At 70.4% G+C, this 57,671-nt stretch carries 40 protein-coding genes and 2 pseudogenes (2 of these 42 cut by a window edge); 9 read left to right on the top strand and 33 right to left on the bottom strand.

Going from position 1 to position 57,671, the window contains the following annotated elements:
- The 3 genes from ABZT74_RS22540 to ABZT74_RS22530 all read right to left on the bottom strand — a co-directional run.
- Positions 1–950, bottom strand: the 5' portion of a protein-coding gene (locus tag ABZT74_RS22540) for an ABC transporter substrate-binding protein (RefSeq protein ID WP_356437513.1). It extends 112 nt beyond the left edge of the window; the window shows 950 of its 1,062 coding nt (coding positions 1–950); the start codon lies at positions 948–950; its stop codon lies off the left edge, out of view.
- Between the two features lie 73 nt (positions 951–1,023).
- Positions 1,024–1,887: an ABC transporter permease gene (locus ABZT74_RS22535; protein WP_355871370.1), complete on the bottom strand. Its 864-nt coding sequence runs from the start codon at positions 1,885–1,887 to the stop codon at positions 1,024–1,026.
- On the bottom strand, positions 1,877–2,692 hold the full coding sequence (locus ABZT74_RS22530; protein ID WP_355871373.1) for an ABC transporter ATP-binding protein: 816 nt from the start codon (positions 2,690–2,692) through the stop codon (positions 1,877–1,879). The genes ABZT74_RS22535 and ABZT74_RS22530 overlap by 11 nt, the downstream gene beginning before the upstream one ends.
- A gap of 161 nt (positions 2,693–2,853) precedes the next feature.
- On the opposite strand from ABZT74_RS22530, the gene ABZT74_RS22525 reads away from it, so the two are divergent.
- Complete coding sequence (locus ABZT74_RS22525; protein WP_355871376.1) at positions 2,854–3,546, top strand: response regulator; 693 nt, start codon at positions 2,854–2,856, stop codon at positions 3,544–3,546.
- A 120-nt stretch (positions 3,547–3,666) separates the two neighbouring features.
- On the opposite strand, the gene ABZT74_RS22520 is transcribed toward ABZT74_RS22525, so the two are convergent.
- The 6 genes from ABZT74_RS22520 to ABZT74_RS22495 form a co-directional block, all read right to left on the bottom strand.
- Complete coding sequence (locus tag ABZT74_RS22520; RefSeq protein ID WP_355871379.1) at positions 3,667–5,259, bottom strand: cation acetate symporter; 1,593 nt, start codon at positions 5,257–5,259, stop codon at positions 3,667–3,669.
- Positions 5,256–5,744 carry a DUF485 domain-containing protein gene (locus tag ABZT74_RS22515; protein WP_355871382.1) on the bottom strand — a complete coding sequence of 163 codons (489 nt, stop codon included), beginning with the start codon at positions 5,742–5,744 and terminating at the stop codon, positions 5,256–5,258. The genes ABZT74_RS22520 and ABZT74_RS22515 overlap by 4 nt, the downstream gene beginning before the upstream one ends.
- 104 nt (positions 5,745–5,848) lie before the next feature.
- Positions 5,849–6,535 carry a response regulator transcription factor gene (locus ABZT74_RS22510; RefSeq protein ID WP_355871385.1) on the bottom strand — a complete coding sequence of 229 codons (687 nt, stop codon included), beginning with the start codon at positions 6,533–6,535 and terminating at the stop codon, positions 5,849–5,851.
- Positions 6,532–7,683 (bottom strand): histidine kinase, encoded by a 1,152-nt coding sequence (locus ABZT74_RS22505; protein WP_356437510.1) that lies wholly within the window; start codon positions 7,681–7,683, stop codon positions 6,532–6,534. Before ABZT74_RS22505 ends, ABZT74_RS22510 begins: the two co-directional genes overlap by 4 nt.
- Positions 7,680–8,225, bottom strand: a complete 546-nt coding sequence (locus ABZT74_RS22500; RefSeq protein WP_356437508.1) for a DUF1453 domain-containing protein — start codon at positions 8,223–8,225, stop codon at positions 7,680–7,682. The genes ABZT74_RS22505 and ABZT74_RS22500 overlap by 4 nt, the downstream gene beginning before the upstream one ends.
- A 472-nt stretch (positions 8,226–8,697) precedes the next feature.
- The gene (locus ABZT74_RS22495; RefSeq protein ID WP_355871394.1) at positions 8,698–10,821 is read right to left on the bottom strand and encodes a DNA topoisomerase IV subunit B; all 2,124 of its coding nucleotides are present in this window, start codon (positions 10,819–10,821) and stop codon (positions 8,698–8,700) included.
- A 443-nt stretch (positions 10,822–11,264) separates the two neighbouring features.
- Between ABZT74_RS22495 and ABZT74_RS22490 the strand changes: the two genes are divergently transcribed.
- Positions 11,265–11,495, top strand: a complete 231-nt coding sequence (locus ABZT74_RS22490) for a hypothetical protein (protein WP_081219811.1) — start codon at positions 11,265–11,267, stop codon at positions 11,493–11,495.
- 109 nt (positions 11,496–11,604) lie between these two features.
- Here the strand turns inward: ABZT74_RS22490 and ABZT74_RS22485 are convergent, their stop codons facing one another.
- The 7 genes and pseudogenes from ABZT74_RS22485 to ABZT74_RS22455 all read right to left on the bottom strand — a co-directional run.
- Positions 11,605–12,423 carry a serine protease gene (locus ABZT74_RS22485; RefSeq protein WP_356437505.1) on the bottom strand — a complete coding sequence of 273 codons (819 nt, stop codon included), beginning with the start codon at positions 12,421–12,423 and terminating at the stop codon, positions 11,605–11,607.
- A 133-nt stretch (positions 12,424–12,556) separates the two neighbouring features.
- Positions 12,557–14,092, bottom strand: coding sequence for an RNA polymerase sigma factor (locus ABZT74_RS22480; protein ID WP_356164736.1), 1,536 nt, complete (start codon positions 14,090–14,092; stop codon positions 12,557–12,559).
- Positions 14,093–14,508: 416 nt separating this feature from the next.
- Positions 14,509–15,396: an FCD domain-containing protein gene (locus ABZT74_RS22475; protein WP_355871402.1), complete on the bottom strand. Its 888-nt coding sequence runs from the start codon at positions 15,394–15,396 to the stop codon at positions 14,509–14,511.
- Between the two features lie 163 nt (positions 15,397–15,559).
- Positions 15,560–17,404: an ABC transporter ATP-binding protein gene (locus tag ABZT74_RS22470; protein WP_356437502.1), complete on the bottom strand. Its 1,845-nt coding sequence runs from the start codon at positions 17,402–17,404 to the stop codon at positions 15,560–15,562.
- A gap of 124 nt (positions 17,405–17,528) precedes the next feature.
- Positions 17,529–18,287, bottom strand: a complete 759-nt coding sequence (locus ABZT74_RS22465) for an NUDIX hydrolase (RefSeq protein ID WP_355871406.1) — start codon at positions 18,285–18,287, stop codon at positions 17,529–17,531.
- Positions 18,288–18,416: 129 nt separating this feature from the next.
- Complete coding sequence (locus ABZT74_RS22460; RefSeq protein ID WP_356437626.1) at positions 18,417–20,333, bottom strand: glycogen debranching N-terminal domain-containing protein; 1,917 nt, start codon at positions 20,331–20,333, stop codon at positions 18,417–18,419.
- A 594-nt stretch (positions 20,334–20,927) separates the two neighbouring features.
- Positions 20,928–22,334: pseudogene (locus tag ABZT74_RS22455) on the bottom strand (DUF4192 domain-containing protein); the annotation flags it as partial.
- A gap of 579 nt (positions 22,335–22,913) precedes the next feature.
- On the opposite strand from ABZT74_RS22455, the gene ABZT74_RS22450 reads away from it, so the two are divergent.
- Together ABZT74_RS22450 and ABZT74_RS22445 are read left to right on the top strand one after the other, a co-directional pair.
- Entirely contained in the window at positions 22,914–25,118 is a 2,205-nt protein-coding gene (locus ABZT74_RS22450; protein WP_356437499.1) for a RecQ family ATP-dependent DNA helicase, read from the top strand.
- A 224-nt stretch (positions 25,119–25,342) separates the two neighbouring features.
- On the top strand, positions 25,343–25,975 hold the full coding sequence (locus ABZT74_RS22445) for a hypothetical protein (RefSeq protein ID WP_356437496.1): 633 nt from the start codon (positions 25,343–25,345) through the stop codon (positions 25,973–25,975).
- A gap of 456 nt (positions 25,976–26,431) precedes the next feature.
- Here ABZT74_RS22445 and ABZT74_RS22440 read toward each other — a convergent pair whose 3' ends face one another.
- The 3 genes from ABZT74_RS22440 to ABZT74_RS22430 all read right to left on the bottom strand — a co-directional run bounded on the left by ABZT74_RS22440 (position 26,432) and on the right by ABZT74_RS22430 (position 28,547).
- On the bottom strand, positions 26,432–27,058 hold the full coding sequence (locus tag ABZT74_RS22440; RefSeq protein ID WP_356164728.1) for a hypothetical protein: 627 nt from the start codon (positions 27,056–27,058) through the stop codon (positions 26,432–26,434).
- Positions 27,059–27,126: 68 nt separating this feature from the next.
- Positions 27,127–27,828, bottom strand: a complete 702-nt coding sequence (locus ABZT74_RS22435) for a ribonuclease HII (protein ID WP_356164725.1) — start codon at positions 27,826–27,828, stop codon at positions 27,127–27,129.
- A gap of 95 nt (positions 27,829–27,923) precedes the next feature.
- Positions 27,924–28,547 carry a TetR/AcrR family transcriptional regulator gene (locus tag ABZT74_RS22430; protein WP_356164722.1) on the bottom strand — a complete coding sequence of 208 codons (624 nt, stop codon included), beginning with the start codon at positions 28,545–28,547 and terminating at the stop codon, positions 27,924–27,926.
- Between the two features lie 266 nt (positions 28,548–28,813).
- Between ABZT74_RS22430 and ABZT74_RS22425 the strand changes: the two are divergent.
- Positions 28,814–30,361 (top strand): annotated as a pseudogene (locus tag ABZT74_RS22425) (MFS transporter).
- A gap of 94 nt (positions 30,362–30,455) precedes the next feature.
- Here ABZT74_RS22425 and ABZT74_RS22420 read toward each other — a convergent pair.
- The 4 genes from ABZT74_RS22420 to ABZT74_RS22405 form a co-directional block, all read right to left on the bottom strand.
- Complete coding sequence (locus ABZT74_RS22420) at positions 30,456–31,928, bottom strand: DUF4173 domain-containing protein (protein WP_356165348.1); 1,473 nt, start codon at positions 31,926–31,928, stop codon at positions 30,456–30,458.
- 970 nt (positions 31,929–32,898) lie between these two features.
- Positions 32,899–33,798 (bottom strand): ADP-ribosylglycohydrolase family protein, encoded by a 900-nt coding sequence (locus tag ABZT74_RS22415; protein WP_356437493.1) that lies wholly within the window; start codon positions 33,796–33,798, stop codon positions 32,899–32,901.
- Positions 33,799–33,810: 12 nt separating this feature from the next.
- A complete protein-coding gene (locus ABZT74_RS22410; RefSeq protein ID WP_355871425.1) occupies positions 33,811–34,470 on the bottom strand; it encodes a histidine phosphatase family protein in 660 nt (219 codons plus the stop codon).
- A gap of 106 nt (positions 34,471–34,576) precedes the next feature.
- A complete protein-coding gene (locus ABZT74_RS22405) occupies positions 34,577–35,182 on the bottom strand; it encodes a YdbC family protein (protein ID WP_355871427.1) in 606 nt (201 codons plus the stop codon).
- Between the two features lie 155 nt (positions 35,183–35,337).
- Here ABZT74_RS22405 and ABZT74_RS22400 point away from each other — a divergent pair, with 155 nt between their 5' ends.
- Positions 35,338–35,871 (top strand): TerD family protein, encoded by a 534-nt coding sequence (locus ABZT74_RS22400; RefSeq protein ID WP_355871429.1) that lies wholly within the window; start codon positions 35,338–35,340, stop codon positions 35,869–35,871.
- Positions 35,872–36,047: 176 nt separating this feature from the next.
- On the opposite strand, the gene ABZT74_RS22395 is transcribed toward ABZT74_RS22400, so the two are convergent.
- Both ABZT74_RS22395 and nrdR read right to left on the bottom strand, forming a co-directional pair.
- Positions 36,048–38,948: a vitamin B12-dependent ribonucleotide reductase gene (locus ABZT74_RS22395; protein WP_356437490.1), complete on the bottom strand. Its 2,901-nt coding sequence runs from the start codon at positions 38,946–38,948 to the stop codon at positions 36,048–36,050.
- 162 nt (positions 38,949–39,110) lie between these two features.
- Positions 39,111–39,662 carry a transcriptional regulator NrdR gene (gene nrdR / locus ABZT74_RS22390; protein ID WP_355871433.1) on the bottom strand — a complete coding sequence of 184 codons (552 nt, stop codon included), beginning with the start codon at positions 39,660–39,662 and terminating at the stop codon, positions 39,111–39,113.
- Between the two features lie 518 nt (positions 39,663–40,180).
- On the opposite strand from nrdR, the gene lexA reads away from it, so the two are divergent.
- Positions 40,181–40,957, top strand: coding sequence for a transcriptional repressor LexA (gene lexA / locus ABZT74_RS22385; protein WP_081219793.1), 777 nt, complete (start codon positions 40,181–40,183; stop codon positions 40,955–40,957).
- Positions 40,958–41,173: 216 nt separating this feature from the next.
- On the opposite strand, the gene ABZT74_RS22380 is transcribed toward lexA, so the two are convergent.
- The 4 genes from ABZT74_RS22380 to ABZT74_RS22365 all read right to left on the bottom strand — a co-directional run bounded on the left by ABZT74_RS22380 (position 41,174) and on the right by ABZT74_RS22365 (position 48,004).
- Complete coding sequence (locus tag ABZT74_RS22380) at positions 41,174–43,249, bottom strand: ATP-dependent DNA helicase (RefSeq protein WP_356164711.1); 2,076 nt, start codon at positions 43,247–43,249, stop codon at positions 41,174–41,176.
- Between the two features lie 208 nt (positions 43,250–43,457).
- Positions 43,458–44,330: a GNAT family N-acetyltransferase gene (locus tag ABZT74_RS22375; protein WP_356437486.1), complete on the bottom strand. Its 873-nt coding sequence runs from the start codon at positions 44,328–44,330 to the stop codon at positions 43,458–43,460.
- Positions 44,331–44,366: 36 nt separating this feature from the next.
- Positions 44,367–46,466, bottom strand: coding sequence for an IucA/IucC family protein (locus ABZT74_RS22370; RefSeq protein ID WP_356437483.1), 2,100 nt, complete (start codon positions 46,464–46,466; stop codon positions 44,367–44,369).
- Between the two features lie 80 nt (positions 46,467–46,546).
- Positions 46,547–48,004 carry a diaminobutyrate--2-oxoglutarate transaminase family protein gene (locus ABZT74_RS22365; protein ID WP_356437480.1) on the bottom strand — a complete coding sequence of 486 codons (1,458 nt, stop codon included), beginning with the start codon at positions 48,002–48,004 and terminating at the stop codon, positions 46,547–46,549.
- Positions 48,005–48,330: 326 nt separating this feature from the next.
- Between ABZT74_RS22365 and ABZT74_RS22360 the strand changes: the two genes are divergently transcribed.
- The gene (locus ABZT74_RS22360; RefSeq protein ID WP_356437477.1) at positions 48,331–49,560 is read left to right on the top strand and encodes a hypothetical protein; all 1,230 of its coding nucleotides are present in this window, start codon (positions 48,331–48,333) and stop codon (positions 49,558–49,560) included.
- 186 nt (positions 49,561–49,746) lie between these two features.
- Positions 49,747–50,931 carry a hypothetical protein gene (locus ABZT74_RS22355; RefSeq protein ID WP_356437474.1) on the top strand — a complete coding sequence of 395 codons (1,185 nt, stop codon included), beginning with the start codon at positions 49,747–49,749 and terminating at the stop codon, positions 50,929–50,931.
- Between the two features lie 91 nt (positions 50,932–51,022).
- Here the strand turns inward: ABZT74_RS22355 and hflX are convergent, their stop codons facing one another.
- The 4 genes from hflX to dapF all read right to left on the bottom strand — a co-directional run.
- Positions 51,023–52,519, bottom strand: coding sequence for a GTPase HflX (gene hflX, locus ABZT74_RS22350; RefSeq protein ID WP_355871447.1), 1,497 nt, complete (start codon positions 52,517–52,519; stop codon positions 51,023–51,025).
- A 353-nt stretch (positions 52,520–52,872) separates the two neighbouring features.
- A complete protein-coding gene (locus tag ABZT74_RS22345) occupies positions 52,873–54,381 on the bottom strand; it encodes a M1 family metallopeptidase (RefSeq protein ID WP_356437471.1) in 1,509 nt (502 codons plus the stop codon).
- A 126-nt stretch (positions 54,382–54,507) separates the two neighbouring features.
- Positions 54,508–56,694, bottom strand: a complete 2,187-nt coding sequence (locus ABZT74_RS22340) for an HD domain-containing protein (protein WP_356437468.1) — start codon at positions 56,692–56,694, stop codon at positions 54,508–54,510.
- Positions 56,695–56,984: 290 nt separating this feature from the next.
- Positions 56,985–57,671, bottom strand: the 3' portion of a protein-coding gene (gene dapF / locus ABZT74_RS22335) for a diaminopimelate epimerase (RefSeq protein ID WP_356437465.1). The gene runs 183 nt beyond the window's last position; the window shows 687 of its 870 coding nt (coding positions 184–870); the start codon falls outside the window, past its right edge; its stop codon occupies positions 56,985–56,987.

The following is a 57,671-nucleotide window of genomic DNA, read 5'->3' as shown; positions in this document are numbered from 1 at the left end:
CCGTTCTTGGGCATCACGCCGTCCTTGGTGAACATCGGGAGCGTGCTCTGAATGGCCTCGGCGTACAGCTTCTTGTCACCCTGGGAGTAGTCCGCGGGCATCTTGGCGGCGATGTCGGACGCGCTGTGCGTGGACATCCACTGAAGCGTCTTCACGAAGGCGTTGGCCAGCTTCTGGACCGTCTCCTTGTGACCGTTCGCCCAGTCCGTCTGCATGTAGAGGCTGGACGAGGGGTAGGGCCCGCCGAGCGCCGCCTGCGAGCCCTCGGGCGTCCGCATGTCGACGAGCACCTTGCCGAGCTTCTTCGCCATGACGGTGGCGACGGTGGGGTCGGTCGTCATACCGCCGTCGATGGCGCCCTGCTGGAGAGCCGAGACGAACGTGGGTCCGGCGCCCACGGCGACCGGCGTGAACTCGCTGACCTTCACGCCGTTCTTCACCGCGAGGTACTTCGTGAGGAAGTCGGTCGAGGACCCGAGCCCCGTCACTCCGAGCTTCGTGCCCTTGAAGTCCTTGGGCGAAGTGATGTCACCCGCACGCTTGCTGGAGACGATCTCCACCTCACCGGGTGCGTGCGAGAACTGCACGACGGACTCGACCGCCTTGCCCTTGGTCTGCAGGTCGAGCGTGTGGTCGTAGAAGCCGACGGCCGCCTGCACCTGTCCGGACACGAGGGCGGTCTCGGCCTGGACACCGGCCGGCTCACTGAGGAGCTGGACGTCGAGACCCTCGTCCTGGAAGTAGCCGAGCCGCTGCGTGAGCATCGCGGGCATGTAGATGACCTTGTCGAGGCCGCCGACCATGATCTTGACGTGCTCCCCCTTACCGCCTCCACCGTCGCCGCCGGAGTCGGCCGTCGAACTGGCCGCGTCGTTGGCGCAGGCGGTGAGCGAGGTGAGAGCGAGCAGTCCGGCGGCTGCCAACGCGGAGTACCGGGCGGTGATACGCATGCGGTTCACGTCCTTGTGAAGAGATCAGAAGCAGTACGGGTGCAGGTCACGGGCCGTGCGGGCCCGCGGCGGGTCAGCGGTCGGAATCCGACGGCTTCCAGCGGAAGATGCGGCGCTCGGCGAAGGTCAGCAGTCCCTCGGCGAGGAGGGCGACGACGGCGAGGATGACCATCGCGGCGTACACACCGGCCGCGTTGAAGGTCCCCTGCGACTGCGCGACGAGCAGGCCGATGCCCTTGGTCGCGCCGATGTACTCGCCGACGATCGCGCCGATGAGGGCGAAGCCGAAACTGACGTGGAGGCTGGTGAAGATCCACGACGTGGCGGACGGGATGACGACCTGGAGTGTCACGCGCCGGTCGCTCGCGCCGAGGATCCGGGCGTTGGCGACCAGGTTGCGGTCGACCTCACGCGCGCCCTGGAAGGCGTTGAAGAACACCGGGAAGAAGACCAGCACGACGGCCGAGGCGATCTTGGAAGCGGGCCCGAGTCCGAACCAGATGACGAAGATGGGAGCGAGGACGATCCTCGGTATGGAGTTGAGCACCTTGATGTATGGACCAAGTACGTCTGCGAGCAAGGTGATCCGCCCCAGCGCGATGCCGAACACCACACCCGCCACAACGCCGATGATCCAGCCGAGCAGCGCTTCGTAGAGCGTGTACCAGATCTGCTCGCCGAGGGAACCGAGCGCGGTCCCGTGGGTCATCCAGGTATAGGTCTGGTCCCAGATCTTCGAGGGCATCGAGAAGTTGAACGGGTCGATGACCTTGGCTCGCGAGAGCACCTCCCACAGACCGAGGACGGCGATCAGGAGCACGACGCGGGCGGCATTCACCATGATCTTGCGCTTGCGCGCGGCACGGACACGGGACTGCTCGCGGCCCGGCGCCTTCACCGTGTCGACGACCGGAGTGCTGAGAAGTTCAGGCGACATCGGCGGCACCCCTCTCGCGGGTGATGCGGACCTCTTCGCCGAGGGACTCCCAGATCTCGCGGTAGATCTCGATGAACCGTGGTTCGAGACGCACCGATTCGACCTTGCGCGGTCGCGGCAGGTCGATGTCGAAGACCTGCTTCACAGTGGCGGGCCCCGCGGTCATCACGACGACCTTGTCGGCGAGCGCGATGGACTCCTCCAGGTCGTGGGTGACGAAGACGACCGAGGCACCGGTGCCCTCCCACAGTTCGAGGAGTTCGTCGGACATCAGCGCCCGGGTCTGCACGTCGAGCGCCGAGAACGGCTCGTCCATGAGCAGGATCTCGGGGTCGTTGACGAAAGTCGCCGCGAGAGCGACGCGCTTGCGCTGACCGCCGGAGAGCTGGTGAGGGTAGCGGTCCTCGAACGCCGTCAGACCGACCCGGGAGAGCCACTCACGGGCCCGCTCCTTGGCCTCGGCCTTGGGCACGCCCCGGAATCGGGGTCCCGCCATCACATTGGACAGGACCGTGCGCCAGGGGAAGGTGGCGTCCTGCTGGAAGACGAAACCGACCTTGTTCCCGACGCCGGCGACGGGCTCCCCGGTGACCAGGACCTCGCCCTCGGTGGGCTCCTCCAGACCGCTCACCAGGGTCAGCGTGGTGGACTTTCCACAGCCGGTGGGGCCGACGACGGCGACGAACTCGCCGCGTCCGACGGTCAGGTCGAGTTCCCGCACGGCGGTGTGCAGACCCCCCGACGGGGTCTTGAAGATCTTGCTCGCGCCCCGCAGCTCGATGGCGGGGCTGGTGTCTGCGCTCATGAGCCGGGACCGTAGATGTGGCGCGGGCCACAGCATCAGTCTTCTGGGCGCAAGGGCTACTTCTGCTGGCAAGGGACTGTTGTGCTCGTTTTGCTCGCGCTACAACAGCGGAGCCGAAACACGGGCTTAACGCTCGCCAGGCCTTGAGAGAAAGAGGCCCGATGATTGACGTCCTGGTCGTCGACGACGACTTCCGCGTCGCCGAGATCAACGCGCGCTATGTGGGGAAGGTTCCCGGATTCCGGGTGACCGCCCGCGCACACAGCGCTGCCCAGGCCCTGGCCGCCATCGAGCGCGCGCCGGTCGACCTGGTGCTGCTCGACCACTACCTGCCGGACCTGACAGGCCTGGAACTCGTCCACCGGATGCGCGAACAAGGTCACGGCACCGACGTCATCATGATCACCGCGGCCAGCGACGTGACGACCGTCCGGGCCGCGATGCGTCTGGGCGCCGTCCACTACCTGGTCAAGCCGTTCACCTTCACCGCACTGCGCACCCGCCTCGACTCGTACGCCGCCCTGCGCCGCACGGTCGACCGGGTGGGTGGCCGAAGCGTGACCGGTCAGGAGCAGGTCGACCGAATGTTCGGCGCCCTGCGTGCCGCTCCCGCACCGTCCTCGCCAGGGCTGCCCAGCGGCCAATCCGAGCCGACCACGGACCTCATCTGCGGCGTACTGCACCGCGCGCACCAGCCGCTGTCGGCCCACGAGGTGGCCGCCGAGACGGGCCTCAGCCGGTCCACCGCCCAGCGCTACCTGCGCCACCTGGAACAGGCCGGCCGCCTGCGTCTCTCTCTCAAGTACGGCGACACGGGCCGCCCGGAACACCGCTACGCCTGGGTGTCTCCCTAGCCCGACGTGAGCGCAGGTCCCTCGGCCGAGCCGCGGAGACGCAGGGCCGTCCAACCTGCCCGGGATCACTCCCCGAGCAGCCCAGGCCACTGCGCGGCGACCAGATCGGATCGACCTGCCTCAGACGGCCCCGGCGCCGGTGAGCGCGCGGACCTCGATCTCGGCGTGCTTGGCCTCGTCCGGCGGTTCGTGCGAGGTGACCGTGCCGAGCCAGCCCGCGACGAAGCCGAGGGGAATCGAGACGAGCCCGGGGTTCTCCAGCGGGAAGTACTGGAAGTCCACACCGGGGAAGAGCGATCCGGGACTCCCGGACACCACCGGAGACAACAGCACGAGCAGCAGCGAGGGCACGAGTCCGCCGTATACGGCCCACACGGCCCCGCGGGTCGTGAAGTTGCGCCAGAACAGGGAGTACAGCAGCACGGGCAGGTTCGCGGACGCGGCGACCGCGAACGCGAGGCCCACCAGGAAGGCCACGTTCAGATCGCGGGCCAGAAGCCCCAGGGCGATGGCGACCACGCCGATCCCGACCGACGCCGCACGCGCCACGGCGACCTCGCTGCGCGGCTTCGCGTGCCGTCGGCGCATCGAGGCGTACAGGTCGTGTGCCACTGCCGCCGAGGACGCGAGGGTGATCCCGGCGACGACCGCGAGAATGGTGGCGAAGGCGATGGCGGCGACGACCGCGAACAGAACCGTTCCACCCGTGGAGTTGACTCCGCCGCCGAGGTCGAGGGCCAGCAGCGGAACGGCGGTGTTGCCTGCCGCGTTCGATCCGCGGACCGCCTCAGGACCGACGATCGCCGCCGCGCCGAAGCCCAGCACGATGGTCATCAGGTAGAAGCCGCCGATGAGTCCGATGGACCACACCACCGAGCGTCGGGCCGCCCGTGCCGTCGGGACGGTGTAGAAGCGCGACAGGATGTGCGGCAGTCCGGCGGTCCCGAGAACCAGCGCGAGCCCGAGACTCATGAAGTCGAAGCGCGCCGTCCAGTCCCCGCCGTACCTCAGCCCGGGTACGAGGAAGGCTTTGCCGTGCCCGCTGCGCGCCGCGGCGGACAGCAGCAGCTCGTTGAAGTCCCCGTGGAAGCGCACCAGGACGAGGACGGTGAGGGTGACGGACCCGCCCAACAGCAGAACCGCCTTGACGATCTGGATCCACGTGGTCGCCCGCATCCCTCCCATCGACACATAGATCACCATGAGCGCGCCGACCCCGATGACCGTCCAGTTCCGCGCCGCCTCGCTCGTGCCTCCGAGCAGCAGCGAGACCAGGCTGCCCGCGCCCACCATCTGCGCCACCAGATAGAGAACGGACACCGTCACGGAGGACGTTCCCGCCGCGATCCGCACCGGCCGCTCGCTCATGCGGGCCGCGACGACATCGGCGAGCGTGAACCGACCGCAGTTCCGCACCAGTTCGGCGACCAGGAACAGCACGACCAGCCAGGCCACCAGGAAGCCCACGACGTACAGCAGGCCGTCGTAGCCGTAGAGGGCGATGAGCCCGGTGACGCCGAGGAACGACGCGGCCGACATGTAGTCCCCGGAGATGGCAAAACCATTCTCCATCGGCGAGAACAACCGCCCGCCGGCGTAGAACTCCTCCGCCGAACCATGCCGGTTGCGGCTCACCCACGTCGTGATGGCCAACGTCACCGCGACGAACGCACTGAACAGCAGCAGCGCCAGGGTCTGATGGTTCCCGCTCACCGGTCTCCACCTCTGACATTGCGCGTCAGCTCCTGGGTGTCCCAGCGCAGGTCCAGCGCGGCCCGGTCCCTGCGCAACCGGGCGTGCCGTGCGTACGCCCAGGCCAGCACGAACGTCGTGAGGAACTGTCCGAGCCCCGCGACCAGCGCCACGTTCACCGCACCGGCCACCGGCCGTGCCATGAACCCGGGCGCCGTCGTCGCGGTCACCACATAGCCCACGTACCAGGGGAAGAAGACGGCGATGGCCGGGATCACGAACCTGCGGTAGCGGCTGCGCACTTCCTGGAAGGCAGCACTTCGCTGCACCTCCAGATAGACGTCGGCGGCCCCGCCCGTCCGTCCTTCCTGCTCCGAGCGGGCGGGCGGCACGGCCGGAGCGGGTGCCCCCGTGCCGTCCAACTCACCCCAACCGGAAGCCAGCGCGTCGTACCAGGGGTCGTCGAACCGGACCTCCCCGGTGTCGCCGCCGTCGTGCTTCTCCACCGAACTCTCCTTGTCCGCGACCCGTTTCGGCCGCGTACCCAAGGATGGGCAGATCGGGAAGATCCCGGACTCTTCTCCCCGCGCTCTTCACCCCATCAGGTGACTCAGCCCGCCGGTGGCCGTACGAGACCCTTCCCATAGGCGTAACGGACCGCCTGAGCACGGTCCTTGAGTCCCGTCTTGGCGAAGAGGTTGTTGATGTGGGTCTTCACCGTCGCCGTGGACACATGGAGTGCCCGGGCGATCTCCTGGTTGCTGAGCCCGTCGGCGATCAGCAGGAGCACCTCGGTCTCGCGCGACGTGAGCCCGTCCGGCGCCACCGGCGGGGGCCCCGGCTCCGGTTGCGGATCCGACAGGCGCTCCAGCAGTCTTCGCTGCACGCTCGGCGACAGGCCAGCGTCCCCGGAGAGCACGCTCTCCACGGCCCGCACGATCTCGTCTCCCCCGGCGTCCTTGGTGAGATAGCCGCGGGCTCCCGCTCTCAGCGCGGGGAACAGCGACTCGTCGTCGGCGTACGTCGTCAGGACCACCACCTGCGTTCCGGGGTACTCGGAACGGATGCGCCGGGTCGCCTCGACTCCGTCGCAGCGGGGCATCCGCAGGTCCATCAGCACGACGTCCGGAGCGAGGCCGGCCACCAGCTCCACCGCTTCGTTCCCGTCACCGGCCGCGCCGACGACCTCGATCCCGGGCAGTAGGCCGAGCAACATCACGATGCCCTCACGCACGACCGTCTGATCGTCCGCCACGACGACTCGGGCCGGCCTCCCGGCTTCCTCCCGCTCGGTCATACGGGCACCCTCAACGTCACCACGAACCCCTCCTCGCCCGGCCCGGCATCCAGCGAGCCGCCCAGCAGCTCGGCACGCTCCCGCATGCCCAGCAGACCGTACCCGGCTCCCGAACCGCTGAGCTCGCCCGGCTTTCCTCCCGAGTCCCGCACATCCAGGGTCACTTCGTGCTCTCCGTAATCAAGCCGGATGTGGACCTTGGCGCCTGGAGCATGCTTGCGTACGTTCGTCAGCGCTTCCTGAGCGACTCTGCGCACCGCCTGCGACGCCTCCGCCGGCAGCAGCTGACGTTCGCCCGTCACGGTGACGTCGGCTCGTTCATTGGTGATCACGAGTTCGCCCAGAAAGTCCTCCACCGGAGACATCTCACCCCGTAGCGCGGAGAGCGCCTGCCGGGTCTCCGCGAGCCCCTCCCGGGCCATGCCTCTGGCCGCTACCACCCGTTCGAGAACCGTCTTCTGGTCCGCGCCCCTCTCGATGAGCAGCCGCGCCGCCTCGAGGTGCACCAACTGCGCGGACAGGCTGTGGGCGAGCACGTCGTGGATCTCCCGGGCGATCCGGGCACGCTCCGCGAGCGCCGCCGACTCCGCCTCGGCCACCCGTGCCGCACGCTCCTGAGCCAGCAGCCGCTGCGCGCTCCCTCGCGCCTCGGCGTCAAGGCGGAGAACGTACCCGGCGAGGGCCAGGCCGGCCGTGGTGGCCGCAGTGGTCAGCCAGGCGTCGTTGTTGACCGCCGCGAACGCGGACAGAGCCACCGCCGTGGCGGGCAGCGCGTACGCGAGGGGCAACCGTTCGATGGCACTGATGGCACAGCCGCACAGCAGGACGAGAGACGGAACGCGGAATCCGACCCCCTGTCCCGACGTCGCGATCGTCAGCAGAGCAGCGAGCAGCCCCAGGGAGGGCAGCAGCCGGTTCTCGAGCGTGGTCTGCCAGAAGGCCCAGGCGAGGAACCCGCACGCCACGATGCCGACGGCGCCTCCGGCGAGGGCCCATCCGCTCAGCTCGGTGTTCGTGAGGGTCGTGGCGATGAGGATGCCGAGGGCGATGGAGCGCGTGACGCGGCCGAGTACGCGGCGGGCCGTGTGCACGCCCTCTCGGGAGAGCGCCTCCCGGGAGGGCCATCGTGTCCACGCGTTGTCGGTCACACGCGCTCCTTTTGCCGGGCCTGAGCCACTCCGTCACCGTACGCCGGGGCCTGTCCGTACGCCGGGGCCTGTCCGTACGCCGTCGGCTGTAGGGACTGCGCCCGCCACTTCATCACTCCGGCACGAACCAGCAGGGTGGCCGCCAGTCCGAGCATCAGGGCGGCGGAGTCCTGGTGCACGCCCAGCAGCGTGCCGAGGCCGAAGAGTCCGCCGCGCAGGCATATCCCCCCGATCCAGATGGCACCGCTCGCCTTGGTGCTCCTGCTCCACAGAGCGCCGTCCGGCTCGGTCCATATCCGGGTCGTCCACGCCCATCCCGCTCCGATCGCCAGCCCGATCACCAGCTCGGTGCCCAGCAGAACGGATGCCTCGACCTGGTGATGCGGGTCGACCAGGCTGGGTTCGCGCAGGGCAATGAAGGCGAGAACGGCGGGCACGAGCCACCAACGCCTGTCCGTGTCGATCCGGCGGGCACGGGACTGACGCGCGATCACCAGGACGGCGACGGCGCAGATCACGACTGCGTTCATGAGCCCGGACATGCGCGGCCTCCGTGCGCGAGGAGCGAATGTCGGCGGCGGGTGCTACCGACGTCCACGACGCTACGGAAATCGCCCGCTCAACAGATCGGAGCACAGGTGGATCGCGGGTGGATCCTCCACGACCTCGCATCTCCACCCACGGGTGGAGCCCCCGCCCCCGACCAGCTCACGGGCCGGTCAAGAGCGTCCTTCGCGCTTTCCGCCCCTGCCCATCCCGAACGCGGGACGCCGCCCCACACCCCGCTCCGCGAACGTTGGCGGAGCATGAATCCCAGATACATGCGACTCTCACCCGCCGCGGGAGGCGGTGGACCGTGCCGGCGCATCACATGCCCGTCACTCACGCCCGGATCGAGCAGCTCCCGTAACTCCACTCTCCACCCACGCCTGATGCCATCGGTGACTTACGGATGTAACAGGCGCGGCCCCGACCCTCACCGGACCGAGACCGCACCCTCAAGCACCCGCAGGGCTACGCGTCGATGCGTGACCGGTCCAACGTCGCAGCCGAGCTGGAGATGAACTCCTTGCGCGGAGCCACATCGTTGCCCATCAGTAGGTCGAACACCTGCTCGGAAGCGTCGAGGTCCGAGATGTTGATCCGTCGCAGCGTCCGGTAACGCGGATCCATCGTCGTCTCGGCCAGCTGATCGGCGTCCATCTCACCGAGACCCTTGTACCGCTGGATCGAGTCCTTGTAGCGCACGCCCTTGCGCTGGAACTCGAGCAGCGTCTCCCGCAGCTCACGGTCCGAGTACGTGTAGACGTACTTGTCCTGCCCCTTCTTGGGCTGACTGAGCTCGATCCGGTGCAGCGGCGGGACCGCCGCGAACACCCGCCCCGCCTCGACCATGGGCCGCATGTAGCGCTGGAAGAGGGTCAGCAGGAGGATCCGGATGTGCGCGCCGTCCACATCGGCGTCGACGAGAAGGATGATCTTCCCGTAGCGCGCCGCGTCGATGTCGAAGGTCCGACCGGACCCGGCTCCTATGACCTGGATGATCGCGCCGCACTCGGCGTTCTTCAGCATGTCCGTGACAGAGGCCTTCTGAACGTTGAGGATCTTGCCCCGGATCGGCAGCAGCGCCTGGAACTCGGAGTTCCGGGCCAGCTTCGCCGTACCGAGCGCGGAGTCGCCCTCGACGATGAACAGCTCGCTGCGCCCCACGTCGTCACTGCGGCAGTCGGCGAGCTTGGCGGGCAGCGAGGAGGACTCCAGGGCCGTCTTCCGACGCTGGGCGTCCTTGTGCTGACGGGCGGCGATCCGCGTACGGGCGGCCGAAACGGCCTTCTCCATGACGACCCGCGCCTGAGCCGCGGCATCACGCTTCGCGGTGGTCAGGAAAGCCTTGAGTTCCTTGCTCACCACGTTCGTCACGATGCGGCGGGCCGCCGAGGTCCCGAGGACCTCCTTGGTCTGCCCCTCAAACTGGGGTTCGGCGAGACGCACGGTGACGACGGCGGTGAGGCCCTCCAGGGCGTCGTCCTTGACGATGTCGTCCTCGGCGACCCGGAGCATCTTCTTGGCCCGCAGGACCTCGTTCATCGTCTTGGCCACGGCCTGCTCGAAGCCGGCGACGTGGGTGCCGCCCTTAGGGGTGGCGATGATGTTCACGAAGGACTTGAGGGTGGTGTCGTACCCGGTGCCCCAGCGCATCGCGACATCGACGCCGAGCTCGCGGGTGACCTCGGTCGGGGTCATCTGCCCGTGTTCGTCGAGGACGGGCACGGTCTCCTTGAAGCTGCCCTGCCCGGAGAAGCGGAGTACGTCGCACACCGGCTTGTCAGTGGCCAGGTACTCACAGAACTCGCTGATCCCGCCGTCGAAGCGGAACGACTCCTCACCCTTGCTGCCGCCCTCACCGAGCCCGAACTCGTCACGGACGACGATGGTGAGCCCCGGGACCAGGAAAGCGGTCTGGCGGGCCCGCTGGTGGAGGTGCTCCAGGGAGAGCTTGGCATCCTTGAGGAAGATCTGGCGGTCGGCCCAGTAGCGCACGCGCGTACCGGTGCGGTTCTTCGGGACCCGCTTGACCTTGCGCAGCCCGGACGTCGGGTCGAAGGCCGCGTCGGGCCCGTCGGCCTTGAAGGCTCCGGGGGTCCCACGCCGGAAGCTCACCGCGTGCGTGTTGCCACTGCGGTCCACCTCGACGTCCAGGCGGGCGGAGAGGGCGTTCACCACGGAAGCGCCCACGCCGTGCAGACCGCCGGAGGCCGCGTACGAGCCGCCTCCGAACTTTCCACCGGCGTGAAGCTTGGTCATGACGACCTCAACGCCGGAGAGCCCCGTCTTGGGCTCCACGTCGACGGGGATGCCACGGCCGTTGTCCTTCACCTCGACGGAGCCGTCGTCGTGCAGGATCACGTCGATGTGGTCGCAGTAGCCCCCGAGGGCCTCGTCCACGGAGTTGTCGATGATCTCCCAGAGGCAGTGCATCAGGCCACGACTGTCGGTCGAGCCGATGTACATGCCAGGGCGCTTGCGGACGGCTTCGAGCCCCTCAAGGACGAGCAGGTGCCGCGCGGTGTAGTTGGAACCGTCCCGGTCTGCTCCGGTCAGCAGCGCTGTGGACGGCACGGACGTCTCGGCGGTCACGCGGTTCGCTCCTCGCTGAATTTCAGGTGGGACCCTTTTGGGTAAGGGCCCGGCTTCGGTTGCCGCTCAGAGGGTACCGAGGCCTGGTAGAGCCGTTGTAACGCCACCCTCGCACTAAACTCACACTAGTCCAGGGTCGTATGGGTGTTCGATCCCTCGATGGAGTGAAGTACATATCACGTTCCCTTCGAGGCATGAACCATTTAGGCTCCGGGCACGTCCTCATCAACAACCGGCAACCCAGCCGGGAGGACCGACCCCCCGACAGACTGCGCGAACCCGTACAGACACGAAGACACGCAATACGGCTCATTCGCCGCCAACCGGCAGCAGACAGCCGCCTCGAAAGAAAATTTCGAGGAAAAGCCGCGAGCGGGAACGTTTTCGGCCTGGTTGGATGTTGACCCTGGTACGACAGCTCGTCGAGCTAGAGAAGAGGCGACGTGACTACTGTTCTGACCCCCGCGAGCCCGCTGACGGCCGCTGACCGCTGCGACCGTTGCGGCGCCCAGGCATATCTGCGCGTCGTCCTCCTGAGCGGCGGAGAACTGCTCTTCTGCGCCCATCACGGTCGCAAGTTCGAGCCGGAACTCAAGAAGATCGCCGCTGAGATACAGGACGAGACGGAGCGGCTCACGTCCGCTCCCGAAAGCGTCAACGACGAAGAACACTGACCTTCGCATCAACGACGAGCGGGTGCCGGCGACAGGCCGGTGAGTGGGCGGTCACTTCCTGGACTCCAGGGAGTGACCGCCCACACTCGTACCACGGCACCTGAAGGCCTCAGCGAGCGGCTCCGAGCGCTTGGGCGGCCTCCGACACCCGGGTATAGACGCCGGGGCTCCCAGGGCGCCCACAGCCGCTTCCCCAGGACACCAGGCCGATGAGGCGGCCCTGGGCGACCAGCGGGCCGCCACTGTCTCCCTGGCAGGCGTCACGGCCGCCTCCGGGTTCACCGGCGCACACCATGGACGCGGCGTCGTACGTACCGTCCGCACTCCCCGGGTACGCCCGCTTACAGGCGTCGTCGGACAGCACATGCACGTCCGCGGCCCGCAGATTGCGCGCGTAGTCGCCGCCCCCGGTCGTGTCGCCCCAGCCGTAGACCTTGGCGGCCGTCCCGGCCTCGTAGGCGGGGTCTCCGGTGGGCGCCATGCGGATCACGGAGGCGGCAGGCAGTGGCTCGGAGAGCGTCAGCACGCCGAAGTCGCCGGAGTTCGTGTAGCTGTCATAGTGCGGATTGACCCAGATGTCGCGTACCGGGATCTCCTTCCCGTCACTGGCCAGCAGGTCCCCGCGGCCGGTGATGACCCTCAGATCGCGAGCTTGCCGTGGTGGCGCGCCCAGCACGTCGCTGCCCAGACAGTGGGCGGCGGTCAGGACGGTGGTCGGGCCGATGACCACTCCTCCGCAGAACTGTCCCGCGCGCGTACCTCCGAACCGGTCACGGCTGGACAGCGCGACCGTCCACGGGCTCTCGGAGATCTGGACCGGGTAGCTGCCGACGACAACACTGTCGACCGCTGCCTGGGCGGGGGAGGTCAGCGGTATCACCGCTGCGGCGGCCGCAAGGGCCAGGACGGGGGCAAAGGGACGACGCATGCGCGCTCCTCACACTGGGATGACCATGGAACACCCACAGTGATCCAGCGGACACGGGCACGCACGCCGCGCACGCGCCGAGGGCCCGGCTCCCTTGCGGGAAACCGGGCCCTCGGTGACGTTCGGCCGAGGCCTAGTCGAGGTAGTCGCGCAGCACCTGGGAGCGCGACGGGTGACGAAGCTTCGACATGGTCTTGGACTCGATCTGGCGGATCCGCTCACGGGTCACGCCGTACACCTTGCCGATCTCGTCGAGGGTCTTCGGCTGACCGTCGGTGAGACCGAAGCGCATCGAGACGACGCCCGCCTCGCGCTCGGACAGGGTGTCGAGAACGGAGTGCAGCTGCTCCTGCAGGAGCGTGAAGCTGACCGCGTCGGCCGGGACGACAGCCTCGGAGTCCTCGATGAGGTCACCGAACTCGCTGTCACCGTCCTCGCCCAGCGGGGTGTGCAGCGAAATGGGCTCGCGGCCGTACTTCTGGACCTCGATGACCTTCTCAGGGGTCATGTCGAGTTCCTTGGCCAGCTCCTCCGGCGTGGGCTCACGGCCCAGGTCCTGGAGCATCTGACGCTGCACACGCGCGAGCTTGTTGATGACCTCGACCATGTGCACCGGGATACGGATGGTGCGGGCCTGGTCGGCCATGGCGCGGGTGATCGCCTGACGAATCCACCAGGTGGCGTACGTCGAGAACTTGTAGCCCTTGGTGTAGTCGAACTTCTCGACCGCGCGGATCAGACCGAGGTTGCCCTCCTGGATGAGGTCCAGGAAGAGCATGCCGCGGCCGGTGTAGCGCTTGGCCAGGGAGACCACCAGACGGAGGTTGGCCTCCAGGAGGTGGTTCTTGGCGCGGCGGCCGTCCTCGGCGATGATCTCCAGCTCGCGCTTGAGCTTGGGAGCGAGCTTGTCGGCATTGGCCAGCTTGTCCTCGGCGAACAGACCAGCCTCGATGCGCTTGGCGAGCTCGACCTCCTGCTCGGCGTTGAGCAGCGGGACCTTGCCGATCTGCTTGAGGTAGTCCTTGACCGGGTCGGCGGTGGCACCGGCCACGGCGACCTGCTGCGCGGGCGCGTCGTCCTCGTCGTCGTCGGAGAGGACGAAGCCCTTGTTCTCGGCTCCCTCCTCTTCCTCCTCGCCGGCCTTGCCCGGGGTCTCCTCCGCCGCCTCGTCGTCGACGAGCTCGGCGTCGTCCTTCTTGGCGGTGGTCTTCTTGGCCGCGGTCTTCTTGGCGACCGTCTTCTTGGCGACGGCCTTCTTGGCCGTCGTCTTCTTGGCGGCAGTTGCCTTACCGGCGGACTCGTCCTCGGCCGGGTCGCCCGCGAGGGCGGCCGGGGCCGCGGTGGCGGTGGCCTTCTTGGCGGTCACCGTCTTCGCCGCCACCGTCTTGGTGGCGGTGCGCTTGGCAGGACTCTTCGCTGCGACGCTCTTTCGGGTGCGCTTGGGCTCCGCGGCACTGACCATCAGCGTCACACCCTCTTCCTCGAGGATCTGGTTGAGGCTGCGCAGTACGTTCTTCCACTGAGTGGCCGGAATCTGGTCAGCTTCGAAGGCCCGACGCACGTCATCGCCGGCGATCTGCCCCTCAGCCTTTCCCCGCTCAATGAGCGCCATGACAGAGACGGACTCGGCGATCTCCGGCGGGAGCGTACGGGATGTGCTGGCCGACACGAACAACCTCTCGGAACGTTGGAAAACGGCTTCCGGCCCCGTCCGCTTTGGACAGGAACCGACGACCGCCGACTTGGGGATGGGCCGACGGCGCGGGCGGGTGCCGGGGAGAGGGACAGCGCCATGAACGGCGTCTGTATTCCCTCCTCGACTATCACCTCTTAGGTCATCGCGCTGCCCGGTTGAGCGTTACGCCCAATCTACGTGGCCCGAGTCACACCCCGTAAGTGCTCAAAAGAGGTCAGATCCGGTCGGACCAGGTCAGGCCGTGGCCCACGGCGCGGTCACACCGTCGGGACCCTGCCGGATCGGGGAAGGATCCGGCAGGGTCCCGACGGGAAATGGAGAGGGCTTCACCGGCCGATCGACGACCCGGACACGCGCACACCCCGGACCGCGTCACCCTCGGTGCGCGATCAGTGCTCGCGCGGAGCGGGCACGACGCGCTCCACCTCGGGGTGGACCGTGAGCAGCTGCCGCATCGCCGTCTCGGCAGCCGAGCCGTCGGCCGCCGCGAGGGCGTCCACGATGCGGCCGTGGTGACCCAGGGATGCCTCGGTCGGACGGTCACAGCCGGTGACCGGGGCTCCGGAGACCTGAAGAGCGGACGACACGATCCCGGAGAGGTGCTCCAGCATCCGGTTGCTGGCGAGCTGGATGAGCAGCGAGTGGAACTCGGCGTCGGCCCGCGAGAACGTGAGGGAGTCACCCTGCGCCATGGCGTGGCCCATGATCTCGACCATGTCGCCGAGCCGCTGCTGGATGTCCTCACGCCCGTGTCCGGCGGCCAGGCGCGCGGCGAGCGGCTCGATGGTCCAGCGGAGCTCGCTCAGCTCGCGACGCTGGTCGTCCCGCTGGGGGCCGAAGGCACGCCACTCGATGATGTCCGGGTCCAGAAGGTTCCAGTCGCTGACGGGACGCACGCGCGTGCCGACGTTCGGGCGGGCACTGACCAGCCCCTTGGCCTCAAGGACGCGGAGCGACTCACGGACGACGGTCCGGGAGACCTCGAACCGCTGGCCGATCTCCTCGGGCACGAGCGGACGGTCCGCGCCGAGGTCTCCGGAGACGATCATCTGACCGAGCTGCTGGACGAGCTGGCCGTGCAGCCCGCGTCCGCGGCTGCCCGCGGCGCGCCGGCCCACGCGCCCGAGCTCGGGCTCGGCGCTCTCCCACACGGGGGCGCTCACGCGGTCGACACCAGGAGCATCGGCATAGTGGTAACGGTCGAGGTCGCCCGGGCCTGCCAGGCCGGAGTCGGAGGAGCGGGCGGCGGTCATCATGGTCTGCGCAAGGGTACTCACGGGTCTTTTGTCGGCGCCCGCCCCAACTCCCTTGAGGTCTTTGGTGAAAAGCACACGAAAGGGTGATCGCTCACCCCGTCGCAATTGACGCCTTATCGGAAAGAAATGGGCGTTCTTCGGGGGAGTTGTGTACACAGCAGGAACGGAAGGGTGCGGACGGTCGTCACCGGACCCGGCTCCGCAGGGTCGTGAGCAGATATGCGCAGAGCAGAGCGGTCAACGACAACGTCAGAGCTCCGCCCACAGGTTGGACGAGCACCTCCACGGCGGCCGCCAGATACCGCCCCCCGCCGAAAGGCCACTGCACCAGAACCAGCTCCCGCAACCGCTCGGAGAACCCGGCCGCCTTCCGCACAGACGGCCCCTGCAAGACCCTTTGTACGAGTGGTACGACGGCGACGGGTACGGCGAGAACCGCGGCGAGCCCGGCGGCGGTCGAGCGGAAGATGCCGGCGGCCAGCACACCGGCCCACGCACAGCCGACCACGAGCCCGATCCAACTTGCGCCTAGGGAAAGCCAGTCGGCGGGAACGCTCGTGAGCTCCCGTCCGTAGACGAGGTAGAGCATTTCGAGGTCGCACCCGACCGCGAGGACGGCGAGGAGCAGGGCGATGGCGGAGGCGACGAGGAGTTTGGCGGTGAGCAGTCCCAGCCGGCGGGGGACGGTGCCGCGATCCGTGGCCAGGGCCGGGTGACGGAACTCCTCTCCGAACGCGAGGGCTCCCAGTAGCCCGGCGCCCAGCGCGGCGGGCGGCAGCGGGAGTTCCTGCGGCCAGGCGGCCAGCAGCCGCGCCTGGGGCGTGTGCCCGATGCGGGCGAGGAGGACGGACAGGAGGGCCGAGGTGACGAGAACGACCGCCGTCACGAGATAGCCGGTGCCGACGCCGGCGGACCGGCGCAGTTCGTAGCGCAGAGGTCGCAGCGGGCTTGGGACATGCCGTACGGCGATGGGGGGCGGGAGGGGTGAGAGGCCGTTCGCGGCCGGCATCGCGACTGGACGGCGTTCCTGGGTCCGGGACTCGTCCGCGTCCTCCAGGGTTCGGGACTCGTGCGCGTCCTCGCTCGGCCGCTCCTCCTCCGCATCTGACGCATCTGACACCTGCGCCCCCGTCTCGGAGGGGCGCACGGAAACAGGCCCCATGTCACCCACCTCGTCGGCGAGTTGGTGGACGAGGATGCCGTTCCGGAATGCGGCCTCTCCGACATCGGCACAGGTGCTGCCGTACACCGAAAGCCGGTTGCCCTCCTCACGCACCACCTCGACGGAGCGTTGCGTGGTGCGGGCCTCCTTGGCCAGGAGGGCGCCGAGCCGGGCGGCGTGCGGGCTGCGGACGACTACGCGTGGGCGCAGCCGGGTGCGGGCGAAGTCGGTGGATTCCTGGTCGGCGACGAGCCGTCCCCGCTCCAGGGTGACGACCCGGTCGGCGGTCCGGGCGGCTTCCTTGGGGTCGTCCGTGGTGAAGAGCACCGTGCCGCCCTGCGAGGCGTGGGCGCGCAGAATCCCGTACAGCCAACGGGCTTCTCGGGGGGAGAGCCCGTCCGCGGGGTTGTCGAGCATGAGGGTGTGCGGGTCGGACAGGAGCGCGGATGCCAGCCCGAGGCGGCGGTCCATACCGCGGGAGAGCGTGCCCAGCCGCTCGTCGCGGAGGCTGGCGAGCCCCACCACTTCGAGCACTTCTTCCGCTCTGCGTACGGGCACGCCGACGGCGGCGCACAGCATGCGGAGTTGGCCACGGACCGTGCGGGCCGGATGGCCGGGCACCGCACCCATGACGACGCCGACCTCGCGTGACGGATGGGCGATCCTGTGCAGCGGCCGTCCCCGGAAGTAGGTGATTCCGCGGCCCTGTTGGAGTTCGAGCATGAGCTTCAACGCCGTCGTCTTGCCCGCGCCCTGGGCTCCGAGGAGCGCTGTGACGCGGCCCGCGTGCGCCTCGAAGGACACGTCGTCAACGGCGGGCGGGTGCTCCTTGCGAATGTTGCTGGTCAGTCCGATGGCCTGGATCACCCACAGCAAGATAGCGCGACATAAAGGATTTTCCGGGCACCATGCGGCTCGCCCCGGTCATGCTTCATGGCACTTTCGCGCACGTCGAGGCGCTGAGACCCGAAACGGTGTCCGCGCGGCCTCGTCAGACCTCGGGGCGCAGCATCGGCGGATTGAGGAGTGTGGCACCGCCCGCGCGGAACAGCTGGGCGGGACGGCCGCCCTGGCGGGTGGTCGTACCGCCGGTGGGCACCAGGAAGCCCGGGGTGCCCGTCACCTTGCGATGGAAGTTGCGCGGGTCCAGCACCACCCCCCACACCGCCTCGTAGACACGGCGCAGCTCGCCGACAGTGAACTCGGTCGGGCAGAAGGCCGTCGCCAGGGACGAGTATTCGATCTTGGAGCGGGCGCGCTCCACGCCGTCCGAGAGGATCTGGGTGTGGTCGAAGGCGAGGGGCGCGGCCTGCTCCCCGTCCCTGCCGTACCCGCCCTGCTGGAGGAGTTCCTCCACCGGTGCCCAGCGAGCGCTGTTCGCGTCGCCGCCGGCCCGGGGCGCGGGCAGATCGGGGGCCAGTGCCAGGTGCGCGACACTGACCACCCTCATCCGGGGGTCCCGCTTGGGGTCGCCATAGGTCGCGAGCTGCTCGAGGTGTGCGCCGTTGTCCTGCGCGGGCACGGAGGGGTCGTGGGCGCTCAGCCCGGTCTCCTCGGCCAGTTCACGCGCGGCAGCCTGGGCCAGATCCTCGTCGTCCCGTACGAAACCGCCGGGCAGCGCCCACCGTCCCTGGAAGGGCTGCTCTCCCCGCCGTACCGCCAACGCGCACAGGGCATGGCGGCGCACGGTCAGCACGACCAGGTCCACGGTCACGGCGAAGGGCGGAAAGGCTGACGGGTCGTAGGGCATGCCGCGATCATAGTCGTCTTCCTGACGATAAACACCTCGTTCGTCAGCTCCGACCACGGTTGATCGTTTTCTGTCCGGTAACACACCCCGGCCGCCGAGAGCCCCGGCCGCCGGACGCGTTCCAGGACGTCACAGTCCCAACTGCAGTCCGTCACCCGCCTCCTCGACCATGGCGAGCCCCAGTCTGCTGACGCGGACGGAGAAGGGGGCTCCCGAGATCCGCAGGCCGGTGAGGCCGATCTCGCCCAGGGGCGCAGCGCGGAACGGACGCAGGGTGACCGACCCGGCTGGCACATCGGGGCGGATCCCGGCCAGTGTGCTGAGCAGCAGCACTCCGGCCGCCGCGGAGACGGCCGCCGGCCGTGAGGCAGCGGGGTGCGGCAGTGGGGCGCTGCCCTCCGTGCGCTGCTCCCCGGCGTACATGTCCGGGAGTCGGTGGCCGAAGGACTGGGCAGCCGCGAGGGCACCGCACAGCAGCGAGGCCGCTTCCTTCTCGTAGCCGGCGGAGGCCAGCCCGGCGACCGCCACGGCCGTCTCCTGAACGCGCACGGCCCCCGCGCGGTGACCGAACGGGTTGTACGCCGCCTCCTTCGCCGCCAGGCTGCGCAGCCCCCAGCCGGAGTCCATGGCCGGGCTTCCGAGGAGCCGCGCGAGCTGTTCGGTGCAGACCTTGTCGAGCAGGCCGGGAGCCGACTCACCGGAGCCGAGCAATCCGGTGTCGAGGAGATGGGCGGCACTCGAGCCGAGCTGGGTCGCGAGACGCCCGTCGGGTGCCCGGGCGGCGGCCGGTCTGCCGCCGCCCGGGTCATCGACCCAGAAGTCGGCAGGGAAAGCCGTTCTCATCTCTTGGGCCCACTGCCGCAGTCCCAGGCCCCCCGTCCGGCCGTACGCGTCGAGCAGATCGGCGCCGAGCAGCGCCGCGCGGTGCGCGTGGGCCTGTGTCTCGCAGCGAAGCGGTCCGTTCGGCTGGGCGTCGGAGAGATACGTGCCGTCGCCGACGGTGGTCCTCAGCCATTCGAGGCAGCGCTCGGCCGCGGGAAGCAGTTCCTCGACCTCCGGCTCCGGGAGTCCCCACCTCCGGGCCTCCGCGAGAAGCACCGGGAAGAGCAGCGTCGCCTCCGTCGCCGTGCAACTCGGCGGCAGGTGCGGCCCGGCGTCCCGGAGTGGCCCCGGGATCAGCCCGGCTCGCGGTCCCGGACCCGTGAGCTGTGTGCGGGCCAGCGTTCGCAGTGTGCCGACGGCGAGGCGCGTCCCGAGGGGCAACGTCATCCGGGCGGCCACCAGGGCGTCAGCCGGTGCCGGCCCGCACCGCCACGGCGCGCCCGCCGCGAGGTGGATGTCGGTCGGGTGCCGGGGATCGCGCAGCAGCAACGCCTGGAGATCCTCGACGGATGTCCTCAGGAGGGCTTCCGCGCCGAGCCTGTCGCTCACTGCTCGTGCCGGGGCGAACGGGCTCGCCGCGCCCCGGCCGACAGTCCTGATAGGTCCCGCGCCGTCCAGGCGGACCCGCAGCTCCACGCTCCAGGTGCCTCCGGGCGGCAGTTCGATCTCCCAGCGCAGCAGTCCCGCCGAGGCCAGGGCGTCGGTTGGCGGCGGATCGGCGGTCACCGCGGCGTACCCCGTGGCAGAGGACCAGCGCAGTCCGGCGGCGTGGACGCTGGCTGTCAGTTCGGGTCCTGGGCGGCCGGACGCGATGGACCCCAGTTCCGCGAGGTCCGTCCCGAGCGCGATCTCGACCGGCAGACGCAGCGTGCGCAGGGAGGAGCTCCGCAGAGTGATCCGCTCGGTGCCGTCCGCATGGCGCGTCCTCTCGACGAGCATGTCCGGGTCGGGCCCCGCGTCGGGAGCGACACGCAGGGTGCCCACGAAGCGGGCCACGTCGGCCGCGACCATGCGTGCCTGCACGGGGAGCGGCTCCCTGCCCGCGACACTCAGCCGGCAGCGCGACAACAGGCGGCGCCCCGCCCGGTAGACACCCTCCAGTCCACGGCCGTTGAGCTGCCCCTCTTCTTCGGAGATCGCCAGCCCTGGAAGCGCGACGCAGATCAGGGCGGTGTGGGCGGGCGGCAGTTCCCCCGTCCGGCCAGGTACGCGAGGAGGTTTCTGCGACGTGGTGGGGCCGCGCCCGCCTGGAAGAGAGGGCGCACCGATGTCCCGGTCCGCTCGGGGGGCCACCGGGTCGCCCCTGCGTCTGACGGGTTGCGCTGTGTCGGTCGCGGGCGGGCGGGTGTCGTCGGGGGCAGAGGACGGACTGGTCATGGGCATCGGGTGGCTTCCTCCGCGCTCGGTGCGCCTGGAGCGCGTTCGGCGCCTGGTGGGTGGCTCCGTGGAGTCGGGGGTGTTGCTGCGGCGCAACCCGGCCCCGGACTCCGCCACTCAGGTGAACGGGGCAGCCCCGTCCGGGGTCACGCTCTCGCCCCGCCAAGCCGACCGAATGGCGGCGGGCGGGGCGCCGGACGAAACCCTCGGCCGCCACCGGCGGTCGCATCGCCGTCAGCTCCACAGGTCGACCCGAGGTGGCCCCGACCGCCGAGGGGTACTCACCCCCGACGGCGCCCCAAGCCACCCCGGCTGTGCGCGGGGCCGGTCCCCGTCCCGATTCTCGAAGGCGCGCTCTCCTCCACTCCGCGGGTTTGCGGCTCACCCGTCCTCCTCGCCGCGCCGCCCGCCACCGTCACCCGACGTGTGCGGGTGCGCGTCCGCCCTTTCTCCGGATCGGCCCGGCCGGTCCTGGACCCGGGAGGACTCGCTGACCGGACGACTGACCTGGCCACCCGCCGCCCCAGGTCCGCGCCGGGCCGGACGGGCACCGCCGTTCACGCTCGTACGGGCCCGCCGACGGCGCCGGGACGCGGGTGGCGCGGCAGGCGCGCAAGGCCCGTCGGACTTCGCGCCCGGGTCCGTCGGGGAAAGGGACCCATCGGAATCGGAGTCCTTTTGCTCGGGCACCGGGCCACGACCGGTCCGTTCCCCGCGCAGGCAGCGGCGGATGGACTCCGGATCCAGCCCTTCGTTGCATGCCTGATGGAGGAGACGGGCGAACAGGTAGTCGGGGTCGGAGCCGAGGGCCATGGCGAGCGCCTCTCGTGCCTCCAGTTCGTCGCCGGTGGACCATGCGACCCATCCGGCGAGGCTGAGAGGTGCGGCGGCGTGCTCGCGGTAGGGGCCGACACAGCGGCGGGCCAGCGCTCGCCACAGACGCAGCGCCGAGCCCGCTTCGTCGCCCTCCATCCACTCCGCGGCGCGGTCGCGTGTCGTGCGGTCCTGAAGAGCGAGGATCAGTGTGGCGGCCTCCTCGTCCTCCAGGAGTCCGTCGTCACGCAGGTCGGCCGGACGCATCCCGGGTACGGAGGGGGCGGCCGCCAGTCGGTCCCTGATCCGCCGGGCCAGCGTCAGGGCCTCCTCGGCCACCTCGGCGCGGCCGGCGTCCTCCAGGATCCTCGGCACGAGAGCCATGCTGGCGGTATCGAGGGCGACCTCCTGGCCCGGCGCGGCGGTCGTCTCCCAAGGAGTGAGCCTGGCCGTCAGCTCCCGCAGGGAACCGCGCACCTGTAGACCGGCGTAGGTGGCGGCCGCGGCCAGCACGGACGTGCCGGGAAGTCCCATCGACGAGCCTTCCGGAGGACAGCACCCTTGGCCGGGGCAGGTGTACGACCAGAAACGGCCGTCGGAGATGCAGAGTGCCTCGATCACCGGAACGTCGAGACGTCCACAGGCCGTGCGCAGCAACTGTGCGAGCGGGCGAAGCCGTTCCATGACGTCCCGCCCCGACTCACCGGCTCCGGGGTCCTGACAGAGGTAGGCGACCATGCTCTCGGGCCGGGCTCCGCGGCGCTCGCTCCCCTTGATCAGTCCCTGCGCCAACTGGTCGGAGGCGGACGCCCAGTCCTCGGCGTGCGCGGGGATTCCGAGGCGGGCCCGGCCACCGAACCGGCCCCGCCGCTCCCGGTCGTGCAGCGCGACCAGCACGATGCTGTCCTCGGGGCGGTACCCCAGGAGATAGGGCAGCGCGTCGGCCAGCTCCGCCGGGGTCCGCAAGGTCACCTGATGCGTGACCTCGTGTTCCCCACCTGCAGCATCCGTATCGGGGCGCACCGGCGTGCCCGGGGCTGTCGGTCCGCCGGGAATCATCGGCCTTCCCGCGACCTCAGCGTCAGTCGGCTTTCCCGCCTCACCCACGCTCGGCAGACCTTCCGCGTGACAGTCTCCAGCGGCCTGGCCCGCACCTCCCTGGCGCTCTGCTCCGGAACCACCGGTACCGCCGGCGTTCGCGGGGCGTCCAGCGTGTTGCCCGGGCGGAGCGGAGCCTTCGGAGTCCGATCGACCACGCGGGACGCTCCAACCACCGGATGCCCTTCGGTGACGCGCCCGGCTCCGGCCGCCGTGCGTGTCGTCCCCGGTCGGCTGGGGGTGCGTGCGGCCGGCGCCCAGTGCGCCGATCCTGCTGCCGTTCTCGTCACCGGACATGTCGGGCGCTTCGTCGTGATTCGTCATGCGGTGACCATCTCGCGGATCACAGAATTCCGGTTTGACCTGTGGATAACCACGGCCATGATCACGCCAAAGGTTGTCCACAGGTAGGCGGCTCGTTCGCGGTTTGTCCGACCCATCGGGTTGCATGGGGCCATGACCAACGAAGACCCGCGCCCCCCGGCCACTGACATCGCACCAGGCGCCGCCCGCGAAGAACTGCGGGCATCGGCCGACACCGTCCTGGCCCGGCTCGTCGGTGCCCGGGAGGGCGAGGCGCGCCTGCGCGAGGATCAGTGGCTCGCCATCGAGGCGCTGGTGGCCGACAAGCGCAGAGCACTGGTCGTGCAGCGCACCGGCTGGGGCAAGTCCGCGGTGTACTTCGTCGCGACCGCACTGCTGCGCGAGCGGGGCGCCGGCCCCACCGTGATCGTCTCTCCGCTTCTCGCGCTCATGCGCAACCAGGTGGAGGCGGCCGCCCGTGCCGGCATCCGCGCGCGGACGATCAACTCCTCCAACACGGAGGACTGGGAGACCATCCAGGCCGAGGTGGCGGCGAGCGAGGTCGACGTCCTGCTGGTGAGTCCGGAGCGGCTCAACAACCCCGACTTCCGCGACCAGGTGCTGCCCAAGCTGGCCGCTGCCACAGGCCTCCTGGTGGTCGACGAAGCGCACTGCATCTCCGACTGGGGCCATGACTTCCGGCCGGACTACCGCCGCCTGCGCACCATGCTCGCCGACCTGCCGCCCGGCGTCCCGGTCCTGGCGACCACCGCGACGGCCAACGCGCGCGTGACGGCCGACGTCGCCGAACAGCTCGGCACCGGGGGCAGCACCGACGCACTGGTCCTGCGCGGCCCACTGGACCGGGAGAGTCTGAGCCTGAACGTGCTGCGGCTGCCCGACGCCGCGCACCGGATGGGCTGGCTCGCCGAGCATCTCGGCGATCTGCCGGGCTCCGGCATCATCTACACCCTCACGGTGGCCGCCGCCGAGGAGGTCACCGCGTTCCTGCGTCAGAGCGGCTACACCGTGACGTCGTACACCGGGAAGACGGAGAACGCGGACCGCCAGCAGGCCGAGGAGGATCTGCTCGCCAACCGCGTCAAGGCCCTGGTCGCCACATCGGCGCTCGGGATGGGCTTCGACAAGCCCGACCTGGGATTCGTGGTCCACCTCGGCTCCCCCTCCTCCCCCATCGCCTACTACCAGCAGGTCGGCCGCGCGGGCCGTGGCGTCGAGCACGCGGAGGTGCTACTCCTGCCGGGCAAGGAGGACCAGGCGATCTGGGAGTACTTCGCCTCGATCGCCTTCCCACCCGAGGAGCAGGTGCGGCGCACACTGGACGTGCTGGCACAGGCCGGGCGTCCGCTCTCGCTGCCCGCGCTGGAACCGCTGGTGGACCTGCGCAGGTCCCGTCTGGAGACCATGCTCAAGGTGCTCGACGTGGACGGCGCCGTGCACCGGGTCAAGGGCGGCTGGATCTCCACGGGGACGCCTTGGACGTACGACACCGAGCGCTATGCCTGGGTCGCCAAGCAGCGCGCCGCCGAACAGCAGGCGATGCGGGACTACGTCTCGACGACCGACTGCCGTATGGAGTTCCTGCGGCTGCAGCTGGACGACGAGGGAGCCGCACCGTGCGGGCGTTGCGACAACTGCGCGGGCGCCAGGTTCCAGGCATCCGTGTCCTCCGCCGCCCTGGACGCAGCGAACGGGGAACTCGGGCGCGCGGGCGTCGATGTCGAGCCCCGCAAGATGTGGCCGACCGGACTGCCCGCGGTCGGCGTCGATCTGAAGGGGCGCATCCCGGCCGGCGAACAGGCCTCCCCGGGGCGGGCTCTCGGACGACTGTCGGACATCGGCTGGGGCAACCGGCTGCGCCCCCTGCTCGCGCCGCAGGCACCGGACGGCCCGGTGCCGGACGACGTCGCCAAGGCGGTGGTCGGCGTCCTGGCCGACTGGGCGAAGGGCCCGGGCGGCTGGTCCTCCGGGCAGCCCGACGCGCAGCCCCGCCCGGTCGGCGTCGTGACCGTGGCGTCCCGCTCACGGCCACAGCTGATCCGGTCGCTCGGCGCCGGCATCGCGGAGATCGGCCGCCTCCCTCTCCTGGGATCCGTGGAGTACGTCGGCGACGGCGCGCACATCTCCCGGAGCAACAGCGCTCAGCGGTTGAAGGCACTGGACGGGGCGTTGTCGGTGCCGCCGGAGCTGGCCGCCGCGCTGAAGGAAGCCGCGGGTCCGATCCTGCTGGTGGACGACGCCACGGAGACGGGCTGGACACTCGCCGTGGCCGCGCGGATGCTGCGCAGAGCCGGGGCCCAGGGAGTGTTGCCGCTGGTCCTCGCCGTGCAAGCGTGACCCGCGTGTCCCCGGGCTGAACACCGGGCAGGTATATAGGCGGCCAATCGCCAGAAAACGGTCCGTGGCCCCAATTGCTCGTTGCCGCAACCCAGTTCGACAGGAAGAATTGGAGTCCGCTCCCCGCTCGGTTCGCCCGTGGTCCGGTAGGGCTCTGCTGCGGCGTGCGCATCCCCCAAGTCCGACCCCGCCCGCAGTCTGGGCGCGTAGCCGAAGGGAGGACCGTGACCTTCGGATTCGCTCCGTCCTCGGCGGCATCCATGTCGACGTCTCCCGACCTGTCTGCCGCTTCCGCCAACCCACTGGCCCGCATGCTCGAACCCGCCGAATGGGCCTCGGCCGGAATTCCACTGCTGCGCAATCCCCGTGAGGTCGTCAGCGGGCTGCATGCCCGGCACCGGCCGAAACCGGCGACGGCGGTCGTGGCGGTCCTCGATCCGGACGAACGACTGCTGGCGAGCGCGTCGTTCACGCGGCGATCGGCCCCGGCGGACGGCTGGATGTTCCGTAACGCGCTGCTCGCGCAGTTGCGCAAGGTCATTCCGCACGACCTTCGGCGCCGTTCCCCGGTACGTACGGCCGTGCTGCTGTACTGCCGGGACGGCGACGCGCGTTGGACCGAGGAGGACGGGGCGTGGATGTGGGGGCTGAGGGACGCCTGCACACTTCACGGGCTGCGCTGCGGCGCGTACATCACCCTCACGCGTGACGGCTGGCAGGTTCTCGGCGAGGGGCGTGGCGGACGCCGGCCCAACACGGACTCATCGCCGGAGTTCTTCACGGGCGAGGCGCTGTCGCCGCCGCCCCGTACCGGAGGGGCGGCGTCGGAGGTACTGCGCCGGGCCGCAGCGCGCTGAGCCGCAGCACAGCGTGGTTCACCGACCGACTCCGACGTCGGCTCACCACCAGCCCGCCCCAGGGGGAAGGCGGGCTGCCACGCCGCTCAAGCGCAAGTCCCGACCGGACGGGCGGGCGGTGCGCTGATCCGACCGTCCTGCCGGTCCTGCGGATCGATCAGGGGCAGACAGCACCCCGGCCCATCGGCACACCCCACCGCCGAACAGGACTCAGGACGCACACCCCACCGGACCAGGGGACCGCAGAAGGACCCGGTGATCGCCGCAACGGATCCGGGTTCGCCAAAGAGGGGTGGCATGAGCATGCCACCCCTGGCGACGCACGTCAGCCCCGCACATCTCACGTCAGAGCACAGGGGGCCGTGCGGGTAGGACGAAGCGACCTCCGTGCGAGTGCCGCCGCGGCAGCACCTTCGACGTCCCGCGGTCGCGTTCCGGACGAGGTCCGGAACGCGATCAGACGCCTGCGCCCAGGACCGAGTTGATCTGCTGCGGCTCACCGCAGACGATCAGCAGGGCACCGGCCCGGCCGCGGGCCAGCGGCAGGCCCGAGGCGACAGCCTCGGCGGAACCACCGTTGACGGCGACCACGACCACAGGGCGCGACGCGGCACGGCCGACAGCCGCGGCGTCGGCATAGAAGACGTCGTCACCCGCCTCGTGCTGCGCCCAGTAGGCGACCTCACCGAAGGAAAGCTCGTGCGCGGCCCACGGGTGGAGGTCGCCGGTGGTGATCACCAGCACCTCTCCGGGAGCGCGGCCCGAGTCCAACAGCAGGTCGACGGCTTCTTCGGCGGCGTCCAGCGCGCCCTCGGCCGAGGCCGGGATGAGCTGGAGCTGCGGAGCGGCGGCAGCGGGTGCCGCAGCCTTGGCGGACGGCCCCGTAGCGGCCACGACCGGCTCGCGCACGGTGCGTTGGGCCGGCATGGGCCGGACAGGACCCGGACGGCCGGGACGCGGCGGAGCCACGGGACGGGGACCGGGTACAGGGCGAGGGGTCGGCGCGGTGCGGCTGCTGGCCGGGGTGACGCGGGGACCCTGGGCACTCTCGTGAATCTGAGGCTCCTCGGGAATGAGAGGCATGAGCTGATACTTATCAAACGCCGATGCGATGGGCGTCGGCGGGTGGGACATGAGTGCGAACAGAATCGTCAGAAATCGAAGCCGAGCTGACCCTCGATCTCCGGAACGTTTCCGTCCGCCCAGCTGCGGGCTTTCTTGAGATGCCGCCACTGGGGCAGCGCATCAAGATACGCCCACGACAACCGGTGGTACGGGGTGGGGCCCCGCTCCTCCAGCGCGGCCTTGTGGACCGGCGACGGGTAACCCGCGTTGGCCGCAAAACCGAAGTCTGCATGTTCGATGCCCAGTTCGGCCATCATTTTGTCGCGCTGAACCTTGGCGATCACCGACGCGGCCGCGACAGAGATGCAGGACTGGTCGCCCTTGATCACCGTACGAACCTTCCAGGGAGCGCCGAGATAGTCGTGCTTCCCGTCGAGGATGACCGCGTCCGGGCGGACCGGCAAGGTCTCCAGGGCGCGCACGGCCGCGAGGCGCAGAGCGGCCGTCATACCCAGCTGGTCGATTTCCTCGTGGGAGGCGTGCCCGAGCGCGTAGGACGTCACCCACTTCTCCAACTCCACGGCGAGCGCGGTGCGGCGCTTCACGGTCAGGAGCTTGGAGTCGGTGAGGCCCTCGGGTGCACGGCGCAGACCGGTGACGGCGGCGCAGACGGTGACGGGGCCGGCCCAGGCACCGCGGCCCACCTCGTCGACACCGGCGATGACCTTGGCTCCGGTCGTGGCGCGGAGGGAGCGCTCGACGGTGTGGGTGGGGGGTTCGTACGGCATGGCGTCCTCAGACTACGCCGCCCGGAGGCCGCCGCGACACCCAGGCCGCCCGAGCGGGCGAGCTGCCCGCGGCGGCAGCGGTCGGGTGACTCCGGTCAGGCCGCTCCGCCGCGCAGCAGCGGGACCATCAGCTGGTCGATCATCTCCTGCAGATCCTGATCGCTCCATTCGCTCGCGCACACCTTGGACCGGTACATCATCATCGCCGGGATGGCGTCGAAGACGTACGGGTTGGCAGCGTCGGGCCGGACCTCACCACGGTTGATCCCACGGTGAATGACATCCCGGAGCAAACGCATGGTGGGTTCCACGACCCCGCCGAGGATCACCCGGTTGAAGCGCTCCGCCTGGGTGACGTCGCATTCGTGAAGGACCGATCGCAGCGCGAAGCCCGGCCGCGAGAACATCGCCTCACGCACCCGGCGGCACAGCTCGAGGAGGTCCTCCCGGACACTGCCGAGGTCGGGCGCCTCGGTCAGGGTCGGCAGGCCCGCCTGGAGCGCGTCGGCGACCAGGTCCTCCTTGGAGGGCCAGCGGCGGTAGACCGCAGCCTTCCCGGTCTGGGCGCGGGCGGCGACACCCTCCATCGTGAGGCCGTTCCAGCCGACCGTGCCGAGCTGTTCCAGGGCAGCCTCAAGGATCGCGCGCTCGAGCACGGCACCGCGCCGGCGCGGGGAGGGCGCCTGAGCGGGGGCGGCCGTCCAAGGCGAAGTAACCATCAGAGTGTCTCCGTTGTGCGGGGGTGTGCGGGGAGCGGACATCGGGGCGGTGCGAGCAATGAGATGTCTGTTCGGCGTGGTGCGGGCGCTGGGGTGTCGGATCGGGGCGGGCGGCTCGCGAGCGAACCGTTCGCGGGGAGCGGCGATCCGGCTCCACATCTTCGGACGGCGACCCACTGAACGCTTGCGTTCACTGTCGGGGACTCACTACCGTTGACGCGACAGTGAACGCGAGCGTTCACTAACGCACTTGTGGGGGAACCATAGTGACGACCTCTCAGTTGACTCAGGACACCAAACCAGGTGCGGCCCGCCGGGAAGGACATCCCGGCATCGCGCTCACCGTCATCGCGGCCTGCCAACTCATGGTGGTACTCGACGCGACGATTGTGAACATCGCGCTCCCGCACATTCAAGACGCGCTCAAGTTCAGTACCACGGATCTGACATGGGTGGTCAGCTCGTACACCCTGACCTTCGGCGGTCTGCTGCTGCTCGGCGCACGAGCCGGTGACATCCTCGGCCGGCGCCGGGTCTTCATGGCCGGCATCCTGCTGTTCACGTTCGCCTCGCTGCTCGGCGGACTCGCCCAGGAGCCCTGGCAGTTGCTTGCGGCGCGGGCCCTGCAGGGCGTCGGCGGCGCGATCGCGTCGCCGACCTCGCTGGCCCTGATCACCACCACCTTCCCGGAGGGACCGGAGCGGAACCGGGCGTTCGCCGTCTTCGCGACGGTCTCGGCCGGCGGTGGCGCCATCGGCCTGCTCGCCGGCGGCATGCTCACGGAGTAGCTCGACTGGCGGTGGGTCCTCTTCGTCAACGTACCCATCGGCATCCTGATCGCCGTGCTCGCGCCGATGTACATCAACGAGTCCGAACGCCATCCGGGACGTTTCGACATCGCGGGTGCGCTCACGTCCACGGCCGGCATGGCGTCCCTGGTGTACGGCTTCATCCGCGCCGCCGAGGACGGCTGGAAGGACAGTCTCACGATCGGTTCGTTCACCGCGGCCGTGGTCCTGCTGGTGGCCTTCGCGGCCATCGAGACGCGGGCCAAGGAACCCATCACGCCGCTGCGGATGTTCGCCGACCGCAACCGCTCCGGCACGTACCTGATCATGCTGAGCCTGGCCGCCGCGATGTTCGGCATGTTCTTCTACATCGTGCTCTTCGTGCAGAACGTGCTGGGGTACAGCCCGATCTCGGCCGGTGTCGCCTTCCTGCCGGTGACCGTGGCGATCGCCATCGGCGCGGGTCTGTCCCAGCGGTTCCTGCCGGTGCTCGGCCCCAAGCCCTTCATGATCACCGGCTCGGCCCTGGTCACCCTCGGCCTCGGCTGGCTCACCTTCATCAGTCCGGACGACTCCTACCTCGGCGGGGTCCTCGGCCCGATGCTGCTGTTCGGCTTCGGCATGGGTCTGAACTTCGTGACACTGACGGTGACCGCGGTCGCCGGTGTCGCCCAGCACGAGGCAGGTGCCGCCTCCGGTCTGCTCAACGTCACCCAGCAGGTCGGCGGTTCCCTCGGCCTCTCCATCCTCACCACGGTCTTCGGCACGGCCAGTCGTGACGAGGCACAGAAACAGGTCCCGAAGTTCCTGGCGGACGCTTCGCCCGGACAGACGGCCGAGTTCGCCAGGACACACCAACTGCCCTCCCCCTGGAGTCACGACGTGCTGGCCCAGGGCATCTCGACCGCCTTCGTACCGGCAGCCGCGATGGGCCTGCTCGCCCTGCTCGTCGCCACGCTGGTGATCAGGGTCCGCAAGAGTGACCTTGAGGCGCTCTCCGGGACACCGGGTCCGGTCGCGGGCTGAGCGCCGTACCGCGGAGGCCGGGCCGGGGTCCCAGGGACCGACGTCGATGGCCACGGCCCGGCCTTCCGCTGTACGAAGCACCGCGGGGCGGGACTCAGCGGTACATGACGTCGTCCCCGATGCGGCTGCACAGGCTCCAGTCCGCGGAGCCGGACAGCGGACGGTCGCGGAGTATGTCGCGCGCCCGGGCCTCACCCCAACTGGTCGCGTACCAGGGCCGATCATCCCCTCCCAGGTCAGCGGCGATCATGCGCAGCGCGCACGACCGCATCGGTTCCTTCAGCTTGTCCAGGGCGGGGACGGCGTCCGCCGAAAGGCCCCGCGCATAGTCGAGGTCGAACTTCTGTGTGTCCTCGTACCGTTGGACGTTCCGCTCGGCGATCAGGCTGTCGGGCGACATCAGTCCGAACGCGAGCACACCGGCCGCCGCACTGGCCGCGACAGCGCGGGGAAGCCAACGCGCGCCCCACACACCGGCCGCCATGATGAGCACGATGACGAGCCCGAGCCAGAGCTCGCCGGCGACCACCGACACCCTCAGCCGCGTGAGCCCATAGGCCTCCACATACATGTCCATACGTCGCACAGCGGATGCCACGACAACGAGCGCCAGCGCGCAGAGAGTTCCCAGGACACCGCGGACCAGTTTGCGGTCGGCCGCGCCGTCCCGGGGCGCCCAGCGCAGCGCGACCACGACGACCAGCAGGGTGAGCAGCGTGACGAGCAGCAACTGCCAGAAGCCCTGGCGTGCGTACTCGGCGTAGGTCTGGCCGGTCTTCTCCAGTACGGCGTCGTAGCCGCCGAACAGTACGGCGAGCTGGACCGCGTTGAAGGCGGCGAACAGCAGGACCAGCAGGGTCAGCGGCACGGCCCACTCGACGCGGTTCCGAGGACGCCCGGCGGGCACCGCGACCCGGTCCCACCGCGCCGGCGCGGCCGCCGTGTGGGCCACCGCCAGTGCTCCGACCAGGCCGAACGCCAGCAGCACCACACGCCAAGGCCCCCCGGTGACGGAGGCGTCCGGCATGAGGTCCCCGAGCAGACTCGCGAAGGCGGAGTCGGCCCCGGCGAACAGCGCGCCGAAGACCAGCAACAGGACCGCGGTCACCACGAGCGCGCGCAGTCCGACCCCCACACTGCGCCGGGCGCCACCGAAACGTTCCCGCAGCCCACGCCAGCCCCAGACGGGCCCGGGGACAAGGGCGTTGAAGACGCCGATGGGGCTCAGGAGGACCGCGGCCCAGGTGCGTCCACCGTTCAGCGCAAGGGAGCCCAGCGCGAGCGCGGTCATCACCGCGAGGAACGACGGCCAGTCCGCGTCCCGCAGTGCGGGCACGATCAGCAGGCCGAGGCCTCCCACGGCCCAGACCAGGCTCCACGCGCGCGTGCGCCGTCCCGCGGCCCGGCCGGCGAAATAGGCGGCGAGCGCCGCGGGGACGGCGACCAGCAGCAGGTTGATCGCCAGACCGTCGTCGAGGAGCAGCATGCTCAGCACGCCGGTCGCGAGCACGGCCCACAACGTGGCCGTCCGGACGGGCGCGGGCGAAGCGGCCTGCAGGCCGGCCAGCAGCGAGGCGGGCGGTGGAGTCGCCCAGCTGCCGCTTCCATGGATCTCCCGGTCCGCACGCGCCCGGGGCACCACCCCACCGGCCCCCACTCGGGCACCCTGCTCCGGGGTGCCACCCCCGACACCGGCGGCCGAGCCCGCACCGGACGGGCCACCGGTACCCGAGCCCGCCCCGGACCCAGACCCGGCACCAGACCCGGCACCAGCACCAGCACCAGCACCAGCACCACGGTCGGCCGTCGTTTCCTTGCGGGCAGCCACGGGATCGGGTTCGTCCGCGGCACCGCCCTCTTCGGCGACGCTCGGCTCGTCCACACTCCCGGACTCGCTCGCGGCCCCTGGTCGGCCCTTGCCGGCGGCCTCCCCGCCCTCCGGACCCTGGGTTTCCCCTTCTACGCCGGAAACGGCACTCGGAACCGCCGGTCCCGGTGCGGCCGGACCGGCCGCACCCCCCGGCTCCGTGACCTTCGGACGCTCCTTGCCCCCTTCAGGGCTCCTGCGTGTCGCCGATGCCTCGTCACTCGGCTCCGGCGTGGACGGTATGTCGGACAAGGGACCCCCTCCCGACCGGTCTCGGGGCAGCCCTCAACGCGTCACTGCTGCGGGGACTGCCGACCGGTGTCTCGTCGGCGCACACCCGCCAAGATCAACGGGCGGCGTGGCGCACAGGCTATCCACGGTCAACGCGGCTCAGGGGGTGGCCGAGGGGCTGTAGCGAGCCTGTGACAGACGTGTGGTTTCCCCACGGGGATCCGCCCCGTGACCCACCGTTTCGGCAACCCCCCGAGCCTTCAGGGCGACGCCCGGGCCCACGCGCACGCGCACGCGTGAGGGCGTCTCCGCGCAGAGCCCTCGACACCCAGCCGGCCTTCACCGCGCAGCCCCTCGGGCAGCCGTTCGACGTCGGACCGAGACCCTCAGCGGCCGACCGCGGCCACGAGCCGAAGGACGCCGCTCGCCCGGCGGGCCCTCAGGCCGGCACCCAGTCCGGCAGTTCCTCCGTGGCCTCCAGCCAGGCTGCCGGGGGCGCTCCCGCCTTCCCCGAGGCGACCACTCCGCCCACGATGGCGCAGGTCGTGTCCACGTCGCCGCCGACCTGGGAGGTGACCCAGAAGCCCTTCTCGTAGTCACCCAGGGCTCGGGCGGCCGACCAGAGCGCGAAGGGGACGGTGTCATGGGCCGACGTGCGCCGTCCGCAGCCGAGGACGGCGGCCACGGTCGCGGCGTCGCCGTAGTCGAGCATGTCCCGGGCGCGCCGCAGCCCGGCACCGACGGCACTGCGGGGTACGAGTGCGACGACACCGTCGAGCAAGGTCTCGGCGCTGGGCGGGCCCGCCGGGTCCGCGGCCAGCGCGGCGGCGGCGGCGACGGCCATAGCGCCGACCACGGCCTCGCGGTGCTGATGCGTCGTGTAGGCGGAGATCTCCGCCTGGTGGGTCGCCTGCTCCGGGTCGTCGGCGTACCAGGCGCCGAGAGGGGCGATGCGCATCGCCGCGCCGTTGCCCCAGGAGCCCTGGCCTTTGAAGAGTGCGGACGCCAGCTCGCGCCAGTCACCGCCGTCACGGACCTGCCGCAGCATGCGGTTGACCGCGGGACCGTAGCCCCGGTCGAAGTCGTGGTGCTCGGCGAAGGACTGCGCGAGCCGGTCCTGGTCGATGCGGTGGTGGGCGGCCAGGACCGCGACCACGGAGCAGGCCATCTCGGTGTCGTCGGTCCACTGCCAGGGGGTGGGCGGCAGTTCGCGGCGCTTGAGCAGCGGGTAGTTCGCGGGCACGAAGAACTGCGAGCCCAGCGCGTCCCCCACCGCGAGTCCGCGGAGGCTGGCGAGGGCACGGTCGAGCCGGCCGTCGGGAGAGGAGTCAGCGATCATCGCTCTGCCACTCTATCCGGTGAATCCGTACGATTCCGGCTCACGCCAGCGATCGAAGGGGCGGTCCAGCGTGTACCGGCCGTCGTCCCCCAGAACGAGCATCCGCGTCTCACCGTTCCCCGGGTTCGACAGCGACTCGAACTCGGCGACCGTCCAGTGGAACCAGCGCATGCAGAACAGCCGCATGGCCAGTCCGTGGGTCACCAGGAGCACGTTCGGCGGGTGGTCGGGGGCCTCGAAACTCCGGTACAGGCTCTCCAGGAAGCCGCCGACCCGGTCGTACACGTCCGCTCCGGACTCGCCTTGCGCGAATCGGTAGAAGAAGTGTCCGTAGGCGTCCCGATAGGCCTTCTGGAGACGTACGTCGTCCCGGTCCTGCCAGTTCCCCCAGTCCTGCTCGCGCAGGCGTGACTCCTCGCGTACCCGGACGAGCCCGGGGTCCAGGTGGAAGGCCCGGAACGTCTCGTGGGTACGCCGGTACGGGGAGACGTAAACGCTTACGCGCTCGCGGCCGAAGACCTCACGCAGTCGTTCACCGGTCTCGGCGGCCTGTTGCCAGCCCTTCTCGGTGAGCGCCAGCGCGTGGTCGGGCTCGCGTTCGTACACGGTGTCATCGGCATTGCCCACCGACTCGCCGTGGCGGACTAGAACGATGCGCCGTGGTCGTGCCATGCCAAAACCCTAGATCGTGTCGGCGCGGATCGAGCAGTCGTACAGGCTCATACGGCGTAGGTCACACCGATCCCGCACATCAGGGACGCGACGGGAGAGGGGGCCGTCAGACGATCCAGCCGGGTTCCAGCTGCACGATGTCGCCGGCGAGGGCTGCCACGTCGGCCTCGAGCTGGGCACGCAGGGCGAGCCTCTCCACCCGTTCCGCGCGGTACTTGCCGTGCTCGGCGGACGACTGCCACATGGACAGGACCAGGAACTCGCTGCCGGGTGCCTCGCCGAACAGCCCGCGCACCATGCCGGGCGAACCGGCCATCGCGGGGTTCCACACCTTCTCCTGCATGAGCGCGAAGTGCTCGGCGCGGCCCTCATGGACACGGCAGTGCGCCACCCGCACGACGTCGGCGTCCGTGAAGCGCGGCTCGAAGCCGGTCTTCACATCGAAGCGGTAGTCGAACAGCTTGACCTGAGTGTCCTTGAACGTGCCGGACTGCGCGGCGGCCAGCCGGTCGTGGGAGCGGGCCATGAACGAGTCGTAGAAGGCGCGGCTCTCCCAGAAGGAGAAGATGTGGGCGACGCCGGACCGTCCCGTACTCCATCCCCCGCCCTGCCCCCGGAAACCCGGCTCCCCCGGCAGTCCCGCCCACTTTCGCTGCCCCCGTTCGAAACCGCGGCGATCGACCACGGTGCAGCGAATCCACTTGACCAGCACCGCGCCATCGTAAGGCCACCGAGCGTGGCGCCGGTCACGCTCCGCCGGAGTTGATCCGTACGGGCGCCCTCGCGCGCGTGGCACGATGGGCAACCGGCCGTGCCTGCGGGGCAGTTGGCCAGGTCACTGCTGGGACAACGGGGAGGGGAGATCCGATGAACGGTCTCAACAAAGGCATACGCAAAGCCGAGTTGGCGGTCAAGTGGGATCCGAGTCCGGTCGGCGAGCCCGCGACCGATCTCGACATCATCGCCGCGACGTATCCGGCGTCCGCGCCGCACGGGGATCCGGCCTATGTCGTGCACTTCGACAGCCGGTCCCCGGACGGCACCATCTATCTGAACCGCGACAGCAAGGACGGCAAGGGCTTCGGCTGGGACGAGGTCATGACCCTGGAGCTCGATCGCCTGAACAGCCAGTACGCGCGCGTGGTGGTCGGTGTCCTCATCCAGCAGCGCACCGGCCCGAAGACGTTCGTCGGGGTGTTGAACCCCGGATTCCGGCTGCGAGAGGGCTATACCGTCCTGACCGAGGGCGACTTCGGTGACGTGCTGGGCTCGACGGCCGCGACCATAGGGGAGTTCGTGCGCGACCACTCCGGAGAGTGGACGTTCCACCCGGGCATCCACGGCTTCGACACGGACCCCGCGACGTTCGCGCGTGTCATGGGCAGCCCCCAGGAGGCGTGAGGCACCGCCGTCCCGCCCCTCAGGACAGCGAGGCCGCGCCGCAGACCGCCACCGGACCCACCAGCGGGTGATCGTCCTGCCGGGTGCCGGAACCCGAGAACGCCGCAGGGCGGTGGAGCCGAAAAACCGGCTCCACCGCCCTGACCTGCTGACGCGCGCCCGCTGGGCGCCCGGTGTCAGCTACAACCGCTGGTCGAGCCGCAGCCCTCGCAGATGTAGCAGGAACCGGCTCGCTGCATCTTCGTACCGCACGAGAAGCAGAGCGGGGCGTCGGCCTGGATGCCCAGCTGCATCTCGACGAGTTCGGCGCTGGTGTGCGCCTCCTTCGGGGCGGGCACGGCCACCACGGGCTCGGCCTTCGGCGTGGCGACGGCCTTCAGCTCCTGCGCGAGGGGCGCCGACTGGGCCAGACCCTCGACGTCGACGTCCTCGTCCTCGGAGTGCTCGTAGGAGCCCGTCTCCAGGTGACGCTGACGCTCCTCGGCGGAGTGGATGCCGAGTGCGGAGCGCGTCTCGAAGGGCAGGAAGTCGAGCGCCAGGCGGCGGAAGATGTAGTCGACGATCGACTGCGCCATCCGCACGTCCGGGTCGTCCGTCATGCCGGCCGGCTCGAAGCGCATGTTGGTGAACTTGGAGACGTACGTCTCCAGGGGCACGCCGTACTGGAGGCCGACCGAGACGGCGATCGAGAAGGCGTCCATCATGCCGGCGAGGGTGGATCCCTGCTTCGACATCTTCAGGAAGACCTCGCCGAGACCGTCGTCCGGGTAGGAGTTGGCGGTCATGTAGCCCTCGGCGCCGCCCACCGTGAAGGACGTCGTGATGCCGGGACGGCCCTTGGGGAGACGCTTGCGGACCGGGCGGTACTCGATGACCTTCTCGACCGCGGTACGGATGGTCTCCTCGGCCTTGGCCGTAACCGCCGCTTTCTCCTTCTCCTTGGTCTTCGCGGAGAGGGGCTGGCCGACCTTGCAGTTGTCGCGGTAGATGGCGAGCGCCTTGACGCCCATCTTCCACGCCTCGAAGTAGACCTCTTCGACGTCCTCGACGGTCGCCGTCTCCGGCAGGTTGACCGTCTTGGAGAGCGCGCCGGAGATCCACGGCTGGATCGCGGCCATCATGCGGACGTGGCCCATCGCGGAGATGGAACGCTCGCCCATGGCGCAGTCGAAGACCTCGTAGTGCTCGTGCTTGAGCCCGGGGGCGTCGACGACATTGCCGTTCTCGGCGATGTGGGCGACGACCGCCTCGATCTGCTCCTCCTGGTAACCCAGGCGGCGCAGGGCCTGCGGCACGGTGCCGTTGACGATCTGCATCGAACCGCCGCCGACCAGCTTCTTGAACTTGACCAGCGCGAGGTCGGGCTCAAGACCGGTGGTGTCGCAGGACATCGCGAGACCGATGGTGCCGGTCGGGGCGATGACCGAGGCCTGCGCGTTACGGAAGCCGTTCTTCTCGCCGAGGCGGACCACGTCCTGCCAGGCCTCCGTGGCGGCGGCCCAGATCGGCGTGTCGAGGTCGTCCACGCGGACGGCCTTCGTGTTGGCGTCGGCGTGCTGCTTCATGACGCGCTGGTGCGGCTGCGCGTTGCGGGCGTAGCCGTCGTACGGGCCGACGACCGCGGCGAGTTCGGCGGAGCGCTTGTACGACGTGCTCGTCATCAGGGAGGTGATGGCGCCGGCGAGGGCGCGGCCGCCGTCGGAGTCGTACGCGTGGCCGGTCGCCATCAGCAGGGCGCCGAGGTTGGCGTAGCCGATGCCCAGCTGACGGTAGGCGCGGGTGTTCTCGCCGATCTTCTGGGTCGGGAAGTCCGCGAAGCAGATGGAGATGTCCATCGCGGTGATGACCAGCTCGACGACCTTGGCGAAGCGCTCGATCTCGAAGGACTGGCGGCCCTTGCCGTCGTCCTTGAGGAACTTCATCAGGTTCAGCGAGGCGAGGTTGCAGGACGTGTTGTCCAGGTGCATGTACTCGCTGCACGGGTTCGAGCCGTTGATACGGCCGGACTCCGGGCACGTGTGCCACTGGTTGATCGTGTCGTCGTACTGGATACCCGGGTCGGCGCAGGCCCAGGCCGCCTCGGCCATCTTGCGGAAGAGCGACTTGGCGTCGACCTCCTCGATGACCTCACCGGTCATGCGCGAGGTGAGACCGAACTTGCCGCCCACCTCGACGGCCTTCATGAACGTGTCGTTCACGCGGACCGAGTTGTTGGCGTTCTGGTACTGGACGGACGTGATGTCGTCGCCGCCCAGGTCCATGTCGAAGCCCGCGTCCCGCAGGGCGCGGATCTTCTCTTCTTCCTTGACCTTGGTCTGGATGAAGTCCTCGATGTCGGGGTGGTCGACGTCGAGAATGACCATCTTGGCCGCGCGGCGGGTGGCGCCGCCCGACTTGATCGTTCCCGCGGAGGCGTCGGCGCCACGCATGAAGGAGACGGGACCGGAGGCGTTGCCGCCGGAGGAGAGGAGCTCCTTGGAGGAGCGGATGCGCGAGAGGTTCAGGCCGGCGCCCGAACCGCCCTTGAAGATCATGCCCTCTTCCTTGTACCAGTCGAGGATCGACTCCATGGAGTCGTCGACGGACAGGATGAAGCAGGCGGAGACCTGCTGGGGCTGCGGCGTCCCGACGTTGAACCAGACGGGGCTGTTGAAGCTGAAGATCTGGTGCAGGAGGGCGTAGGCCAGCTCGTGCTCGAAGATCTCGGCGTCGGCGGGCGACGCGAAGTACTTGTAGTCCTCGCCGGCCTTCCGGTACGTCTTCACGATGCGGTCGATGAGCTGCTTGAGGCTCACCTCACGCTGCGGGGTGCCGACGGCACCTCGGAAGTACTTGCTGGTGACGATGTTGACCGCGTTCACCGACCAGAGGCCGGGGAACTCGACGCCACGCTGCTCGAAGTTGACCGAGCCGTCGCGCCAGTTGGTCATGACGACGTCACGGCGCTCCCACTCCACCTCGTCGTACGGGTGCACGCCGGGGGTCGTGTGAATACGCTCGATGCGCAGTCCCTTGGTGGCCTTGGCCCCGCCCTTGGTGCGAGATCCTCGTGCCGGACCGCTCGCCGTCTCTGTCATGCCGCCTCCCTGTATCAGGCTAAAACGCCCTGAAAGGCCACGTTCTTCCCGTGGCGCGATGTGTTTCTGGTGCTGCTTGCCGCAGAGCACGGCTGGTCGCAGCAGGTCTGTGTGTGTCACCCACCGGCGTGGGCCGGGCGCTCCGGGCGTCCGGCCACGCGGTCAGTCGGCGGCGGTGGCGGACACGGGAACCTCGACGGCTCCTCCATGTCCGTGGTCGTTCTCGTCGCGCACCACGGCCGGGTCGTCGTCGTCCACGGCGGTGCGCTGCGTCACTGCGCGAAGCTCCGTGATGGCGGCTTCGAAGTCGTCGAGAGAATTGAAGGCCCGGTAGACCGAGGCGAACCTCATGTAGGCCACCAGGTCGAGTTCCTGCAAGGGTCCGAGTATGGCCAGACCCACGTCATGGGTGGTCAGCTCGGCGCTTCCGGTGGCTCGCACCGCTTCCTCGACGCGCTGACCGAGCTGGGCGAGCGCGTCCTCGGTGACCGGCCGTCCCTGACATGCCTTGCGGACGCCGTTGATGACCTTGGTGCGGCTGAAGGGCTCGGTCACGCCGGACCGCTTCACCACCATCAGCGAGCACGTCTCCACGGTCGTGAAACGACGGGAGCAGTCGGGACACTGGCGGCGCCTGCGGATCGACGTGCCGTCGTCGGTCGTACGACTGTCGACGACGCGGCTGTCGGGGTGCCTGCAGAAGGGGCAGTGCATGGCTCCAACCCTCCTTCACAGCACGGCTCATAGACCTCTCGGGACCTCCTGGGCCCCGCGAAGCAGCCTCAAGCATAGGCGATGTCCGAGGGGCCGGAGACCCGGGGGACCACAACTTCTGGGCTGCTGTCGCAATCCAACCACTAGATGTAGGGCCCGACCCGTCAAGTCGCCCCATCCCCGCGTGTCGTGCACGTAAGGGCACGTGTCGCGCAGGCATACCCATCCCGGACACACGGGGATAGCGTGGTCGGCGCACGGAAGGGGAGCGGGTTCCCGGCCTGCCGGCCGGCTGATGGCAGACTGGACGTCGGCCCAGGTCAGCGAGGACGGCCACCGCCTGCGGCGGTGAAGAGTCAGCAATGGATGCTTTTGTCCGTCCGGCGCGTCGCCAGCTATACACCCAGACACATGATCACGACAGACAAACTGCGGTTTTTCACTCGAACGTGTGTTTGGCGCAACCTTTCGAAAGCAACTACCGTTGTCCAGCAGGGAGACCATCGAGAGGGGCCGACGTGACCACCACCGCAGACAGCGCCACCATCACTGCCCAGGACCGCTCCCAGGGCCGACTCGAGCCGGTGCATGCGATGAACGAAGCCGCGAATCATGAGGGGCCCAAGCGCTCCCTGCCTGGGCGACCTCCAGGCATCCGAGCCGACAGCTCGGGACTCACGGACCGGCAGCGCCGGGTGATCGAGGTGATCCGGGACTCCGTGCAGCGGCGCGGTTACCCGCCGTCGATGCGGGAGATCGGGCAGGCCGTCGGCCTTTCCAGCACCTCCTCGGTCGCGCATCAGCTCATGGCACTGGAGCGCAAGGGTTTCCTCCGCAGGGACCCGCACCGCCCGCGCGCCTACGAGGTGCGGGGCTCCGACCAGTCGTCGGTGCAGCCCACGGACACGGCGGGCAAGCCGGCCGCGTCGTACGTGCCGCTCGTCGGCCGGATCGCCGCCGGTGGCCCGATCCTCGCCGAGGAGTCGGTCGAGGACGTCTTCCCTCTCCCCCGCCAGTTGGTGGGCGACGGTGAGCTGTTCGTCCTGAAGGTCGTCGGAGACTCGATGATCGAGGCCGCCATCTGTGACGGGGACTGGGTGACGGTGCGCCGGCAGCCGGTCGCCGAGAACGGTGACATCGTCGCCGCCATGCTGGACGGCGAGGCCACGGTGAAGCGCTTCAAGCGCGAGGACGGCCACGTGTGGCTGCTGCCGCACAACTCCGCGTACCAGCCGATCCCCGGCGACGAGGCGACCATTCTCGGCAAGGTCGTCGCCGTACTGCGCCGGGTGTGACGCCGCGGGGGCGGAACCACCGCCCCCGCCCCTGACCGGACCCCGGAACCAACTGCGCCGGTTCCGGGGTCCTGTGCGTGCTGTGTGGGCCGTGTCCCTGATACGTGGGGGCGCGGCCCACGGTGACTTGCCTTCCCGCGCGGGCGCGGCCCGAGTGCCCCTCGCCGACGACGGCGCCGAGCCCATTGACCCGCCCGGCGCGCCCATGACACCTGCTTACGCTTCCTCCGAAGCCTCCGCCGTCTCGGCGTTCTCAGCCGTCTCGACACTCTCAGCCGATTCCGGCGCCGACGCGGCCTGCTCCGCCGCGGACGTCCGGACGGCCTCGGTCTCCTGTGCCTTCTGGTCGATCGCGGCGAGGGACCGGCGGACCTGGTTGCGGTCCGTGGTGTACCAGAAGTCGGGCAGCGAGGCCTTCAGATAGCTGCCGTAGCGGGCCGTGGCCAGGCGCTGGTCCAGTATGGCGACCACGCCGCGGTCACCGGACGCGCGGACGAGCCGGCCGGCGCCCTGCGCCATCAGGAGCGCGGCGTGGGTGGCGGCGACGGCCATGAAGCCATTGCCTCCATTGTCCTCGACCGCCTTCTGGCGGGCGCTCATGAGCGGATCGTCCGGACGCGGGAACGGGATCTTGTCCATGACGACCAGCTGACAGCTCGTGCCCGGCACGTCCACGCCCTGCCAGAGCGACAGCGTGCCGAACAGACACGTCTTCGGGTCCGCCGCGAAGTTCTTGATCAGCTCGCCGAGCGTCTCCTCCCCCTGGAGCAGGATCGGGTACTCGGGGATCCGGGTGCGCAGCTCCTCCGCCGCGAGCTGGGCCGCGCGCATCGAGGAGAACAGGCCGAGCGTGCGACCGCCGGCGGCCTGGATCAGGTCGGTCAGTTCGTCCAGCATGTCGCCGCGGTCGGCGTCACGGGCCGGACGCGAGAGGTGCTTGGCCACGTAGAGGATGCCCTGGCGGGGGTAGTCGAAGGGCGAGCCGACGTCGACGCCCTTCCACTGGGGGAGGTCGTCGCCCGCCGTACCTTCGGGGGCGAGGCCCAGAGAGGCACCCACTCCGTTGAAGTCGCCGCCCAGCTTGAGTGTCGCGGACGTCAGGACGACGGAGCGGTCGGTGAAGAGCTTCTCCCGCAGCAGGCCCGACACGTTCATCGGGGCCACGCGGAGGGAGGCGCCGAAGCGGTCGTGGCGTTCGTACCAGACGACGTCCCATTCGGAGCCGTTCGTGATGCGCTCCGCCACGTCGTGCACCGACTCCACGGAGGCGAGTGCCTGCTTGCGGACGGCGTCCTCGTCCTGGACGGACTTGTCGCGGGTGGAGCCCAGGGCCGAGATCACCTGGCGGGCGGCGTCCCGAAGCGCCATCAGCGCGTATCCGAGGTCCTCGGGGATCTCCTCCAGCCGGCCCGGCAGGGCCAGCTCCATCAGCCGCTCGAAGCCCTCCGCCGCGGTCTGGAGCTGGTCGGCCACCTTCTCGTTGACCAGCTTCGCGGAGCGGCGGACAGCGCGGTTGACCTGGCCGGGGGTGAGCTCGCCGGTGGCGACGCCGGTCACGCGGGAGACCAGTTCGTGGGCCTCGTCGACGATCAGGACCTCGTGCTGCGGGAGGACCGGGGCGCCCTCGATGGCGTCGATCGCGAGCAGCGCGTGGTTGGTGACGACGACCTCGGCGAGCTTGGCGCGCTCACGGGCCGCCTCGGCGAAGCACTCGGCTCCATAGGCGCACTTGGTGGCGCCGAGGCACTCGCGGGACGACACCGAGATCTGGCCCCAGGCGCGGTCGGAGACACCGGGGGTGAGGTCGTCACGGTCGCCGGTCTCGGTCTCGTCCGACCAGTCGCGCAGCCGCAGCAGGTCCTGGCCCAGCTTGCTGGTGGGGGCGGCGGCCTCGAACTGGTCGAAGAGTCCTTCGTCCTCGTCCTGCGGCATGCCCTCGTGCAGGCGGTGCAGGCACAGGTAGTTCGACCGGCCCTTGAGCATCGCGAACTCGGGACGGCGGCGCAGCAGCGGGTGCAGTGCGTCGACGGTGCGTGGAAGGTCCCGCTCCACGAGCTGTCGCTGGAGCGCCAGGGTGGCGGTCGCCACGACCACCCGCTCTCCGTGGGCGAGCGCGGGCACCAGATACCCGAGGGATTTTCCGGTGCCGGTGCCCGCCTGGACCAGCAGGTGGGAGCTGTCGTCGATGGCACCCGCGACGGCTTCGGCCATGGTCACCTGGCCGGGGCGCTCCGTGCCGCCGACAGCAGTGACGGCAGCATGCAGGAGTTCGGGGAGTGAGGGCTTCGTCATAGCGGTGCCAGCCTACGGGGCGCCACTGACAACCGGGCGATCAAGGCCGGGGCCGGGGGCGCGATCAGGACGGGTGCGGGAGGGGTGGTTCCGGTGGTCGGCGGGAGAGGGTCCGCGGGTGTGGAGCGGACGGGAACTCCCCGACCGGAAACCGGACCGGGTCGAGCGGGAACCGGACCGGGTCGAGCGGTGTACCAGGAGTGACGGTTCACAGCAGATCGCGCAGAGCCCGGTCCCGGACCATGAGGGCGGCCCGCTTGTCGGGCAGATCGACCTCGGCGGAGTAGCGGAAACCGGCGCTCAGGAAAGCGGAGACGGAGGGCGTGTTGCGCAGGTCGGGTTCCGCGACGACGCGGGCACAGGAGGGACGCTTGTCCAGGACGTGGTCGGCGACATATCTGAGCAGGACGGAGCCGAGCCCTCGCCCACGGTCGGCGACGGTGCCGATGAGGAGATGGATACCGGTGTCGTGGGGCCGGGCGGGGTAGTGGCGCGCCAGGGGGTCGAGGTCCGCGCGGTAGATCTCCCAGTAGCTCATCGGGATGCCGTCCAGCACCCCGAGGCAGGGCACGCTGCGTCCGTCTCCGTCCACCTGCGGGCGCAGGTGCCTCTCTACGACGGACTCGGGTCCCTCCAGTTCCCAGAAGGCCGCGACGGCGGGGTCGTTCATCCATCGCGACACGAGGGGTGTGTCCCGGCCGGGCCGCACGGGGACGAGCTGGAAGACGCCGACGCCGGTGGTGACCGGGCCCCAGCCGCCGACCCGGTCGAGCAGATCGCCTCCACCCGCGCCGCTGTCCCCGGCCCACAAGCCCCCGACGCCGCCGACCGCCGCGTCCGCGGATCCCCATGGCTCGCCGGCCCGGGCCCCTGCCCCGGCGTCCCCGGGCTGCTCCGTGCCGCGGGCGAACAGGGCGATCAGCTCGTCCGGGAGGCGTAGGTCGAGGGTGTCCTCGCAGTCCGTCGCGGCGCCCGGGTCCGAGCCGGTGTGCGTGCGGGTTCCGGTGTCCGGGCCGGATCCGGGAGCGACCTGCGCCGCGGGATCTGTGTCGGCTTCGGTACTCGCTTCGGTGGGAGGCACGAGGCTCCTCTCAGGAGACGGGGTGGGTCATGTTCCTCAGGAATGAAGGGGGTTGGAGATCGTGACGTAGACGGACTGGGTGTCGACGGGGCCGACGAGTTCGTCGAGGCCGTGCAGTCGCGTCAGCAGGTTGGCCTTGCAGCGCAGGACGGGCGAGTCGAGCAGCAGGGCGGGCAGTGTCGTGCGGAGCCGGCCCGGGCCGGTGACGACGTCCGAGAGGAAGCGGCGGAAGGCGGCGATCAACAGCCTTTCGTCGATGAGCCGTTGAGAGCCGAACGCGCCGATGAGCCCGAGGACGTTGTTGATGGCGAGGTAGTAGGCGAAGCGTTCGTCGGTGACCTCGTCGGGGACGAAGGTGTCGCTGTGCTCACCGATGCCGGGCAGCCGGGCGTCGAGGTCGGCGCGGCGGGATTCGCGGAAGTAGTAGCCCTGGTTGTCCCGGTAGCGGCCGCCCTTGGGCCAGCCCTCCGCGTCCAGCACGAGCAGGGTGTTCTGCTGGTGGGCCTCCAGAGCGATGCCCGCCTCGCTGTCGAGCCAGAGGAGGGGGCGGACGACGTGTTCGAGGTAGCGCAGGAACCACTCGGCGGCGACGGCGCCGCGCGGGCGCCCGGTGCGCGCGGCGAGCGCGGTGACAAGTCCGGTGAGCCGGGACCGCATCAGGGTGTGGCCGTCGGCGCAGAGGTGAGGTCGGGGGGAGACGAGTCCCGCGACGCAGCAGGCGTCGTCCGCCGGACCGAACGGGTTGTGCCGGATCATCACGTCGAGCCCTTGGACGGGCTTGCCGTCCGGCCCGTCGACGGCGAGCCAGGCCGGGTCGCGGACGATGTCGAAGCCCGGGTGGACGGCCTGCCACTCCTTGGACAGGCCGCTGCGCAGCAGGCGGTGGACCTCGACTCCCCGGTGAAGTTCCTTGCGGAGGTTCTCGCGGCGCGAGTTGGTGATGCGCAGACCCAGGGAGAGTTTCAGCATCGCCGGGGCGCCGGAGCGGTAGACGGTACGGACGGAGGAGGTGGGATGCCAGGCCGCGCCGAGCGGGCCGAGGTCCTGGAGCAGCCCGGCGTCCAGCAGGGCGGCGGTCTCCGTGCGGTGCTTCAGCTCGCGCATCTGCCAGGGGTGCACGGGCAGCGCGGCGGCATATCCGTGGGGCAGCGCCAGGGCGGCGCCGGCCAGCCGCAGGGCCAGCTGCTCCGCGGACACGGGTCGTCCGCGCTCCGTCCACGCCGAATCGGTCGCGAGTACCGAGGGGGCGACAGCCATCCAGTGCAGCGGGAAGGATCCGCGCAACTCGGGCGAGTAGAGCGCTCCTTCGGCGTCGGAGAGCCCCTCGCGGCCCTTCGGGGTCGGGTGCAGTGGGTGGCCGAGGAGGAGGGACTGCTCGGCGGAGAGGAAGCGGTCGCCCGCGTCGGCGGGCTGCTCACGGCGGTCTTCGACGAACACGGCGGTGCGCCGCACCGAGTCGGCCACGCGTCCCACGAGGTCGGCGGCCTCACCCGCCGGGCTGTCCGGCGTACGGCCCGGGCCGTGTGCCGGCACGGCGATCGCCTGACAGGTACGGGCCGACGGGACCGGCGAGACGGCGGACAGTGCGGACAGCGCGCCCGGCATGGCCTGGTCAGCAGGGGCCTGCCCGAAGGCGGAGGCCCCGGCGGGCGCGGACTGGCCGCCGCTGAGGGCGCGGTCCACTGCGGTCGGCGTACCGGCGGCGGCCGCCTCTCGTGCGAGGAGTGCGGCCACGGTCACGGCGTCCGCGGGGGGTGCGCCTTCAGGAGCGTAGGCGAGGTGGGGAAGGCCGAAGCGGTGCCAGCCGGTGGCGGACCAGTAGTGGACGGGGACCAGCAGGATCGCGCCGCTGGCGGGGAGCGGGATACGGAGGGTGCCGTGGTCCGGGGCAGTCAGGTCGTTCTCCCGTACCCAGCAGCGCAGCAGGTTCTCGACTGCCGCGGCCTGGGCGGCGGTTCGGGTGTCGGGATGCTCCAGGGGGTCGGCGGCGCACCCGCGCAGCCACTCGGACTCCCGGCGGCCGGCCTGCTGCCGGGGAACCGATTCCGCCACGGAGCGTTGCGGGATGGGTTGCCCGGCTGCTCGCTCGCGTGTGAGGGGGCGGTGGTCGGGTGCGGGGATGGTGTTCACGGGCATTCCTTGTAGGTCGTTCGGGTGGGCGCGGCGACGCACCGGAGAGCTGGGGGATGCGTCGGGGTCGTGACGGCTACGGACCGTCACCGGGGACGGTCGGCGCCCCGCGTTCCGTCCCGTCCGGGCCTCCGGTCCCCGTGGGCCACCGCCCGCACCGCGTCCGCGAGCCGGTCGAGGACGGCGGTCGCCTGTTCGTCGCTGATCGTCAGTGGGGGCAGCAGGCGGACGACGCTCGACCGGCGGCCGCCCAGTTCCACGATCAGGCCGCGGTGCAGGCATTCCCGCTGGACGGCCGCGGCCAGTTCGGGAGCGGCGGGCGCGGGACCGTCGGGCGCGGAGGCCGGGGGTGCTTCCGGGGCGACGCATTCGAGGCCGATCATCAGGCCTCGGCCGCGCACATCGCCGAGGATGGGGAACTCCGCCGCCAGCGACCTGAGTTCGGCCAGCATGCGGGCTCCGACGGTGGCCGCGCGATCTGCCAGGCCGTTCTCACGGACGTACGCGAGGGTGGCCGTGCCGGCCGCCATGGCGAGCTGGTTGCCGCGGAACGTGCCGGCGTGGGCGCCGGGCTCCCACACGTCGAGGTCGTCCCGGTAGACGACGACGGCCAGCGGCAGGCTCCCTCCGATTGCCTTGGACAGGACCATCACGTCGGGGGTGATCCCGCTGTGTTCGACGGCCCAGAAGGCGCCGGTCCGGCCCACTCCCGTCTGGACCTCGTCCGCGATGAGCGGGATGGACCGGGCCGCCGTGATCTCCCGCATCCGCCGCGTCCAGGTGTCCGGCGCGGGGATCACGCCACCTTCCCCCTGGACGGGTTCGAGGATCATCCCGGCAGGGAGCGGTACCCCCGACTTGGTGTCGTCGAGCAGCGACTCCGTCCACCGCGCGCCGAGTTCGGCGCCGCGCTCCCCGCCGACACCGAAGGGGCAGCGGTAGTCCTGCGGGTAGGGCAGGCGCGCGACGCGGACGTCGGTCGCGCCCCCGGACGCTTCGAGCGCCCCCGAGGTCATGCCGTGGTAGGCGCCGGTGAACGCGAGGAGGCCGGTGCGCCCGGTGGCGGCGCGCACCAGTTTGAACGCGGCCTCCACGGCGTCCGTGCCGGCCGGACCGCAGAACTGGATGCGCGCCCGCTCCGCGAACCGCGGGGGCAGCGTGCGGAACAGCTCGGTGGTGAAGGCGTCCTTGACCGGAGTGGCCAGGTCGAGGACGTGCAGCGGCGCACCCGAGTCGAGGACCTTCCTGATCGCCTCCAGGACGACGGGATGGTTGTGTCCGAGGGCCAGCGTCCCGGCGCCGGAGAGGCAGTCGAGGTAGCGGCGGCCGTCGGCGCCCTCGATCGTCAGGCCGCGCGCCCGCACCGGAACGATCGGCAGGGCGCGCGCGTAGGTGCGGGCCGCGGACTCGCGCGCCGACTGGCGCCGCAGGATCCCCTCGTGCGCCGCGCGCGCTCCCTCGGTCTCCGCCGAAGCGCCGTCCCGCGCGCCTTCGGCTTCACCGGAGGCCTCCGACGGCACCACCGCTGATTCGGTCACGGCCACGACTTCAGGTCCTCCCGCTGTCCAGAGGCGAGTTGGCGAGGGGTTCTGAACGCAGGCCTCAGGCCCCCCGTACGTATCAACGACGCCCCGGGCGTTGGGAAGCGGGTGGATCGAAGATCCTTGCCGTGACGGAACCGTTGCCGTTCCGTCGGATGTCCCCCACAGCGAGCGCATAGTGTGTGGTGCCGTTCAGCGATACCGAACGATCGCCGGTCACGGCCGGCCGATCGGTACCCGCGGTCCCGTGCGTACCGCACGTCCCGTACCAACGGCTTCCGGATCGACGGATCCTGACCAGTTCACAGACGCCCAGGGGGAGTTGCACCATGCGATCCATACGCCCGCCCTTCGCCGCACGCCGAGGGAGGGGCGCGCGCCGCGGAACGTCCCCCGTTCTGGCCGCGGTCGGCCTCACCGCGGCGCTGGCGCTGACCGCCACCGCCTGCAACTCGGGCGACGACAACGCCGACGCCAAGTCCAGCGCCTCCGCGTCCGCGAGCAGCGACGGGAAGATCAAGATCCCCGACGACCTCAAGGACAAGCTCAAGGAGCACGGCTTCGACGTCGACAAGTGGAAGGACGGCGCCTGGAAGAACTGGGACCGGGACGACTGGCTGCGCGAGGCCGACGACTTCATCAACCCGATCATCAAGGGGCTGTGGGACCCGGAGCGGATGCGCGGGGCCGACGACCCCGATCAGAACAAGGGCGTCGACGACGCCGACCTCACCGGTGACCAGGGCGTCACCGACCCGGAGCCGGCTCCGGTGACCGCGCGCGCTGTGAAGCCGGCGTACCACGCCGGGGTGCCCGAGGCGGGCAAGGTGTTCTTCGACTCCCCCGAGGGCACCATGGTCTGTTCGGCGACGGTGGTGGAGGACCCGGCGCACCCGGGCAAGTCCAACCTCGTCTGGACCGCGGGCCATTGCGTGCACGCGGGCAAGAAGGGCGGCTGGTACCGCAACATCGCCTTCGTGCCCTCCTACAACGACGCCGGCAAGACGGCCGCGCAGCTGCAGAACGCGCCGCGCGAGGAGGTCGCCCCCTACGGAGTGTGGTGGAGCGACTGGGCGCAGACCTCGGACCAGTGGATCGAGCAGGGTGGTTCGACCGGCGGGCAGGGCGCCTCGTACGACTTCGCCGTGCTGCATGTGACGCCGGAGAAGGGCAGTGACGGCAAGTCGCTGGAGGAGAAGGTGGGTTCGGCGCTGCCGGTGAACTTCAACGCCCCCGCCGTGACGAAGGTGTCGAGCATCACGGCGACGGGCTATCCCGCCGCGCCGCCGTTCGAGGGCCAGCAGATGTTCCAGTGCACGGACAAGCCGGGACGGCTGTCGGTCGCGCAGGCGGACCCGACGATGTACCGCATCGGCTGCACCATGACCGGCGGTTCCTCGGGCGGCGGCTGGGTGGCCGCGGGCTCGGACGGCAAGCCGGCCCTGGTGTCCAACACCTCGATCGGCCCGGTCAAGTCCGGCTGGCTGGCGGGCCCGCGGCTGGGCCCGGTGGCCAAGGGCGTGTACGACTCGGTGAGCGGGAAGTTCGCCGGCCAGTGACGCGGGCGGCGTGACACGTCGCCGATGAACGACGGTGGGCCGGTGCGGAGAACGTTCACCGGCCCACCGTCGTTCGTCCCCAACTGCCCCTGCATAGTGGGGTGTCGTGTGCGGAGGTGCCCCGCGAGGCGGCGTCCGGCGCACGACGGGCACAGGAGACAGAGCTTCAACGGGGGTAAGCGCAGCATGCGTTCTTCAAGACGGCGTCGTACGGTCCTCGCCGCCACCGGCCTGGTCGCCGCGCTGGCGCTCACCGCGACCGCGTGTGACTCCGGCGACGACAAGGCGGGCAGCGGATCCACCCCGTCCGCGTCGCGGGCTTCCGCGAGCGTCGACGACAAGATCAAGGTCCCGGACGACATCAGGGACAAGCTCAAGCGGCACGGCATCGATGTCGGCCAGTGGAAGGACGGCGCCTGGAAGGACTGGGACCGGGACAAGTGGCTCAGTGAGGCGAAGGACTTCGTCAACCCGGTGATCGACGGGCTGTGGAAGCCGGAACGGATGAAGTCCGCCAAGGATCCCGGCAAGACGATCTCCGCGAAGGACGCGACGGCCGCCACGGGGGTCAGCGACCCTGAGCCGGCCCCCGTGGAGGCCGAGGCGGAGAAGACCCCGTACCACGACCACGCGGCGCCCGTCGGCAAGGTCTTCTTCGACTCCCCCAAGGGCTCGATGGTCTGCTCGGGCACGGTCGTCAAGGACGTGAACCACCCGGGGAAGTCCAACCTCGTGTGGACCGCGGGCCACTGCGTGCACGCGGGCGGGGACGGCGGCTGGTACCGCAACATCGCCTTCGTGCCGTCGTACAACGACCAGGGGAAGTCCGAGGCGCAGCTCGGCACCGCGACGGCCTCGGAGGTCGCGCCCTACGGCCAGTGGTGGGCGGACTGGGCCTCGACGTCCCATGAGTGGATCTCGGGCGGTGACGAGACGGGCGGTGCGGGCGCCCCGTACGACTACGCCCTGCTGCACGTGAAGCCGGAGCAGGGCGACAAGTCGCTGGAGGAGACGGTCGGCAACGCGCTGGCCGTGGACTTCTCCGCGCCGTCCGCGCGGGAGGTCGGTGCGATGGGCGCCTGGGGCTACCCGGCCGCGCCGCCGTACAACGGCCTCAAGATGTTCAAGTGCGTCGACAGGCCGGGTCGCCTATCGCTGGACCCGGCCCTGCCGTCGATGTACCGCATCGGCTGCACCATGACCGGTGGTTCGTCCGGCGGCGGCTGGTTCCGCGTCGTCGGCGGCAGGACCCGGCTCGTGTCGAACACGTCGATCGGACCGGCCGGCAACACGTGGCTGGCGGGCCCGCAGCTGGGCCGGGGCGCGCGGGCGCTCTACGAGCGGATGAGCGAGGAGTACGGCGGCCGGTAGGGGCGGGCGCGCCTTTGGAGTTGCCGGACGCATGACGAAGTCCCGCCCCCTCGTGGAGGGAGCGGGACTTCGTCGTGCACGGCGCGGACTTCTAGCGGAGCGCGGGCTCCGCGACGTACGGAGCGAGGTCCGCCGCCAGTTCCTCGTGCACCCGCAGCTTGAGCAGGGTGCCCTCCGCGGTGTGCTCCTCGGAGATCACCTCGCCCTCGGTGTGGGCGCGGGCGACCAACTGGCCGTGCGTGTACGGCACGAGCGCCTCGATCTCGACCGAGGGGCGGGGCAGCTCGTTGTCGATCAGGGCGAGCAGTTCGGCGATGCCCTGGCCGGTACGGGCCGAGACCGCGATGGAGCGCTTCTCGATCCGCAGCAGCCGCTGGAGCACCAGCGGGTCCGCGGCGTCCGCCTTGTTGATGACGACGATCTCGGGCACCTTCGTCGCGCCGACGTCCCGGACGACCTCGCGCACGGCGGCGAGCTGCTCCTCCGGGTCGGGGTGCGATCCGTCCACCACGTGCAGGATGAGGTCGGAGTCGCCGACCTCCTCCATCGTGGAGCGGAACGCCTCGACCAGGTGGTGCGGCAGATGCCGTACGAAACCGACCGTGTCGACCAGCGTGTACAGCCGGCCGCTCGGGGTCTCGGCCCGGCGCACGGTCGGGTCGAGGGTCGCGAACAGCGCGTTCTCGACGAGGACGCCCGCGCCCGTGAGGCGGTTGAGCAGGGACGACTTGCCGGCGTTGGTGTATCCGGCGATCGCGACCGAGGGCACCTTGTTGCGGCGGCGCTCCTGGCGCTTGATGTCGCGGCCCGTCTTCATGTCCGCGATCTCCCGGCGCATCTTCGCCATCTTCTCGCGGATACGACGCCGGTCCGTCTCGATCTTGGTCTCACCGGGACCACGGGTGGCGAGACCGCCGCCCGAGCCGCCGCCCATCTGACGGGACAGTGACTGGCCCCAGCCTCGGAGCCTCGGCAGCATGTACTGCATCTGCGCGAGCGCGACCTGCGCCTTGCCCTCTCGGGACTTGGCGTGCTGGGCGAAGATGTCGAGGATCAGGGCCGTACGGTCGATGACCTTGACCTTGACGACGTCTTCGAGGTGGATCAGCTGGCCGGGGCTCAGCTCACCGTCGCAGATCACCGTGTCGGCGCCGGTCTCGAGGACGATGTCCCGGAGTTCGTTGGCCTTGCCGGAACCGATGTACGTGGCCGCGTCGGGCTTGTCGCGGCGCTGGACGACGCCGTCGAGCACGAGCGCTCCCGCGGTCTCCGCGAGGGCGGCCAGCTCGGCCAGTGAGTTGTCCGCGTCCCGAACGGTTCCCGTGGTCCAGACACCGACGAGGACGACGCGCTCCAGACGGAGCTGTCGGTACTCGACCTCGGTGACGTCCTCGAGCTCGGTGGAGAGGCCCGCCACACGGCGCAGGGCCGCGCGCTCGGAGCGGTCGAACTGATCGCCGTCCCGGTCTCCGTCGATCTCTTGGCTCCAGGCGACGTCCTCTTCCATCAGGGCATCGGCCCGAAGACCTTCGGGGTAGTTCTGCGCGGGGCTCTGCGCGTCCTGGGAAGGGGAAGAAGAGGAGGTCATTGGATCCTTACGTCGAGGGGAGTGCGGAAGGCCGACAGATGTCGTCCGTCACAGGGAACAACGCCCGGGGCCGCCGGGAGATTCCCGGTCACCGCCGGACCGCCCCCGCGAAGGGGGCTGCTCCGTCGGCTCGAAGAGGGTCGCACGGTACGGGCCGTCTCGTCACGCGACTTAACGGCCGCCGCCGGGCACCCGTGGGCCTGCCCGCGGGGGGTGCGATCACGCGGCCCGCGCCCGGCGCCGGCCACGCGCCGTCGCCACACCGCCACACGCCGTCGTGCCGGGCCCGCCCGCCCGAGGTACGGCGGGCGGCCCCGTTCCGTGCGGTCCACGCGCGCGTGGACCGCGGTGTGTCACGCGCCCTTGCGGGCCTGCGGGGCGTCGCTCTTCCAGTCGGGGTGGCCCGGCATCGGTGGCGTCTTCTCGCCGTAGAGCCACGCCTTGAAGAAGCCGCTCAGGTCGCGGCCCGCCATGGCGGACGCGAGGTCCACGAAGTCGGCCGTGGAGGCGACGCCGTCGCGGTTCACCGTGACCCAGGTCCGCTCCAGGCGCTCGAACGCCGGGCGGCCGATCTCCTGGCGCAGCGCGTACAGGGCGAGGGCCGCACCGTCGTAGACGTTCGGCCGGAAGATGCTGATCTTGTGGCCGGGCTTCGGTCCCTTGGGCGCCGCGGGCGGGCCGCCGGCGGCCCGCCACGCGTCGGACATGCCGTAGGCCGCCTTCATCCGCTTCTCCATGGGCCGGTTCGCCTTCTCCTCGGCGTACAGGGCCTCGTACCAGGTGGCGTGTCCTTCGTTCAGCCACAGGTCCGACCAGGTGCGGGGGCTGACGCTGTCACCGAACCACTGGTGGGACAGCTCGTGCACCATGATCGACTCGACGTACCACTTCGGGTAGGCGGGCTCGGTGAAGAGGTCCTTCTCGAACAGCGAGAGCGTCTGAGTCTCCAGTTCGAAGCCGGTCTGTGCCTGGGCCATCAGCAGGCCGTACGTCTCGAAGGGGTACCGCCCGACCTTGCTCTCCATCCAGGCGATCTGGTCGGGTGTCCTGCTGAGCCAGGGTTCGAGCGCCGCGCGGTCCTTGGTGGGGACGACGTCGCGCACGGGCAGACCGTGCGGTCCGGTGCGGTGCAGCACGCTGGAGCGGCCGATGGAGACCTGGGCCAGTTCGGTGGCCATGGGGTGTTCGGTGCCGTACGACCAGGTGGTGGTCCCACGGGCCCGGACGGTGCCCTCCGGCAGACCGTTGGCCACGGCCGTGTAGCCCTCCGGGGCCGTGACGTGGAACGTGAACATCGCCTTGTCGGAGGGGTGGTCGTTGCACGGGAAGACCAGGTGCGCCGCGTCGGCCTGGTTGGCCATCGCGAGGCCGTCCGTCGTGCGGACCCAGCCGCCGTCCTGGCCCTTGGCGGGGACCGGGTCACTGGTGTGCCGCACGGTGATGTGCAGCGGCCTCCCGGCGGGCAGCGTCCTGGCCGGGGTCACCACCAGGTCGTCGCCCGCGCTCGCGAAGTCGGCGGGTGATCCGTTGATCTCGACCGACCGCACCGTTCCGTGCGCGTAGTCGAGGTTGACGCGGTCCAGCCGGGCGGTCGTGAGGGCGTCGATCGTGGTGACGGCCGTGAGCGGCTTGTCGTTGGCGCCGGAATAGGTGAAGGCGAGGTCGTACGACTCGACGTCGTAGCCGGGGTTGCCGAGGGTGGGGAAGAGCCGGTCGCCGATGCCGAGGGCCGTGCCCGGGGAGGGGGCGCTCGCGGCGATCAGGCAGACGGAGACGGCCGAGGCGAGCAAAGCCGCCTGGACGCGGCGGCTCCTCGGGCGGCTGGCGACGGGGGCAGGGGCGGGGGCGGCTTCGAGCGGCATGGACCACCGCTACCAGCGCGCACCGGGCCGGTGGTGGCGGCGCGCGCCCGGCCCACCCGAACGTGTCCGTCCCGAGGCTCATCGGGCGAGCGCGGCCGTCGGGGGGCGTCGCCGCGGACGGGGCCTCTACTGGGCGGCCGCCGGATGCTGCGCCCGGCTCACGTCGAAGACGCCGGGCACGTTGCGCATGGCGCGCATCAGGCCCTGGAGGCGCGCGGCGTCCGGGAGTTGGAGGGTGTAGGTGTGGCGTACGCGCTGCTGGCTGGGGGGTTCGACGGTCGCCGACACGACGGCGACCCCTTCCCCGGCGATGGCCTCGGTGAGGTCGGCCAGCAGGTGCGGCCGACCGAAGGACTCGGCGACCAACGTGACACGGCACTCGGTGGTCGCCCCCCAGCGCACACCGACCTCCGGGCGCCCGTCGCTCTTCATCCGGGCCGCTCCGGGACACTCCACGCGGTGCACGGTGACCACTCCCCCGCGCACGGCGAAGCCGGTGACCTCGTCGGGCGGTACGGGCGTACAGCAGCCGGCCATGCGCACGGAGGCGCCCGGCTGGTCGACGAGGGCGTTGGCGTGGCGGGTGACGTGCGCGGCCGCGGGACGCGTCGGCGGGGTCTCGGCGGGCGGCCTGGGGCCCGTGGCGGCGGCCTCCTCGGCGCCGGGTGCGGGGTGGGTGGCCATCCAGCGCTGGATGGCGATCCTTGCGGCGGCCGTGTGGGCGTGCTCCAGCCACTCCCTGGAGGGCTCGGAGGCGGGGTCCTGGCCCATCAGGAGCTGAACGGTGTCGCCGTCCTTCAGGACCGTACTCAGCGTCGCCAGGCGGCCGTTGACGCGGGCACCGATGCAGGCGTGCGCGTCCTCCCCGTACTGCGCGTACGCGGCGTCGACGCAACTGGCGCCCTCCGGCAGACCCAGTGAGCCGCCGTCGGCACGGAACACGGTGATCTCGCGGTCCTGGGCGAGGTCTTCGCGCAGGGTCGACCAGAAGGTGTCGGGGTCCGGGGCGCCCTGCTGCCAGTCCAGCAGGCGGGAGAGCCAGCCGGGGCGGGTGGGGTCGGCGCGCTCGCCCTCGAAGGGGCGGTCGCCGCCGCCGTCCGGCAGGTCCTCGGACGGCGGGGCGTAGGGATTGCCGAGCGCGATGACGCCGGCCTCGGCGACCTTGTGCATCTGGTGGGTGCGGATGAGGACTTCGGCGACCTGGCCGTCGCCCCGGGTGACCGCCGTGTGGAGCGACTGGTAGAGGTTGAACTTGGGGACGGCGATGAAGTCCTTGAACTCCGAGACCACCGGCGTCAGACAGGTGTGGAGTTCGCCGAGCACGCCGTAGCAGTCGGCGTCCTCGTTCACGAGGACGAGGAGCCGGCCGAAGTCGGCACCGCGCATCGGGCCGCGCTTGCGCGACACGCGGTGCACGGAGACGAAGTGCCGTGGCCTTATGAGGACTTCGGCCTGGATGCCTGCCTCGCGCAGGACCACCCGTACCTCCTCGGCGATCTCCGCGAGCGGGTCGTCGGGGCGGCCGGCGTTGTCGACGATCAGCTCCCGGGTGTGTTCGTACTCCTCGGGGTGCAGGATCGCGAAGACGAGGTCTTCCAGTTCGGTCTTGAGCGCCTGGACGCCGAGACGCTCGGCGAGCGGGATCAGCACGTCACGGGTCACCTTGGCGATGCGCGCCTGCTTCTCCGGGCGCATCACGCCGAGGGTCCGCATGTTGTGCAGCCGGTCGGCGAGTTTGATCGACATCACACGGACGTCGTTGCCGGTCGCGACCAGCATCTTGCGGAAGGTCTCCGGTTCGGCGGCGGCGCCGTAGTCGACCTTCTCCAGCTTGGTGACACCGTCGACCAGGTAGCAGACTTCGTCGCCGAACTCCTCGCGCACCTGATCCAGCGTCACTTCCGTGTCCTCGACGGTGTCGTGGAGCAGGGAGGCGGTCAGCGTCGTGGTCTCGGCGCCCAGTTCGGCGAGGATGAGGGTCACGGCGAGCGGGTGCGTGATGTAGGGCTCGCCGCTCTTGCGCATCTGGCCGCGGTGCGAGGACTCCGCGAGCACCCACGCCCGGCGCAGGGGTTCCAGTTTGGCGTCGGGGTGGTGGGCGCGGTGGGCCTCCGCCACGTGCCCGATCGCGTCCGGCAGCCGGTCGCGCGCGGTGGGTCCCAGCAGCGCGGCCCGGCCCAGTCGCCGCAGGTCGATGCGCGGACGCCCCTTCCTGCGGTGCGCTGGGGCCACTCCCGGTTCGAGCGGGGCCGTGCGCTGCGGGGCGGGCGTTGCGGGGCCTGGCGTCGCGGGATTCGTCGCCTCCGCACTCATGGGCACCTCCGGCTGCGTAAGACCGGCGGACGGGTGCCCCAGGGCGTACTCGGCTCAGGGGATGGTGTCGGTCCCCCGTCCGGGCCGGTGCTTGATGCTACCGAGCCCACCACGCCCGGTTGACCGCCTCTCGCCGAGCGTGAAACGGATCACCCATTCGAGCGACTGTCCGGGGGTTTACAGTTTCGAACTTCTGCAAGGGGCGGCACGGACGTACGGCAGAAAGCGGCGCGCAGGCACTCGCCCGTGGTCACCGGGACCGCCCGGCACCCGGCCGGCCGCCGGGCCGTTCAGCTCAGGGTGCCGGCCTGCCAGTCCGCGTCGATCTCGCCCTCGGCGACGATCACCGCGGGGCCCGTCATCTCGATCTCGCCGTCGGCACGCTCGGTGATGACCAGGCGTCCGCCGGGCACGTCGACGGTGTACGTCACCGGGGTGCCGGTCACGGCCGGGTCGGCGCCGTCTCGGCGGGCGGCGGCGACGGCGACGGCACAGGCGCCGGTGCCGCACGAGCGGGTCTCGCCCGAGCCGCGCTCGTGAACCCGCAGGGCGACGTGGCGCGGCCCCCGGTCGACCACGAACTCGACGTTGACCCCGTCGGGGTACACCGAGGCGGGGGTGACGGGCGGCGGCGTGTAGAGGGTGCCCGCGTCCGTGAGGTCGTCCACGAAGGCGACGGCGTGCGGGTTGCCCATGTTCACGTTGCGCGCGGGCCAGCTGCGCTCTCCGACGGCGACCGTGACCTGCGCTTCGGGGAGGAGTGCCTTGCCCATGCCGACGGTGACGTCACCGTTCTTGGCGAGGTGCACGGTCTTCACGCCTCCGCGCGTGGCGATCGTGATGTCGCCCTCGGCCACGTGTCCGGCGCGCTGGAGGTAGCGGGCGAACACCCGCACTCCGTTGCCGCACATCTCGGCGACCGAGCCGTCGCCGTTGCGGTAGTCCATGAACCATTCCGCGTCGGCGGCCATCGCGCG

Source organism: Streptomyces sp. NPDC005302, assembly GCF_040607345.1.
Taxonomy (GTDB): domain Bacteria; phylum Actinomycetota; class Actinomycetes; order Streptomycetales; family Streptomycetaceae; genus Streptomyces.
Note: the sequence above shows the minus strand (reverse complement) of the source record. Positions and strands in the feature narration are given on the sequence as shown.

Bases quoted from the DNA above. Each gene is read 5' to 3' on its own strand.
- ABZT74_RS22535 (WP_355871370.1), bottom strand. From the start codon at position 1,887: ATGTCGCCTGAACTTCTCAGCACTCCGGTCGTCGACACGGTGAAGGCG.
- ABZT74_RS22530 (WP_355871373.1), bottom strand. From the start codon at position 2,692: ATGAGCGCAGACACCAGCCCCGCCATCGAGCTGCGGGGCGCGAGCAAG.
- ABZT74_RS22525 (WP_355871376.1), top strand. From the start codon at position 2,854: ATGATTGACGTCCTGGTCGTCGACGACGACTTCCGCGTCGCCGAGATC.
- ABZT74_RS22510 (WP_355871385.1), bottom strand. From the start codon at position 6,535: ATGACCGAGCGGGAGGAAGCCGGGAGGCCGGCCCGAGTCGTCGTGGCG.
- ABZT74_RS22500 (WP_356437508.1), bottom strand. From the start codon at position 8,225: ATGTCCGGGCTCATGAACGCAGTCGTGATCTGCGCCGTCGCCGTCCTG.
- ABZT74_RS22485 (WP_356437505.1), bottom strand. From the start codon at position 12,423: ATGCGTCGTCCCTTTGCCCCCGTCCTGGCCCTTGCGGCCGCCGCAGCG.
- ABZT74_RS22465 (WP_355871406.1), bottom strand. From the start codon at position 18,287: ATGCCCTACGACCCGTCAGCCTTTCCGCCCTTCGCCGTGACCGTGGAC.
- ABZT74_RS22450 (WP_356437499.1), top strand. From the start codon at position 22,914: ATGACCAACGAAGACCCGCGCCCCCCGGCCACTGACATCGCACCAGGC.
- ABZT74_RS22440 (WP_356164728.1), bottom strand. From the start codon at position 27,058: ATGCCTCTCATTCCCGAGGAGCCTCAGATTCACGAGAGTGCCCAGGGT.
- ABZT74_RS22435 (WP_356164725.1), bottom strand. From the start codon at position 27,828: ATGCCGTACGAACCCCCCACCCACACCGTCGAGCGCTCCCTCCGCGCC.
- ABZT74_RS22430 (WP_356164722.1), bottom strand. From the start codon at position 28,547: ATGGTTACTTCGCCTTGGACGGCCGCCCCCGCTCAGGCGCCCTCCCCG.
- ABZT74_RS22415 (WP_356437493.1), bottom strand. From the start codon at position 33,798: ATGATCGCTGACTCCTCTCCCGACGGCCGGCTCGACCGTGCCCTCGCC.
- ABZT74_RS22410 (WP_355871425.1), bottom strand. From the start codon at position 34,470: ATGGCACGACCACGGCGCATCGTTCTAGTCCGCCACGGCGAGTCGGTG.
- ABZT74_RS22400 (WP_355871429.1), top strand. From the start codon at position 35,338: ATGAACGGTCTCAACAAAGGCATACGCAAAGCCGAGTTGGCGGTCAAG.
- ABZT74_RS22395 (WP_356437490.1), bottom strand. From the start codon at position 38,948: ATGACAGAGACGGCGAGCGGTCCGGCACGAGGATCTCGCACCAAGGGC.
- nrdR (WP_355871433.1), bottom strand. From the start codon at position 39,662: ATGCACTGCCCCTTCTGCAGGCACCCCGACAGCCGCGTCGTCGACAGT.
- ABZT74_RS22380 (WP_356164711.1), bottom strand. From the start codon at position 43,249: ATGACGAAGCCCTCACTCCCCGAACTCCTGCATGCTGCCGTCACTGCT.
- ABZT74_RS22370 (WP_356437483.1), bottom strand. From the start codon at position 46,466: ATGCCCGTGAACACCATCCCCGCACCCGACCACCGCCCCCTCACACGC.
- ABZT74_RS22360 (WP_356437477.1), top strand. From the start codon at position 48,331: ATGCGATCCATACGCCCGCCCTTCGCCGCACGCCGAGGGAGGGGCGCG.
- ABZT74_RS22355 (WP_356437474.1), top strand. From the start codon at position 49,747: ATGCGTTCTTCAAGACGGCGTCGTACGGTCCTCGCCGCCACCGGCCTG.
- hflX (WP_355871447.1), bottom strand. From the start codon at position 52,519: ATGACCTCCTCTTCTTCCCCTTCCCAGGACGCGCAGAGCCCCGCGCAG.
- ABZT74_RS22345 (WP_356437471.1), bottom strand. From the start codon at position 54,381: ATGCCGCTCGAAGCCGCCCCCGCCCCTGCCCCCGTCGCCAGCCGCCCG.
- ABZT74_RS22340 (WP_356437468.1), bottom strand. From the start codon at position 56,694: ATGAGTGCGGAGGCGACGAATCCCGCGACGCCAGGCCCCGCAACGCCC.